Source organism: Nonomuraea sp. NPDC059023 (genome assembly GCF_042740095.1).
Taxonomy (GTDB): Bacteria; Actinomycetota; Actinomycetes; order Streptosporangiales; family Streptosporangiaceae; genus Nonomuraea.
Window position 1 is genome coordinate 112,792 of the sequence record NZ_JBHYIO010000023.1, and the last position, 57,234, is coordinate 170,025.

The following is a 57,234-nucleotide window of genomic DNA, read 5'->3' on the forward strand; positions in this document are numbered from 1 at the left end:
GTGACGCAGACCTCGACCCCGCGCAGCGCCTCGATCAGCGAGTCCTCGACGTCGGAGGCCTCCCGCACCTCGCCCACGGGGCCGAACGGCACCACCGGCCAGGGCAGCGTCAGCTCCCCGACCGCCAGTCCCGAGGGCACCTCGCGGCGCATGGCCGCCACGAGCAGGCGGTTGAGTACGAAGTGATCGCCGGCGGCGAGCACACGGACAGTCACGTGCGGCTCCAGGAAGTAGGTGCGTTGTAGCGGAGGATCGCGCCCTTGAGGTCGATCTCCGTGATCGCGCAGTTGTCCAGCCTCGGAAAGGCCCTTCTGTAGGCGCCCAGCGGCAGGCCGACCAGCGCGCACAGCGCCAGCCTGATCGCGGTGGTGTGGGCGACGACCAGCACCCGGCCGGGCGGGATCTCCCGCAGGCAGGCGAGGAAACGCCCGGCCGCCGCGGCCGGATCCTCCCCGCCGGGCAGCGGGTTGGCGGCCGGGTCGGCCTCGAAGGCCGCGCGGGCCTCGGGAAAGCGCTCCCGCATCTCGGCCGCGGTCAGGCCGTCGCCCTGGCCGAAGTCGAGCTCGCGCAGCCGTTCGTCCACGTGCAGCGGCACCCCGGCGGCCGTCGCGCTCGCCGCGGCGGTGATCTTCGTGCGGCTGAGCGTGGACGCCCACACGGCGCTCAGGTCCGCGTCCTTCGCCCAGGCGGCCAGCTCGCGCGCCTGCTCCTCGCCGCGCGGGGTCAGCGCGACGTCGCTGAGCCCCGCGTAGCGGTTGCCGTCGTGCCAGATGGTCTCGCCGTGCCTGGCCAGCAGCAGGGTCATGCTCGTGTCCTCTCCGTCGCGTGGCGGGCCACCCGCTCGTCGAGCCAGCCCCGGGCGCGCAGCTCCTCCACGAATCGCAGGTACGGCTCCGCGTCGCGGGGCCGCGGCTCGACGATCTCCCTGGTCCTGGCCAGATCGGCGGAGGCGGCCAGGGCGGCCATGCCGAGGGCGGGCTCGGCGTTCTCGCGCAGCGTCACCGGGCGGCCGAGCACGTCGGCGCGCAACTGGTTGCCGTAGGCGCTCCTGGTGGCGCCGCCGGTCAGGATGATCTCGCCGTCCACGGGGGCGCCGAGCAGGTCGAGGTAGTCGAAGCAGAGCCGTTCGACGTAGGCCGCGCCGCGCAGGATCGCCATGTAGGTCTCGACGTCGTCGGCGGGAGTGCCGAGGGTGAAGGAGCGGGCGTCGGCGGCGGCGAAGGGGAAGCGCTCGCCGGGCGACACCAACGGGTAGATCACCGACGGAACCGACCGTCCCGCACGCCCCTGGTTCCCGCTCCACCGGCCCGAGCCCTCCAGGCCGGAGCCCTCGCGGTCCGCGCTCCCGCGGCGCGCGCGTGCGTGGTCCCCGCTCTTGCGGCCCGTGCGCTCCCGGTCCGTGCTCCTGCGGGTGGCTTGGTCGCGGATGGTGGCCTCGCGGCTGAGGGCGGTGAGGTCGCGGCCGGGCAGCGCCGCGGACAGGACGCCGGTGCCGGTGCTGGAGGCGCCGCCGGGCAGCCAGGAGCCGTCCGGGGCCCGGTGGGAGTAGACGACGCCGAGCGGGTCGTGGATCAGGTCGCGGGTGACGCCCTTGAGCACGAGCGTGGTGCCGAGCACCGAGTTCCAGGAGCCCACCCGGATCGCGCCCGCGCCGAGCTGGGCCGCGCAGCCGTCGGTGGTACCGGCCAGGATCGGGGTGCCTTCCGGCAGGCCGGTCTCGCGTGCGGCCCGCGCGCACACGCTCCCGATCCGCGCCCCCGGCCGCACCACCGGGGGCAGCACGTCCGGCGGCACCCCGAGCGCGTCCATGACCGCCGTCGGCCAGTCCTCGGCGATGAGGTCCACGCCGGTCTTCAGCGCGTTGCTCAGGTCGGTGGCCACCGGCTCGCCCGCCAGGCGGCGGGTGACGAAGTCGCTCTGGTGCGCCAGCCGGACGCCGGGCCCGGCCGAGCGCAGCAGCCACAGCAGCTTGGGCAGCGCCCAGTTGGCCTGCATCCGCTGATACCCCAGCCGCGCCCACACCTGCCCGCCCACGTCGTTGACCCGGTCGAGCTCCGCGGCCGCGCGCCGGTCGTCGTACATGAGCGCCGGTGTGACCGGTGCGCCGTCCTTGGTGGTGAGCAGGATCGTTCCAGAGGTGGCGTCCACGGCCACGCCCGCGACCCGCGCGGGCTCCACGTTCGCGAGCGCCTCGGCGCAGGCGGCGGCGAGCTGATCCCACCACCGCTCGGGGTCCTGCTCGTGCCGGTCCCCGTCGCGGCGGCTGGTCAGCGGGCGCGCGGCCGTGCCGAGCACCTCGCCGTCACCGGTGACGGCCATGGCGCGCACGCTCTGCGTCCCGAGATCGATCCCGACCCAGACACTCATGTACGGCTCCGCAACTCCGCCAGCAACGGCCAGGTGGACGAGGCGGCCTCCCGCAAGGCCATGAAGTCCTGAAATTTCATGATTGAGCCGGTTGGGTGAACGGGGCGGCCGGGCCGTACATGCTGGGCGGCGGCGTGTGCCGTCGACGGCGCGGCACCCGTGGCGACCAGCCCGACCAGGAACGCGCCCCGCGCGCCCGCCTCCGCGTCGGCGGAGCGGAGCACGGGCAGCCCGGTCGTGTCCGCGATCAGCCGCACCCACAGCGCGCTGGCCGCCCCGCCCCCGCAGACCCGCAGCTCGTGCGGCGAGCCACCGGCGGCGGCCAGGCAGTCGGCGATGACCAGGGCCAGTCCTTCGAGCACGGCTCTGGCGACGTGTTCGCGGCCGTGTTCCAGCGACAGGCCGAGGAAGGAGCCCCGGGCCTGCGGGTCGACGAAGGGAGAGCGCTCACCGGCGGGCGAGAGGTAGGGCAGGAACGCCAGCCCGCCCGCGCCGGGCGCGCCGCGGGCGGCGAGGTCGGCCAGCTCGGCGGGACCACTGAGGCCCAGCAGCTGGCAGGCCCAGTGGATCACCTCGGTGCCGGCGAACGTGGGCATCGCCCGCAGGTAGGAGGAGCCGAGCGCGACGGTGATGCCGGCGGGCTCACCGTCCAGCGTCGGACGGTCCACGACGATCTCGGTGCACAGGGTCGTGCCCAGGATCGCGCAGGCCTGCCCGTCGGCCACCGCACCCGCGCCGAGCGCGGTGGCGGCGATGTCGTAGGGCGCGAGGACGACCGGGGTGCCCTCGGGCAGGCCGATCTGTTCGGCGGCGGCACGGGTGAGCGGCTCGGCCCGGTCGGTCAGGCGCAGTTCGGGCAGCAGCCGTCCGGCGTGCTCTAGGCCGTACAGCGTGAGGAGCTCGGCGGAGTAGCTCCCGGCGAGCAGGTCGGTGAAGGCGGAGTAGTCGGTGGCCAGGTGCCCGGTGAGCTTGGCGAACAGCCAGCCGCCGCAGTTGAGCACCGACGAGGAGCGGGCCAGGCGGTCCGGGTCGTGGGCGGAGAGCCAGGCGAGGATCGCGCTCGGCAGCCCGGAGGCCGGGGCGGAGCCGTTGACGCGGAAGGCCCGCTCGGAGACGCCGCTACGGTTCCATTCGCCGACGATCCCGGCGGCCCTGGCGTCGTTCCACAGGATGGCCGGGCCCGTGGGGGCGCCGTCCCGGCCGACCGGCCAGCAGCCGTCGCCCTGGGCGGTGAGCGCCAGGAAGTCCACCGGGCCGAGTTCGGCCGCAACCTCGGCGACCACGGCGGCGACCGCCGTCCAGACCGCGTCCATGTCCTGCTCGGCGTGGCCGGGGGCGGGCCGGGAGACGGCCACGGAACGGCGGGCCACGGCGGACTCGGTCCCGTCGGAGGTGTAGCCGACCGCCTTGATCACCGTGGTCCCGGCGTCGACGCAGATGGCCGCCATCACGCCCTGCCGTGGGAGGTACGCGACCTGCGCGCGACCGAGTCCACGATCACGGCGAGCAGGAGGACGGCCCCGGTGACCATGAAGCGGATCGAGGAGTCGAGGTTCAGCAGGGTCAGGCCGCTGGAGATGGACTGGATGACGACGATGCCGAGCAGCGCGCCGAAGGCGGTGCCGCGCCCGCCGAACAGGCTGGTGCCGCCGATCACCGCGGCGGCGATCGCGTTGAGGTTGACGTCGCCGGTGCCGCTGCTCTGGTTGGCGGCGGCGAGCCTGGAGGCCATGAGGATGCCGCCGACCGCGGCGAACGTGCTGCACAGCACGAACACCGAGGTGTAGGTGGCCTTCACGTTGATCGCGGCGCGCCGGGCGGCCTCGACGTTGCCGCCGACCGCGTAGACGGACTTGCCCCACTTCGTCCGGGCGAGCAGGTAGTGCATGACCAGCACCATCGCCACGAACAGGACGAACATCCAGCCGACGCCGCGGGCCTGGTTGAGGTACCAGACCACGGCGCCGAGGCCGATCAGCAGCGCTCCGCTGCGCACCAGCAGCCCGGTCAGGCCCCGGGCGGGCAGCCCGGCGTCGCGCCTGGCGCGGGCGTGCAGGAAGCCCGAGACGAACAGCCACCCGGCGGCCACGGCCACGAGCACGTAGGCCAGCCACGGCGGCACGAAGCTGAGCTGGGCGAAGTTCACCAGTCCCGACTCGAAGGGCAGGTTGATCGCGCCCTTGCCGCGCAGCACCCACAGTTGCAGCCCGAGGAAGGCCAGCAGCCCGGCGAGCGTGATGACGAAGCTCGGGACGCCGAAGCGGTTGAACAACTGGGCGTACAGGTAACCGATGAGCGCGCCCAGCGCCATCGCGGCCAGGATCGCGACCACGACCGGCAGGCCGCGGTCGACGAAGAGCACCGCGAGCACCGCGCCGGACAGGCCGCTGACCGAGCCGACGGACAGGTCGATCTGCCCCACCAGCAGGACGCACACGATGCCCAGCGCCATGATCCCGACCGGGGCCGAGTCCATGGCCAGGTCGACCAGGTTGCGGCTGGACAGGAAGACCGGGTTGAGGATCTGGAAGACCGTCCAGATCACCACCAGCCCGACGACGACCGGGATCACGCCCAGGTCGCCGCCGCGTACGTTCTCCACGGTGCCTTTGAGCCGCTGCTTCCGCAGGGTTGTGGTCATGAGCGCGCCGCCCTTCTGCTCACCACGTTGTCGCTCGCTCCGGTGATGGCGGCGACGATCTCCTCGGCCGAGACCTCGGCGGCGTCGAACACGCCGTTGTTGCGCCCGAGTCTCAGCACCGCGACCGTGTCGGCCACCGCCTTCACGTCGGCCATGTTGTGGCTGATCATGATGACGCCCAGGTCGTTCTCCCTGAGCCGCTCGACGAGGTTGAGCACCTCGGCGGTCTGGGCCACGCCCAGCGCGGCGGTCGGCTCGTCCAGGATGATGACCTTCGGCTCGCCGAGCAGCGAGCGGGCGATGGCCACGGTCTGGCGCTGGCCGCCGGAGAGCCCGGCGACCGGCGCGCGCAGGTTGGGGATCTTCGCCGACAGCTGCTTGAGCAGGTCGTGCGAGCGGGTCTCCATGGCCACGTCGTCGAGCCGGAGCGGGCGGATCTCCTGGCCGAGGAAGAGGTTCTCGATCACGTTGAGGTTCTCGCAGAGCGCCAGGTCCTGGAAGACGGTGGCGATGCCGAGCCGCTGGGCCGCGGCGGGGGTGGGGATCGCCGTCTGCCCGCCGTCGAAGGTGATCGTCCCGCCGTCCTGCGGGTGGACGCCCGACAGGACCTTGACCAGGGTGGACTTGCCCGCGCCGTTGTCGCCGACCACCGCGACGACCTCGCCGGCGCGCACGTCCAGGTCGACGTCGGTGAGCGCGGCGACCGCGCCGAAGGTCTTGGTGATCCCGCGCAGGGAGAGGATCGGGGGCATGGTTACTTGATGCCCAGCTCGGCGCAGCCCGCCGCGTACTCGCCCTTGCAGGCGTCGGCCGCCTTCATCAGCCCGCTGTCGAAGAGCACTTCCTTGATGTTCTCCTTGGTGACCACGGTCGGTACGAACAGCTCCGACGGCGTGTTGTAGAGCGTGGCCTTGCCCGCGGGCTTCTTGCCCTGCATGAACTCCCACGCCACCACGGCGGACGCCTCGGCGACGATCTTGATGGGCTTGGAGATCGTGTTGTACTGGTCGCCGGCGATGATGCGCTGGGCGGCGGCGAGTTCGGCGTCGTTGCCGGTGATCGGCGGCACCTTCACCCCGGCGGCCTTGAACGCGGCGATCGCACCGCCGCCGGTGCCGTCGTTGGCGGCCACCACGCCGGCGATGTCGTCGCGGAACTGGCTGATCTGACCGGCCACCCACTGCTGGGCCTTCTCCGGCTGCCAGTCGGGGGTGTCGTACTCGGCCAGCAGCTTGAAGCCGCTCGGGTCGATCGCGCTGTGGATGCCCTTCTTGATCAGGCCCGCCGCGGCGTCCGTGGGGGAGCCGTTGACCTGGAGCAGGCCGCCCTTCGCGTTCTCCTTCTTGAGGTGGTCGACGAGCGACTGCGCGATCATCGAGCCGATCTTCTCGTTGTCGAAGGAGATGTAGTAATCGGCGGGGGTGGCCGGGATGGGCCGGTCGTAGGCGATGACCGCGATCTGCTGCGACTGCGCGGACTTCACGATGGAGGCCGCGGCGGCCGAGTCGACCGGGTCGAGCACGATGGCCTTGACCCCCTGGGCCATGGCCGAGTTGGCCTGTTGCTGCTGCTTGGAGGCGTCGGAGTCGGCGTTCTGGTAAATCACCTCGCAGCTCGGGCAGAGCTGCTTCATCTTGGCCTTGAACAGCGGGGAGTCGGCCTGCTCGTACCTGGTCGAAGCCAGGTCGGGCATGAGGAAGGCGACCTTCGCGCCTTCCGTGGAGCCCGTGCCCCCGGTGGTTGTGGCACTCCCGCACCCGGCGAGCAACGCCACCGCCAATGCGGCCGTCAGGGTTGTCTTCACGGCGACCTCCGTCCTGTGGTGCGCATCACGCTAACGCGACCACAGAACAGATGTCCAGAGCAAAATTTCTACGAGATGGTAAGGATGCTCTCCGCGGTCGTCGCGTCGGTGACCAGCCGGTTGAAGTAGCCGCCCTTGGCCGCGGCCACGATCGCGGCCGCTTTCTCGGTGCCGACGGCCACCGCGATCGAGTGGGGGATGCGCCGCAGTTCCTCGGCGCTCGTGGCCACCAGCCGCTCGCTGCCGGAGTAGCCCACGGGCTCGCCGTCGCGGTCGTAGAAGCGCGAGCACACGTCGCCGACGGCCTGGTTCAGGCTGGGCGCCTCACGCGGGACGAACGCGGGCACGACCTGGCGCATCAGCGGCGCCGAGCCGACGCCCATGATGGCGCACTTGGCCCGCGCCCACAGGTCCATGACCCGGCGCACGGACGGCTCGTGCTGCAGCGAGTAGAACAGTTCCGGTCCCGGCAGCGCGGGCGCGTACAGGTAGCTGGGCACCCCGCCAAGGCCCTCGGCCAGGATGCGGGTGGTCTCGTTGGTCTGGAACCAGGGCTGCGGCTCCTCCTGTCCGCCGACGGCCGGCGCGACCGTGACGCCGGGGAACCGGCCCAGCCCCTCGCGGGCACACTCGTAGACGGTGCTGCCCGAGGAGACGAGCACCACGTCGCCCGGCTCCAGCCCCGTGTCGGCCAGCGCGCGGGCCAGGCCCGGCGCCAGCCACGGCCCGAGCTTCGGCCCGCTCACCTTGGGCACCAGGTAGACACGCTGGATGCCCAGGAAGCCGGCCAGTTCGGCGGCCAGGCGCCCGTCCTCCAGCGTCTCCGGCCGGTGCACGCGGATCTCGACGATGCCCTGCTTGCGGGCCTCGGTCAGTAAACGGCTGACGGTGGCCCTGCTCACGCCCAGGCTGGCGGCGATCTCGGCCTGGGTGGCGTCCTCCAGGTAGTACTGCTTGGCCGCGGTGTACATCAGCTGGTGCGGGAAACGCGCTTCGGTCTCGGGATTCATGCGCGTGCTCCCTTGAACACTTGTGCTGAACGGATGATCTCGACTATACCTGTCCCTGCACCAGGGCGTCGCCGAGCGCGGTGCGAGTGTAAAGGACCTTGCGTCCGGTTCGTGTGCCCGACACCAGCCCGGCCCGGCGCAGCGCCGCCAGGTGCCCGCCCGTCGTGCCCGCGCTGTGCCCGAACAACGCCGCCAGGTGCGTCGTCGTCGCCGGCGCCGCCAGCTCGGTCAGGATGCGGGCGCGGGTGCGCCCGACGAGCCCGGCCAGCCCGCCCGGCGTGACGGCCGTGCCCGCCATGATCCCGCGCGCGGGATAGGTCAGCGCGTACGGCCATGCCTCCTCCAGATACAACCCCAGCCCCGTCGTGAACACCGACGGCAGGAACAGCAGCCCCTTGCCGCCCAGCCGGTGATCCCCGCCTACGGTGTCGCGCAGCCGTACCTCGATGTGCCCGGCGGGGTCCCAGCGCACCTGCGAGCTGAGGTCCTCCAGCGCCGCCGCCCAGCCGTAGGCGGCCAGCCGCCCCGCCCGCTGCACGACGTCCCGCTCCAGCACCGCGTGGAAGAACGGCCAGCTCTTGGAGACGATCTCCGCCCACAGCGCCTCGTACGCGTCGGCCAGCAGCGTGACCACGTCCGGGCCGAAGAGCATCTCGCGGACGGCCCCGGGAACCGCCGGCCGGTGCGCCGAGCGCCGCCCGGCCAGCGCCCGGTCGATCTCCGCGTGCGCCTGGGCGACCGGGGTGGCCCGCATGGCCGCCAGTTCCCGCTCGAACGGCACGTTCACGCCGGTCGGCGGCGGGGCCAGGAAGTCCACGTTGTCCGAGCCCCTGTTGCCGGAGATCACCGCCGCCGCGCGCAGCGCCGGGTGCCGCCTTTCCAGCTCCCGGTAGTGCTCGCGCCAGCGCCGCGTCCAGTTGACGTGCACCCCCGCCTCGGTACGGCCGTCGAGCACCCACTGCGCGTGCATGGTCTCGACCAGCGGCGAGATCGCGAACCTGCTGGCCACCACGTCCTGCGGGGTGACTTCGACCCTGAACACCTTTCGGTTATATCCGAAAGTTTGGCCTTCGCGGGAGACCGCGGCCCAGCATCGTGACGACCGGCGGCTCCGAACCTCCCTCCGGAGCCGCCCTTCCTCTTTCCGCAAGGACGCAAGGAGTTGAGTTGTCCCAGACGAGTGAGCGCGGCGCCACCTTCGGCGAGGTCTTCGCCGTGCGGGAGTTCCGGGTGCTGTTCGGCAGCTTCGCGCTGCTGATCGCCGGTGACTCGATCAAGATGCTGGCGTTGTCGGTGCTCGTCTACGCCCAGAGCGGCTCGCCCGGCCTGTCGGCGGCGGCCTACATGGCGGGCTGGCTGCCCTACATCTTCGGCGGCATGTTCCTGCTGTCGCTGGCCGACCGGCTGCCGCCGCGGGCGCTGATGATCGCCGGCGAGCTGGTCAGGATGGTCGTCTGCCTCCTGCTGGCCTTCGCCGGGCTGCCGGTGTGGGCGATGCTCGCGCTGGTGCTGGTGACCGGGCTGTTCTCGCCGGTGTTCGGGGCGGCGCGCAGCGCGATGCTGCCCGACGTGCTGCCTGGCGACGCGTTCGTGCTGGCCAGGTCGCTGATGGGAGTGACCTCCGCCGGGGCCCAGGTCGGCGGGCTGGCGCTGGGCGGGGCGTTCCTCGCCTGGACCGGGGCGCACGGGGCGCTGGCGGTGACCGCCGTCCTCTCGCTGGCGGCCGCGCTGGTGCTGCGGTTCGGCCTGCCGTACCGGGAGGCCCGGCGGGACGGGGAGCGGGGCGCGGTGCGCACCACGCTGCGGGTGAACAGGGAACTGCTCGCCGACCGGCGCGTACGCGGGCTGCTGCTGGCCGGATGGCTGCCGGTGCTGTGCCTGGCCGGGCCGGAGGCGATGATCGTGCCGTACATGGGCGGGCAGGGGGAGGCGGGCGTGGTGCTCGCTGCGGCGGCGGTGGGCATGGCGGTGGGGGAGTTCACCGTGGGGCGCTTCGCCGCGCCGTCCCTGCGTGAACGGCTGTCGCTGCCGCTCGCGGTGCTGCTCGGCGTGCCCTGGTTGTTCTTCGCCCTGGAGCCGGGAATGGTGTGGGCGGCGGTGCTGTCGGCGTGCGCGGCGGCCGGGCTGGCCTACCAGCTCGGGCTGCAGCGGCGCTTCCTGGAGGCGGTGCCCGAGCACGTGCGCGGGCAGGCGTTCGGCCTGCAGTCGGCGGGGCTGATGACCGGGCAGGCGGCGGGGGCGGCGATCGTGGGCGGCGTGGGCGAACTGACCGGCCCGCCGGCGGCCATGGTCATCGGTGGCGCGGCCGGGGTCGTGGTGGCGCTGGCCCTGTTCAGGCAGTTGAGGGGGCCTGCTCGCCCGATCCGCGGGCGATGAGCCGTACCGGGAGCTGGAGATGCTGCGCGGGGCCGCGATCACCGGCCAGGCGGCGGAACAGCAGCTCGGAGGCCACCCGGCCGAGCCCTGCCGGGTCCTGGGCGACCACCGTGACGCCTGGGGTGAGCAGGTCGGCCAGTTCGAAGTCGTCGAAGCCGACCAGCGCGAGCGGCCGCCCGCGCAGCGCCCTGAGCGTGGTGACGGTCAGCCGGCCGTTGCCGGTGAACAGCGCGGTCGGCGGGTCGGGCAGGCCGAGCATGCGCTCCAGGTCGGCGACGGTGCCGGCCAGGTCGGGGGCGCGCATCGAGACCAGCGCCGGGTCGGACGACCCGCCCAGCGCCGCGCGGTAGCCCTTCAGCCGCTCGGCCGCGGTGAAGATGGACGGGCTGTCGCCGAGGAAGGCGATCCGCCGGTGCCCCGCCTTCCGCAGGTGCGCGACGGCCAGCCGGGCGCCGCCCTCGTTGTCGCACAGCACGGTGTCCACGTCGATCTCGGGGCCGGGCGGCCGGTCCACGAAGACCGCGGGCGTGCCGGCGTCGAGCTCGGGCCGCAGGTACGAATGGTCGTCACCGGCCGGGACCACGATCAGCCCGTCCACGCGGCGCGCGCAGAACGTGCGGACCAGTTCCCGCTCGCGCTCCGGGTTCTCGCCGGAGGAGCCGCTCAGCAGCAGGCAGCCGTGGGCGATCGCGACCTGCTCGACGGCGCGGCCGAGACCCGAGTAGAAGGGGTCGGAGATGTCCTCGATGACCAGGCCGACCGTGGAGGTGCGGCCCTGGCGCAGGACTCTGGCGCTCTCGTTGCGGCTGTAGCCGAGCGCGTCGATGGCCGCGCGCACCCGCTCGGCGGTGGCCGGGTTCACGCCGGGTTCGCCGTTGACCACCCGCGATACAGTCTTCAGCGCGACTCCGGCGGCCGAGGCGACGTCCTTCATCGTCGGTCTCACGATGCGATCATTTCTCAAGCGACACCCCTAGACAACGTTGTCAGGAGGTTATGCGAGAGTAGATCCCCTATGTCGTTCAGGTTCGCACTGCTCGTCGCCGGATTCGTGCTCGCCGCGCTGAACCTGCGCCCGGCCATCGCGGGTGTCTCGCCACTGCTGGACGAGATCATGACCGACGTCGGCCTCACCCCCGCGGGCGGCGGCGCGATCACCACCGTCATGATCGTCTGCCTGGGCGTCTTCGGGCCGCTCGCGCCGGTGCTGGCCCGCCGGATCGGCCTCGACCGCACGCTGCTCGCCGGGCTGCTCGTGCTCGCGCTCGGCGTGGTCCTGCGCACCCTCGACGGCGCGCCCGCCCTGTACGCGGGCGCCGCGATCGCCGCCACCGCCATCGCGGTCATGAACGTCGTCATGCCCGGCATCGTCAAACAGCACTTCCCCGGTCGCGTCAACCTCTTCACCGGTATCTACAGCTCCGCCGCGAGCGCGGGCGCGGCGACCGCCTCCGCGCTCATGATCCCCCTGGAGAGATCCACAGGGTACGGCTGGCGCGGCGTCTCCGCCATGATCGCGTTGCCCGCGCTGGCCGGTGCGCTGCTCTGGCTGCCGCAGGCGCTGGGCAAGCAGGCCGCCGTCCAGAACGGCCCCCGCCCCTTCCACGCGGTCATCCGCAGCCGGATCACCTGGTACGTCACCGGCCTCATGGGCCTGCAGTCGCTCACCTTCTACGTGATCCTGGCCTGGCTGCCGACCGTCTTCCTGGAGGCCGGGCTCCCGGCCGACCAGTCCGGATACCTGCTCAGCATGACGACGCTCGTGCAGGTGGGCGCAACGTTCGCGGTGCCGGTGCTGGCGGGGCGGCGGCGCTCGCAGTCGGGGTACGTGGCCGCCGCCGTCCTGCTCACCATGGCCGGGTACCTCGGGCTGCTGGTGGCGCCGGTCACCGTGCCCTGGTTGTGGATGATCGTGCTGGGCGTGGGGCAGGGGGCGGCGTTCGGGCTGGCGCTGCTGCTGATCACGCTGCGGGCGCCCGATCCGACGGCCGTGACGGCGTTGTCGGCGGTCGCGCAGTCGGCCGGGTACGTGCTGGCCGCGGTGGGTCCGGTGCTGTTCGGGGCGCTGCGGCAGACCTCGGGCGGGTGGACGGCTCCGCTGGCCGTGGGCATGGCGATCCTGGTCGTGCAGCTCATCGTGGGATGGCTCGCGGGACGGCCTGCTACTTTAGGTAAGGCTAACCTATAAGGCGTGGAGGGTTCGGTGCTGACGGAGGTGCTCCAGCGGGTCGCCGCGGGTCGTGACGGCGTGCTCGGGGTGGATCCCGGGCTGGAGATCGAACCCGACGGGAGCTGGACCGCCGTCTCCGAGCTGGTGCGGGAGCCGTACACGCTGATGGGGGAGCTTGTGGAGCAGACGGCGGGGCGCTGGAACGCGCCGCGCCACGTCGGCGCGGCGCTGTTGTGGAAGACCTACGGGTATTGGCACATGTTCCCGATGGCGCTGGGGTGGGCGCTGGACGGGCGGGTGCCGGTCATGAAATTTCGGGACACGTATTTCAAGGTGTCCGAGGCCGGCGTGACCATCGGGGCCTCGCGGATCACGTGGGAGAGCGGCGCGGCGGCGATCGCGGGCGCGCTGGCCGAATCCCAGGCGCCGCTGGTCAAGGTGCTCAGCCGCATGGCCAGGGTTGGCGAGCGCACGCTCTGGGGCTCCACCGCGGAGGCCGTCGCGCACCCGCTCACCCAGGTCGTCAAGGGCGACTACATGACGTTGCTGCACGAGATCGGCAAGCCCGTGGACGGGCTGCTCACCCCCTCGGGCGACGGCTACTTCCGCAAGACCTGCTGCCTGTGGATCACGCTCCCGGATGTTGAGCCGTGTTCCACCTGCTGTGTTCTCGCGCGTCACTGAGCGGGTCTACTCTGCGCGGCATGACGCAGCAGCGATTTTTGGGAAGATTATGGGGCAAGGTGCTGGCCGGTGTTACGGTCGCCGTCGTGCTGATCTCATCGGAGCCCGTCGCGGCTCACTCGCCCAAGGAGCCGGTCGTCATCGGGCACCGGGGCGCCAGCGCCCACCGCCCCGAGCACACCCTCCTGTCCTACGAGGCCGCGATCGCGATGGGCGCCGACTACATCGAGCCCGACCTCGTGTCCACCAAGGACCACGTGCTCGTCGCCCGGCACGAGAACGAGATCTCCGGCACCACCGACGTCGCCGCCCGCCCCGAGTTCGCCGGCCGCCGCACCACCAAGACCATCGACGGCCGTCCCGTGACCGGCTGGTTCACCGAGGACTTCACGCTGGCCGAGCTCAAGACCCTGCGCGCCAAGGAACGCATCCCGGACCTGCGGCCCGACAACACCGCCTTCGACGGCCTGGCCGAGATCCCCACGTTCGAAGAGGTCGTCCAGCTCGCCCAGCGCCACCGTGTGGGCGTCTACCCCGAGACCAAGCACCCGACCTACTTCGACTCCGTCGGCCTGTCCCTGGAAGAGCCCCTCCTGGAGATTCTCGGCCGCTACCGGGTACGCAAGGCGTTCATCCAGTCCTTCGAGACCGCCAACCTGCGCGAGATGCGCTCCAAGACCCGGCTGCCGCTGATCCAGCTGATCACCTTCGGCGGCAAGCCCTACGACTGGACGGCCTCCGGCGACCCGCGCACCTACGACGACATGGTGAAGCCGCAGGGCCTGCGCGAGGTGGCCGCCTACGCCAACGGCGTCGGCGTGGACACGCGCCGCATCCTCCCGGTGGGCGCCGACGGCCGCCTGCTGCCGCCGACCACGCTGGTGAAGGACGCGCACCGGGCTCGCCTGGACGTGCACATCTGGACGATCCGCAACGAGAACTCCCAGCTCCCCCTGGACCACCGCCTCGGCAACCCGGCCAGCCCCGTCTACGCGCGGGCGACCGGTGACGTGATGGGCTTCCTGGCCCGGCTGGTGTCCCTGGGCATCGACGGCGCGTTCTGCGACGACCCGGCCATGGGCCGGGCCGTCATCAGCGGGCGCGGCTGAGCCGGGGTCAGGCCACCTCGGCGGCGGAGTCGAGCGGGCGCAGTTCGTCGGCGTAGCTCACCGACGTGCGGCGCATCACCCCGCCGTCGTCGATCGAGTACTGGCCGAGCCGCCACAGCGGCGGCGAGTAGGCGTGGATCGAGACGCTGTGCGAGGTGGCGCCGTTGAGACGGTGGATGTGGTCGGGGCCGAACGAGAACGACTGGCCCTCGCCCACCACCGTCTCCAGGTGTTCTCCGCCGATGCGCGGGTTGCACTCCAGCAGCGCGCCCCGCACCACGTGCACGGCGCCGGAGCTGATGTCGTGGTCGTGCCAGCCGGTGTCGTCCTCGGGCCGCCAGCACAGGAGCCACACGTCCACGTAGGCGTCGCGGTGGAGCGAGGCGTAGTGGCGGCCGCCGTCCTGCGGGAACTCGACGAGTTCCTGCCATCCGTCCGGGTTGGCGGCGAGGCCGTTGACCAGTTCGCGCAGTTCGCGCCGGTCGAGGGCGCGCTCGGGAAGGCCGGCGCAGATGTCCCCGTCCTGTGTCTGGGGTGCCTCGCTGAGGAGCTCAGCTGTTCGCTTGCTCATGTGCGGTTCTCCTTTCTGCCGAGTAGACGACGGGGGTTGGTCACGCGGATGGCGTGTGCCGCCGCGTTGCCGAGGCCCGGGTCGGGGGCCGTGGCGTAGGGGGCGTCGGAGCCGTTGACGACGACGTCGATGCCGAGCTCGCGCACGATCGCGTCGATCGCGCGCGGGCCGTAGCTGGAGGTCTCCACGTAGAAGCCGGGGTCGACCAGGCCGCGGTTCTGGCCGCCTCTGGCGATGAGGCGCTCGGAGTGCAGCGGGGCCAGGCCCGCGAGCAGAGTGAAGCAGACGCGCAGCTTCGGGTGGCGCGGGCGCACCACGGCGTGGAAGTGGTACCAGGCCGCGTGCATCTGCTGGACGTACGGCACGACGGCCGGCCACCAGGACGGGCGCCCCGGGCCGCCCGCGGCGGGGCCGGGGTGGACCAGCAGGGGCAGGTCCCGCTCCATGAGCACGTCGAGCAGCTCGTCGAGCGGTTCGGCGGTGGCCGGGATCTGCAGCCCGGCGAAGCCGCGGTCGAGGTCCTTGGCCAGGCGGGCGGGATCGGGTTCGCTGTGGCAGGTGGCGGCCCAGGCGCCGAAGCGCTCGGGCAGCTCCAGCGCGCCGTCGTGGTAGGCCTCGATGAGCGGCCAGGACTCCTCGGGCGGCAGCGACTCGATGCCGAGCGGGCTGGACAGCGACACGAGCGCGAGCTCGCCGGTCTCGCGGGTGGCGGGGTCGTGGTCGGCCGGGTTCACCTCGTACGGCGGCTCGCCGTCCAGGAAGAGCGTCCACCCGTCGAGGTACGGCGCGGCCGTACGCGCACGCAGCGCCTCCACGAAGGAACGCGTCCACAGGTGCTGATGCACATCGATGCTCACCGCCACACCTCCCTGTATTTCCTACTGATAATATAGGTAAACGTCGCCGCCTCGGAAGACACAAACGTGAAGCGGTTCACTGATACGGTTCAGTGAACCGCTTCACCTACCGTCCTGTCAACGCTGCGCCCTTCTGTCGGCCACACGCAATAGGCTGGCTTGATGCCCCGCAAGAGAGCGACCATCAAGGAAGTGGCCCAGGCCACAGGCCTGTCACCGGCCGCCGTCTCCTATGCGCTGCGCGGCATGCAGGTCTCCGAGGAGACCATGGAGCGGGTGCGGGCCGCCGCCGCCGAACTCGGCTACGAGGCCGACCCCATCGCCCGTGCCCTCGCCAGCGGCCGTACCGGCATGATCGGTGTGCTCTGCGGCTCCCTCGAAGACCTGTGGCAGCAGTCGCTGGCCGTCGGCATCAGCAGGGGCCTGCGGGAGAAGGACCGCTACGCGCTGATCCTCGACGCGGTCGGCGACCCCGACCGTGAGCGCGCGCTCGCCCAGCAGTTGCGCGACCAGCGCGTCGACGGGCTCATCGTGCAGCCGGTCGACCCCGCCGCGGCCTTCTGGCCCGAGCTGTGCGAGTCACTGCCCGTGGTCTCGATCGGCGACTCGCTGGCGGGCACCGCGGGCGAGGTCGTCTTCGACAACCGGCGCGGCGTGACGCTGGCTTTGGAACATCTCCAGGGGCTGGGCCACCGCCGGGTGGCCGTTCTCACCCCGACCCGCCCCAGCACCCCCGACCGGCCCGCCGACGTCCACGTCAGCGCCGAGGCCGAGCGGCTGGGGCTCGACCTGGAGGTCACCACCGCCCCCTACGAGCTGGCCGGCGCCACCGCCGCGGCCCGCCGCATCCTGGAGGAGGACCGGCCGAGCGCCGTCTTCTGCTTCTCCGACTCCATCGCCTACGGCGTCTACGCGGCGGCGGCCGAGCTGGGCCTGTCGATCCCGGACGACGTGTCGGTGATGGGCTACGACGACCATCCGATGTCCGGCCTGCTCACGCCCGGCCTCACCACCGTCGACTGGACCATCGCCGGCATCGTCAGAGCCGCGGTCCGCCTGGCGGTCGCGGCGGTCGACGGCGGGCCGAAGCGCCGCCGGGTCGTCCAGCAGCCCACGCTGCGCGAGCGCGGCTCGATCAGAGACCTCGCCTGAGCCCAACCCGTCTACAGCGCGTCGCGCAGGACGGCGGGCGGCGGCGGGCAGGGCGCCCCGCCCGTGAGCGTGTCCCCGTCACGCAGCGGCACGTTCGCCTCACGCACGTAGAAGAGCGGACGCCGCGGCGCGATCCGGTGCACGTAGCGGCCGACCACCGCCAGCCCGGCCAGCGTCACCGCCGACAGCGCGAGATGCGCCCCGGTGAGACCCAGCGCCGCGACCACGAGCCCGAGCGCCGCCAGCAGATAGAGCAGGTTGAGCGGCCGCCACGAGAACCCGAAGAACAGCTCGAACGCGTGCCCGGCCAGCCGGCCGAGACGCAGCTTCGACCGTCCCGCGCTGCGCTCGCGGTGCGTGACGCTCACCGCCGCGTACCGCGCCCCCACCAGGGGTACGGCCGGCATGAACCACGGCAGGCGCAGGTCGCTGATCGTCCTGGCCACCGGCGTGCGGACGAGCCGGAAGGTGGAGGCGCCCCGCGGCATGCCGATCTTGAACACGGCGCGGGCCGACCAGTGCAGCCCGAGCGAGCCGAGCTTGCGCACGAGCGGGTCGTGCCGGTTGACCCGGTGGCCGAAGACCACGTCGTACCCCTCGGCGGCCTTGGCGAGCAGTGTCCAGATCTGCGAGGGCGGCACCTGTAAGTCGGCGTCGCACTGGACCGTCCACGGCTGGGCGGCGTAGGAGAACCCGGCCGCCATGACCGCGTCGATGCCGAAGTTGCGGGTGAAGGACAGATAGCGCACCCGGGGATCGGCCTCGGCCAGGGCCCGTATCCGGGCCGGCGAGTCGTCGGAGCTGCCGTCGTCCACGAAGAGGATCTCCAGGTCCTCGATCGCGGACAGTTCGGTGACGAGCTCGCGGTAGGCCACGTCCACCTGGGCTCCCTCGTTGAAACACGGCACCAGCACCGTCAGGCCCGTCGTCACTGCGATCTCCTCAGCGCCAGGCCGAGGACGAGCGGGTTCGCCCCCAGCGCGTACACGGCCCCGGCCGCCCCGGCCAGGGGAATGGCCACCGCGCCCAGCACGGCGACCGCGGCCAGCGCGGCCACGACGGCCCTGGCGTTGGCCCGGGGGTCGGTGTGCTCGACGACGAACGTGGCGCCGCTGGCCAGCGCCTGCACGGGAAGCAGGGTGAGCGCGAGCACGCCGAGCGCGATCGGGCCGTGGATGTGCTGGGCCAGGGCGACCCCGGCCAGCACCAGCCAGAGCGTTCCGGCCACGGCGGCCAGCCCGGCCATGCGCCGTCCCAGCACCCGCGCCCCCGCCGCGCCGCCTCCCGCCACCCTGAGCGACAGCTGCGGCTGGTAGATCCGCTGCAGCGTGTAGAGCACCGAGAGGGCGAAGCCCCAGGCGAGCGTGACGAAGTAGAGCTCGCCGCTCTGGCCGGCGTGGGCGCTGAGCGAGAGCTCGACGAAGAGCGTGCCGATCATGGCGTTGTTCATGACGTCGGCCGCGCCCATCAGCACGATCGTGCCCGCCAGCACACGGCGCAGCCCGGGACGCGGGCGTCCGGCGCGGGGCAGGCCGGGCAGCAGCGAGAGGTTGAGCGCGGTGACCAGCGCCAGCAGCCCGGTCAGGTAGCCGGTCGGGCCGACCCCGGCGAAGAAGGCGAGCGCCGCCATCGCGCCCATGCCCAGGCCGAGCACGGCGAAGTGGACGGTGTCGCGGGCATAGCGGCCGAGCGCGCGGTGGAGGGCGACGCCGAGCATGCCGCAGCCGAGCGCCACGTAGTACGCGATGCCCAGCAGGTAGAGCGTGACCGGGTGGCCGGGGGCCAGGACGAGCGCGACGACCGCGGCGGCGGTGGCCGGCAGCGGTACGTACGCCACCAGGGCGCGGAGCATGCCGGCGAGCTGGTCGCGGGTACGGCGGGCGCGCGGGATCAGCTTGAGCGCGGCCTTCTCGGTGCCCGACTGGACGACCATGCAGAGCCAGCCGACGGCGCCCATGACCGCGGCGTAGGCGGCGAAGTCCGCGCGGCTCCAGGCCAGGGCGAGCAGGGCGGCGGAGCCGTACAGCATCACGCGGAAGGTGGCGCGGCCGGCGATCAGCGTCGTCAGCCGCGTCAGCCCGATGCGGTGGGTGGCGGTGGCGGTCATCCTGCGTCCAGGTCGGCGAGGACGCGCTCGCGCAGCGGGCGGCTGCCGTCGTGCAGGTAGGCGCGCAGGGCCGACTCCACCTGTTCGCGGCCGAACCGGTCGAGCACGCCGGTCAGCGACGGGCCCTTCTCCATGCCGAACAGCGCGGTGAAGAAGGTCCTGACCTGCGCGGCCTCGAACGTGTCCGGCAGCGGCAGGAGGGCTTCGACGTGTTCGCGGGCGGGTGGTCGCGAGGGCGGCGCCGCGGTCCAGGTCGCCGGGCGGCCCGGTCCCGCCAGCCAGGCGCGGACATGGGCCAGGCGCTCGGCGGCCGAGGGGTCGAGGCGGCCTTGGGCGAGGGCCAGGTCGTAGCAGGTGGCGTGCAGGGCCGCGCACACCTTGGAGAAGGCCGGCGGCTTGGCGGGCAGCTGGTCGAGGGGGATCTCGCTGATCTCCTCGACGTGGGCGCGGACCGCCTCGTCGGTCCTGGCCTTGGCGATCAGCGCGTCGAACTCCTTGTACCAGCGCGCCAGCGTCTCCCGGTCGAGCGGCGAGCGGTCGTCGTGGTCGCGGATCCAGCGGATCATGCGCGCGGGCAGGTACGGCACGAGCGGATCGCCCGCCACCGGCCGGGGCGCCGAGGGAACGGCCCGGTAGACGGCGCCGCACGCCCGGCACGAGTACCGCTGCCGGCCCAGATCGGAGGGGTGCGGATCACCGCACTGCAGGCATCTCACAACGGCACCGCCACCGCCGACGAGGGCACCAGCTCCGCGCCGAGCCCGCTCTTGACCTCGGCCTGCCCCTTGCCGAGCACCAGGCCGCGCTTGCCGGCCCCGATCGCCCACTCGACCATGCGGACGTAGCCGTCGAAGTACAGGTGCTTGCGCCCGCCGCTCTCCGGCGGGAGCGCGCCCCAGCTCAGGCATATGGGCCAGGCCGGGTGGTCGAGGATCAGGGACAGGCCGAGCAGGCGCCGGTCGTGCCGGTAGGTGAGGGCGATGCTCTCCCCGCCGCCGATCAGCGCCTCCAGGTAGGGCAGTGGCAGTGGCGCGAGGGGGAGGAACCTGCCGCGGTGCTTGAGGTCGTTCTCGGCGCGCAGCCGGGCCGCCTCCTCCGCGCCGACCAACTCGGCGGCGGGGCCGATCCGGACGGTCAGCTCCGCGGAGAACGTCCTGGCCCGCCTGCGCAGGGACTCGCGGCGGCGGGGGTCGAGCTGGGCGTACCAGTCGTCCAGGCCGGACCAGGGCAGGGCGAGCTTGGCCAGGGGAGCGGTGGGCAGGTTCACCTTGATCGGCCCGGGGAGCAGGGCGCGCTCGTCGGCCGAGACCTCGCGCCAGACCATGCTCCGCCAGCCGGGGCCCAGCTCCCGCCGCAGCCCGCGCGCGTAGGCGCGCAGCAGGCCGGGGTCCGGTTCGTCGCGGAACCACCAGCCTTTCTGGGAGCGGTTGCCCGGCGCGTGGACGTCCAGGACGCCTGCCGGGCCGCGTGCCGCGGTGTACACGCCGCGCCGTAGCCGGGGGGTGCGCAGCGAGGCCGAGGCGGCGCCGACCGCCTTGCCGTCCTGCCGCAGGACCGCCAGCACCACGGGCGCCTGGGCGCCCCAGGCGTAGGCGCGCAGCAGGTCATAGCGCCAGGTCACCCACTGGCCGGCGGCGAGGCGTAATTCCTCCCAGCCGGCGGGCTCCGGGTCGTGCCGGGGATCCAGGAACTCCAGGCTCATCCGATCGCCCACCTGGGTACCGCCACGACCTTCATGGGGAGGTATTCGAACCCCAGCGAGCGCTTCACGTCAACGAAGCCCCGGCCGGCGAACAGGCGTTTGGCGCCCGCGGCCGTCGCGTGGGCGACGATCCGGGCGTAGCTGTCGAAGTAAAGGTCCTTGCGGCCGCCCTGTTCCGGTGGCAGCGCGGCCCACGGGCCGTACATGGGGGCGACGGGGTGGTCGTAGACCATGGCGAAGGCCAGCAGCTTCTCGCCGTGGTGGTAGCTGAGCGTCCACACGTCCTCGCGGCCCAGCAGCGCGGCGAAGTACGCGGGCGACAGCGGCAGGCGCGGATCGAGGGAGGAACTCAGCCGGGCGGCGTGACGTTCGTCGAGCGCCGCCAGTTCGGCCGGGTCGAGGTCGCGGCGGGCGCTGCCCTCGCGTACGAGCAACTCGCCGTCCTGGGCGATGCGCTTGATCTGGCGGCGCAGCGTGGAGCGGCGGTTACGGCTGAGTGTGCCGATCCACCCGTCTGCGGAGGACCAGCCCAGGCGCATCTGCGTGGTGCCGGGGGACTGCCTGACGAGGGCGCCGCGCCGGGCGACCAGCGGCAGCGCGGGTTCGGTGACCATGCGGTAGACCACACCGGCCAGGCCCCAGCCGAGCTCGGCGGCGGCGGCCCGCTCGAAGCTCCTGATGAGCTCGCGGCCGTCGGCGCCCTCGGGCAGGCACCAGGTGGGAGCGTTGGAGTGAGCCGGTAATCGCACGTCGAGAAGGAGCGGCGGGCGGGAGGTCCGGGTCGGCCACAGGCCACGGCAGACCGCCCCGATGGCGCCGGCGACGCGGTCGCCGTCGCGGAAGACGCCCAGCAGCGGCCGGGCCCACGAGGCGGCGAAGGAGCTACGGATCACGTCATAGGACCATATAGCCGTTAACCCCTGACGAATCCGGAGATCTTCCCAGCCTTCAGGCTCTGGGTCAATATCCGGGTAAGACAGTTCAATCTTCACTTAGGTCCCTGATTCACCCGAAAAATTACGAAATTGCAACGAAATGACTGACAGTCATAGTTAGGAGTATATGTCTGATTTGATCATGGCCGCGCGCCACACCTGGACGCGTGTACCTACTGCCCGCGCACAACCAGCGCGGCGTTTGATCAGGGGAATGCCATGAAAGTTGGGGTGACGGGTGGTAATGGCTTCATCGGCCGTTACGTCTGTGAGGAGTTAGCCGCCAGAGGTCATACTCCGATCGTCTTCGACCATCAAGATCGCGGCTCCAGCCCGTTCGAGGTCATGCTCGGCGACATCAGGGACGCCACGGCCATGACCGAACTGGCCGCCCACGCCGATGCGATCATCCACCTGGCCGCCGTCCTCGGCACCCAGGAGACGATCACCAATCCGCGGCCCGCAGCGGAGACCAACCTCATGGGCGGTCTCAACTTCCTCGAAGCGGTCGCCCAGTACGACCTCCCCGGTGTCTACATCTGCGTGGGCAACCACTGGATGGACAACAGTTACTCGATCTCCAAGACCGCCGTCGAGCGCTTCGCGCGCATGTTCAACGCCCACCGCGGCACCAGGGTCAACCTGGTCAGAGTGGTCAACGCCTACGGACCCCGGCAGATGGCGGCACCGCCGTTCGCCGCCGGAAAGGTACGCAAGATCACCCCCGCCGTGATCTGCCGCGCCCTGTCCGGCATGCCGGTCGAGTTGTACGGCGGCGGCACCCAGATCTCCGACATGGTGTGGGTCGGCGACGTGGCCAGGGGACTGGTCGCCGCGCTGGAGACCGCCGCGGTCAAGCCGCCGCTCGGCCACGTGGTCGAGGTCGGCCCGACCGAGTCGACGAGCATCCGCGCGGTCGCCGAGATGATCATCGATATGTGCGAGGAGCGCGGCTACGAGCGCGCGCCGATCGTGGACCTGCCCATGCGTCCCGGCGAGACCCCGGAGACCGCCGTCACCGCCGACCCCGAGACGCTGCGCCCGGTCGGCATCGACCCCGGCTCGCTGGTCACCCTGCAGGAGGGCATGGCCAAGACGGTCGACTGGTTCATCGAGAACCGCGGCACCCACTGGAACACCCCGAGGTGAAGCACCTCGTGATCCTCGGCGGCTCGGACGGCACGGTCAGTGCCTTCCGGGCCGCCCGGCGGCTGGGCCTGTCCACGATCTGCGTGGACATGCGCGCCGACGCACCGGGCGTGGCGGAGGCCGACGAGTTCCTGCACCTCAGCACCCGCGACGTCCCGGCGATCGCGGCCGCGCTGCGCGAGCGCCATGGCCTTGCCGGGCTGCTCGCCCCCGGCAGCGACATCAACCTCCCGTCGCTGGCCGAGCTGGCCCGCCTGCTCGGCCTGCCCCGCGCGCTCACCGAGGAGACCCTGCGGGTCTCGACGGACAAGGCCGCCTTCCGCGAGACGTGCCTGCGCCTCGGCCTGCCGAGCCCGCTCTACTCCACCGATCCCGAGGTACGGCCGGCACTGCCGGTCATCGTCAAACCGGTCGACTCCGGCAGCTCGCGCGGCATCACGATCGTGCGCGAGCAGGAGGACCTCGCGCGGGCGGTCGAGCACGCGCGGGCCGTCTCCCCGACCGGCCGCATCATCATCGAACAGCTCCTGACCGGCCAGGACCTCTGCGGTGAGGCCATGCTCCAGGACGGCAGGATCGCCCTGCTCGGCCTGAGCCGCCGCGTCACCGAACCACCTGAGGTGGTCGCGGTCGGGCACGACATGGAGCCGGGCGACGGCGTCCTCGACAAGGAGGTCACCCGGCAGCTGGAGCTGGTCTGCGCCGAGATCGGCTACCGCGACGGCCCGCTCAACGTGGACCTGTTCGTCGAGGACGGCGTGGTCACGCTGATCGAGATGGGCGCGCGCATCGGCGGCAACGGGCTGGGCGAGGCGCTCGGCCTGATGTACGGCGTGGACACGGTCGAGGCCACGGTCCGCCTGGCCGTCGGAGAGCGGCCCGACCTCACGCCCACCCGCCGGGGTCCCGCCTCGGTGCGGGTGCTGCGCGCTCCTTTCGAAGGCATCCTGCTCGGGATCGACGGCCTGGAGACGCTGCCGGACAGCGCCGAGATCGTGGTGGTCGCCTTCCCCGGCGACCACGTCTTCCCCTACACCGAGTGCCGGGCCAAGCTCGGCTACGTCGTCGACCACACGCCCCCGGACCTGGACGCGCTGGTCAAGGTCGATGTCCGTTAGGTTCTCCGCCACGGCGTGGGAGAGGTCCTACCGGCGCACGGTCCGGCTGGCCTTCTCCCGCGTGCCCTTCTACCGCGACCAGTGGGTACGCGCGGGCCGGGCGCTCGACGAGCCCCTGCCCACACCCACCGGGGAGCTGGCCGGCCAGCTGCACCGGCTGTGCCCGTTCGCCGAGCCGTACGATCCGGGGGCCGAGCCGAGCCTGTGGATCGGCCCGGCGGGCGGGCTGCGGGCGGCGCTGGCGGTGGCGCTCGGGGCGGCGGGCGTGCGCGGGCGGGTTCCGGTGCTGGAGGTGCGCCGGGCCGTGCTGGATCGGCGGCGGCTGGGGCTGGGCGGCCCGCCGTACGGTGTGCTGCTGGAGCCGGACGCCACGGTCGTGCACGAGCGCCGGCGGCGTGAGCTCAACGCGCCCGCGCTCAAGCTCGCCGCCGACGCCGGCCGCGCGGTCGTGGTCGGCGAGCGGGCGGCGGTGGCCTCGTTCCTGCCCGAGCTGGCGGGCGTCGAGGTGAACGTGCTGGAGCGGGTGACGCTCGCCGGAGCCGCCGAGGGCGCGCTGGTGCACGACCCGCATCTCGGCTACTACGCGGCCCGCGCCCGCTGCGGCCGGGTCCATCTGCTGTGGCGGCGCTTCCACGCCCGGCCGGAGGGCGGCGGTCTGGCCGTCTCCGCGCTGGGCCGGCGCCGTCCGGTGCTCGTCGCCGTGGTCCCGGACGGCGGTGGCGAGCTCGGCCGCTGCCCCGGCCACGGCACCCCGATCCTTGGAGTCGCATCGTGATCAGAGCCAACCGGGTGACGCTGCTCGCGGGCGCCCTTGCGGTGGCGCTGGCGGGAGTCGTCCGTTTCGTCCTGCCGTACGAGCAGGAGATCACCTCGCTGTGGGGCTTCCTCGTCAAGCTCACGCCGCAGCTGGCCGCCATCGTGGCGATCGCCTGGCTGGACGTCGAGTGGGCGCGGCGGCTCAAGCTGCACCTGCTGGCCATTCCGGCCGTGTTCCTGGCCTTCCTGCTGTACTTCGTGCCGAAGACCTTCATGGCCGCCATGGACATCGGCGACAAGTCCGGCACCTTCGAGGACCTCTACCTGCACGTCGTGGTCTTCGTGCCGTTCCTGATCGTGGCGCTTCTGCTGGCCTACCGGCTCGGCGGCGGCTCGCGGGAGGGCGTGCTGCGTACCGGCCTGGCGATGTCGATCCTGCACGTGTCGGGTCTTGAGGACCTCGTGGCGGTCTCCATGAACCGCCGCCTCGACGCCATCCCCGAGGTGTGGGACTGGGCCGACCACATCACCGTGCGGATCGGCCACCCGGCCACCAAGTACGAGGCGTACGCCTTCATCGCCGCGCACGTCGTCGTGGCGCTGCTGGTGTTGTTCGTGCCGCGCCGGTGGCTACGGCGTCGCTCCGCCCGGTCGCAGGAGTAGCCGGGCCGCGTCGAGGTCGCCGTCCAGCGGGCGGTCCGGCTCGGCGCCGCGGCGGGCCCGTACGGCGGCCACCCGCTCGCAGGCCAGCACGATCTCCAGCGGCTCCACGCAGCGCAGCGCGTAGCGGGCCGCCTGGGTGGCGAAGCCGGCGTGGTCCTCGGTGCCGCGGGAGATCACCGCGGTGCCGGTGGTGACCGGCGTCGCCAGGTGGCGCAGCTCGGCCAGCGCGTCCTGGGCCACGTACTCCAGGATCATCAGGCCGGAGGCGCCCGGACGGTCGGCGAGGAAGGGCAGGGCGCCGGTGTAGCCCGGCTCCATCAGCGTGGCCAGCCGGGCGGTGCTCAGCTGCGCCGTCTGCACCAGCGCCGCGCGCAGCGTGTCCAGGGCCAGCGCCACGGGCGCCGAGTGGAAGTTGCCGTTGTGCCAGGCCAGCGAGCGGTCGATGAGCGGGTTCTCGGCAGCGGCGTTGAGGTCGATCTCGACGGTCGTGGCGGCCCGCTCCAGCGCGTCGAGCGCGCCGCCGTGCACCTGGGCGAAGGCGCGGTAGCCGTACGGGTCCTGCACGCGCGTGGCGAGCTCCCCGTTGAGCAGGCCGCGCAGCCGCGCGGCCACCACCGCCTGCCCCTGATGCGGTCTCGCTTCCTGTACGGCTGCCGCCAGCGGCTCCGCCGAAGCCCCGACCGCGGTGAAGGAGAAGGCGGCCACGTCGATCGCGGCGTCCAGCAGCCCGCGCAGCCGATGACAGGCCAGCGCCGCGTCGGCCAGCGTCAGCGCGCCCGAGCTGATGAACGGCAGCCCGTCCGAGCTCGCCAGCGCGAAGCGGGGACCGTCGCCGCCGTGCCACGCCTGCTCGCCCAGGAGACACAGGGCGGTGCTCGCCAGCGCCGTCAGGTCACCGGTGCCGATGGCCCCGTAGGCGCGTACCGGGGGAGTGACGCCCGCGTTGATCGCCTCGGCGAGGACCGGCAGCACCGCCGGGTCGATCCCGGAGCCGCCCGCGAGCAATTGGTTCAGGCGTACGGCCAGCATCCCCCTGGCCCGTTCCGCCTCGATCAGGGGCCCGGCGCCACCCGCGTGACTGCGCAGCAGGTCGAGCCCGGACGCGGCCACCTCGACGTCCTTGTTCGCCCCGACGCCCGTGCTCTGCCCGTAGACCGGGCCGGTCAGCGCCTGGGCGGTGGCCCACGCGGCCCGAGCGCGATCGGTGGAGCCGATCGTCACCCGGGCCTGGCCGGTGGCCACGGCCGCGACCCGCGAGCAGGTCAGGCCGGCGCCGTGGAATTCCATGGGCGTGATCAGTCGCCGTCGGGGATGACCAGGCTGAGCAGCCAGCTCACGATGCTGATGATGACCGAGCCGATGAGCGCGGTGACGAAGCCGTCCACGTGGAACGGCACGTCGAGCTGTCCGGCGATCCAGCTCGTGAGCAGCAGCATCGCCGCGTTGATCACGAGGAGGAAGAGCCCCAGCGTCAGCACGATCACCGCGCAGCCCAGCATCTTGACGATGGGCTTCACGATCGCGTTGATCAGGCCGAAGATGAGGGCGACCACGACGAGCGTGCCCCAGTACTTCGCCGTGGTGTCGGTGTCGACCGTGATGCCGGGGAGCAGTTGTGTGGCGACCCACAGGGCGACCGCGGCCGCCAGGGTTCTCAAGATGAATATCACGCTGATAGATCCTCGCACTCCTTGAGGGCCGATCGGTAGAGGCGCAGCGCCACCAGGGGATAGATCATGACGCTGAGCACGCCGGCGGTGACCATCGCCGCGGCGTGCGCCGAGCTGATCGCGCCCTGCTGCACGCCGGTGTTGGTGATCACCACGATCAGGGGCAGACCGGCCGCGGCGAACAGCGCCAGCGCCTTGTGCTCGCCGGGCCGCAGGTCGGGGTCGCGCCGGTGCAGCAGGTACGTGGGCAACCCGCGTACCAGCAGGAACGCGAGCAGGAAGATCGGGATCAGCAGCAGGCTGCGCGGGTCGGTGAACAACGCCTTCAGGTCCAGGTTGGCGCCGCTGACCACGAAGAAGAACGGGATGAGGAAGCCGAAGCCGATCGCGTCGAGTTTGGAGGAGATCACGTGCTCCTCGGCCTCCGGGCCCGAGGCGACCGCCAGCCGTACCACGATGCCCGCCGCGAACGCGCCGAGCAGCACGTCCAGGCCGAACGCCGACGCGGCGGCGATCATCGCGATCAGCACGAACATGACGATGCGCACCGCGAGCTGGCCGCTGCTGCCCATCGTGCCGGCGACCAGCCGCGCCAGCAGCGGGTGCCGCGGCCGGGCGGCCATCGCCGCCGCGACGATCGCGATGGCGGTGAACAGCGCGATGAGCGCGATCGTGTGCCAGCGCTCGTCCTCGGAGAAGACGAAGGCCATGGCCACGATCGGGCCGAACTCCCCGAGCGCCCCGATCCCCAGCACCCGGCTGCCGAACGGCGTGGGCAGCGCGCCCGCGTCCCGCACCATCGGCAGGATCGTGCCGAGCGCGGTCGTGCACAGGGCGAGCCCGATCACCTGGGCGGCCAGCGTGAACCCGTTCGTCGCCACCGCCACGAGCAGCCCGAGCGCCAGCGAGGCGAACCAGCCGTAGATCGCCAGCCTGATCGGCCGGCCCTTGATCCGGGCGAACTCGATCTCGTAGCCGGCCATGAACATCAGCATGGAGAGCCCGAACTGCGAGATCGTCTCGATGACGCCGTCGGTCTTGATCCAGCCGAGCACCACCGGGCCGCACAGCACGCCGAGCAGGATCTCCAGCACCACGTTCGGCACCCGGACGAACCGGCCGAGCGCGTGGGCGACGATCGGCGAGATCGCGGCGGCCAGGACGATGATCAGGACAGTGATCATGCACGCTATGTGCCCACCCGTCACTCCATGTAGTCACTCGCCGGACTGTTGGCGTTATTCAGGCCCAGGATGGGGAAGAGCGGTGCAAGGGGGAAGGGAGCGAGATGGACGCGAAGGAACTGGAGTCGTTGCCGGCCAGCGAACTGCACGAGCGTGCGGTGCGCTATGCGGTACGCCACGGAGACCTGGGGTTTCTCTGGAACCTGCTCAAGGTGATCCCGGCGGCCGAGGCGGCCAGCGGTCACGACGGGGAGACCGCCAACGACCTCAGCCGCGTCTCGGCCTTGCTCAGCGACGCCCTCGCCGCGGGTGAGGGGGAACTGGGCGAAGCGCTCAAACCTGTCTATATCGACTACCTCACCCAACATCCGGAGGCATAAAGCTTCAGCCGGCGAGTTCAGACGGCGTGCCGTACAGGGCGAAGCCGGGCGTGCTCACCGAGCGTCCGCCGCGCGTGACGATCATCACCTCGTACGGCTCGGCCGCCGCGAGATCGAGGGCGAAGCGGCGGGCGCGGACCGGGCCCATCGCGTACATGGCGGTGGCGAACGCGTCGGCCGTACTCAGATCCGGGCCGATCACCGTCACCGAGCCGAGCGCGTGCTGGGCCTCGCCCGTGCGGGGATCGACCACGCGGGTCTTGCCCGAGGTGGAGATGGCCAGGTCGTTGGCGAAGACCATGCGGCGCACCGCGTTGGTGCGCGGGTCACGGATGCCCACGCGCCACGGCCGCCCCGGCAGCGAGGAGCCGCGTACCCGGATGTCCCTGCCCGCGGTGATCCGGTGGTCCACCGCTCCGGCCCCGGCCAGCGCCCGCGAGAGCCGTTCGACCGCCCAGCCCTTGATGTAACCCGAGACGTCCAGGACCCCGCCGATCCGCGAGTCGAACCACCCGTCCGTCGCCTCGGCCATCTCGTCACACCGGTGCAGTACCTCGATCAACTCCGGCACCTGCTCGATCGTCCTGCCCGCGTTGAGCCGGGCGATCTGGCTCTCCTCGTCGAAGGGGTCGAACGTCCGGTCCACCCAGCGCAGCCAGGCGAAGGCGTTGTCCAGCATGGGAACCAGCTCACGCTGGGGCAATGCCGTGCGGATGTCCACATTGACGGAGGTGTTCAGTACCGTCTCCGTGCGTGCGGATCCAGGGAACGTCATGTGGGGCTCCTCTCTCGGGAGGACACATTTTCATAACGGGCGTATGGCGGACCTAAGCGCTTTGCCGGTGCCCTGGCTCCAGGTGCGCGTGAGTAGGGTCTGATGCATGGCAAACGTGCGTGTTGAGCGGACAGATGACGGCGGGTTCCGGGCGACCAACGCCCGCGGGGCCGAGGTGCGGATCGGCGGCGGTGACGAGGACGGCGTCTTCAGCCCCGTGGAGCTCCTGCTGGCGGCGGTGGGCGGCTGCAACATCGTCACCGTCGAGCCGCTCACGGCTCAGCGGGGGCAGCGGCTCATCCGGCTGGCGATGACCGTCGAGGCGGAGAAGGTGCAGCCCAATCTGCTCGGGCCGGTGACCGTCACCTATGACGTGGAGGTGCCGTCGGAGAAGGCCGACGAGGTGTACCGCGCGGTGGCCCATCGGGTGCACGAGAAGTACTGCACGGTGAGCCGGTCGCTGTCTGAAGGTACTGAGGTCCGTTTGGAGCTTCCGTAGCCCTTTTGGGGAGACATTCGACCCCTATATGACGCGTCCGTTGCATTCGCCGCTGTAGTGTCGAAGCAGGTCAAGAGTCCTGCGACTGACTTGCAGACTTTTACCGATGCGGACGCGGAGGGGGACCGTCGTCTGCAGTGCGGGACCGCCGGTGCTTCGGGGGAAGGTACCGGCCTGGACCGCCATATATCGGGGCCGGGGTAGCTTTGGGGGAAGCTGCTCCGGCCCCGATTCACGTCTTGAGCCCTTTGTGGCGATTTTTGCCGACAAACACCCATACGCTGGGTTTTTGTGACAGTTTCCATGCTGATTGACTGCGACCCCGGCATCGACGACGCCCTCGCGCTCGCTCTGGCGGCCGGATCCGCCCTCGACCTCCGCGGCATCACCACCGTGGGCGGCAACGTCGGCCTGGACCTGACCACCGCCAACGCCCTCGCCCTGCGCGAGTTCCTGGACCTCGGCGACGTCCCCGTGGTCCCCGGCTGCTCCGGCGCCCTGGTCAGAGGTCCCATGGACGCCGCGCACGTGCACGGCGCCGGTGGGCTGGGCGACGCCGTACTCCCTCCGGCGGTCCGCGCCGTGGCCGACGGCCACGCGGTCGACTTCATCATCGCCACCCTCCGCGACAACCCCGGCGAGATCACCCTTGTGGCCACCGGCCCGCTGACCAACATCGCCCTGGCCGTCCGCAGAGAACCCAGAATCGTGGACTGGGTACGGGACTTCGTGGTCATGGGCGGTTCGTACACCCGCGGCAACCACAACCCCGCCGCCGAGTTCAACATCCTCACCGACCCCGAGGCCGCCGCCATCGCCTTCAACGCCGGCTGGACCGTCACCCAGGTGGGCCTGGACGTCACCCTGACCGCCCGCGTCACCACCCGGGTCCTCGACCGGATGCGCGACCTGGGCCGGCTGTCCTCGCTCATCCTCCCCAGCGTCCAGTACTACGCTCCGGTCACCGCCGACACCGGCCCCGCCCTCCACGACGCGGTCGCCGTGGCCCACGTCATCGACCCCACCCTCCTCACCCTGACCCCCGCCGAGGTACGCGTGGAGACCGCAGGTCACTACACCACCGGCATGACCGTCACCGACTTCGACTCGCCCACTCCCAACACGCGCGTGGCCACCCACCTGGATGCCGACCGGTTCTGGGACCTGATGATCACCTCTTATGGAGGGTTGGCGGCGCGGCTTGGGTGATGTGCGTGGTGGTCTTGGTGGCTGCTACAGTTACCTGTGTCGCAAGCGCCGCTAGCTCAGTTGGTTAGAGCAGCTGACTCTTAATCAGCGGGTCCGGGGTTCGAGTCCCTGGCGGCGCACCGACCGAAACCCCAGTTCACTGTGCTGAACTGGGGTTTCTTGGTTTCCGAGAAACCCCTGGTGTCAGGCCGCGAGGCTGTGCCGGCGCATCGGTGCCGTGGTTACGCAACAGGTATTTACCGGTTGCGTGCAATGCCCCAGCAGCCTCAGAAGACGGAATAGGCTCGTGCGGGTAGTGGGCGGAGCGCAAGGCAAGGGGACCAGGTGAGCGACTCGTTCGTGCATCTTCACGTACACACTGAGTATTCGATGCTGGATGGCGCGGCGAAGGTCAAGCCGCTGGTCGCCGAGGCTGCTCGGCTGGAGATGCCGGCGATCGCGATGTCGGATCACGGCAACATGTTCGGCGCGTACGAGTTCTACCAGTCGGCCAAGGGCGGACCGGTCAAGCCGATCATCGGCATCGAGGCGTACGTGGCGCCGGACAACCGGTTCGTGAAGAAGCCGGTGTTCTGGGGGGCGCGAGCCGAGACCGGTGTCGCCGACGCCGAGGGCGGCAAGGACGTCTCCGGCGGTGGCCGGTTCACTCACATGACCATGTGGGCCAAGGACGCTCAGGGGCTGCGGAACCTGTTTCGGCTGTCGTCGCTGGCGTCCTTCGAGGGTTACTACTCCAAGCCGCGCATGGACCGTGAGCTGATCTCGAACTACGCCGAGGGCATCATCGCCACCACCGGTTGTCCCTCCGGGGCCGTGCAGACCCGGATCAGGCTCGGCCAGTACGAGGAAGCGGTCAAGGTCGCCGCGGACTACCAGGACATGTTCGGCAAGGAGAACTACTTCCTGGAGCTGATGGACCACGGCATCGACATCGAAAGGGACGTCCGCGAGGACCTGCTGCGGCTGGCCAAGCAGCTCGGCATCCCGCTGCTGGTGACCAACGACAGCCACTACGTCACCGAGGACCAGGCCGACGCCCACGACAGCCTCCTGTGCGTCGGCGTGGGCAAGAACAAGGACGACCCGAACCGCTTCCGGTTCAACGGTTCCGGCTACTACCTGAAGTCCGCGTCCGAGATGCGCAGCCTGTTCTCCGAGCTGCCGGAAGGCTGCGACAACACGCTGCTGGTCGCCGAGATGGTCGGCGACTACGGCGACGTGTTCACCTACGTCGACCGGATGCCGCAGTTCCCGGACGTGCCGGAGGGCGAGACCCAGGAGTCGTGGCTGCGCAAGGACGTCGAGCGCGGCCTGGAGATGCGCTACGGCGCCCCGATCCCCGCGGAGGTGATGGAGCGCTACGAGACCGAGATGAAGATCATCGGCCCGCTGGGGTTCTCCAGCTACTTCCTCGTCGTCGCCGACATCTGCAAGTACGCGCGCGACAACGGCATCGCCGTGGGCCCGGGACGTGGTAGCGCCACCGGCTCGATCGTGGCCTACGCCACCCGCATCACCGAGTTGTGCCCGCTGGAGCACGGCCTGCTGTTCGAGCGCTTCCTCAACCCCGAGCGCATCAGCCCGCCCGACATCGACCTGGACTTCGACGACCGCCAGCGCGACCGCATGGTGCGTTACGTCACCGAGAAGTACGGCACGGAGATGACCGCCCAGGTCAACACCTTCGGCACCATCAAGGCGAAGGCCGCGGTCAAGGACGCCTCACGCATCCTGGGCTATCCGTTCGCGGTCGGCGACAAGATCACCAAGGCGATGCCGCCGGACGTCATGGGCAAGGGCGTTCCGCTGGCCAAGCTGTTCGACGAGGATCACCCGCGGTACGCCGAGGGCACGGAGATCCGCGCGCTGTACGAGACCGATCCGGATGTGAAGAAGGTCGTCGACACCGGCCTGGGCATCGAGGGCCTGATCCGGGGCACGGGCGTGCACGCCGCCGCGGTCATCCTGTCGTCGGCGCCGCTGCTCGACCTCATTCCGATGCACATGCGGGACAAGGACAAGGTGGTCATCACCGGGTTCGACTATCCCTCGTGCGAGGAAATGGGCCTGATCAAGATGGACTTCCTGGGTCTTAGGAACCTGGGCATCATCGATCACGCCATCAAGATCATCGAACAGAACCGGGGTGTGAAGCTCGACACCCTGAGCATGCCGCTGGACGACGCCACCACGTACAAGCTGATGGCGCGAGGAGACACCCTCGGCGTCTTCCAGCTCGACGGCGGCCCCATGCGCCAGCTTCTGAAGCTGATGGAGCCGACCCGGTTCGAGGACATCGCCGCGGTGCTCGCGCTGTACCGGCCGGGCCCGATGGCGGCCAACGCCCATACCAACTACGCCCACCGCAAGAACGGCCGCCAGGACATCGAGCCGATCCACCCCGAGCTCAAGGAAGCGCTGGAGCCGATCCTCGGTACGACCTTCCATCTGCTGGTCTACCAAGAGCAGATCATGGCCATCGCCCGGGAACTGGCCGGCTACACCCTCGGCGGCGCCGACCTGCTGCGCCGCGCCATGGGCAAGAAGAAGAAGGAGATCCTGGACGCGGAGTTCGTCAACTTCCAGTCCGGCATGCGCGACAACAAGTTCTCCGACGGTGCGATCCAGGCGCTGTGGGACGTCATGCTCCCGTTCTCCGGCTACGCCTTCAACAAGTCCCACACCGCCGGTTACGGGCTGGTCGCGTACTGGACCGCCTATCTCAAGGCGAACTATCCGGCCGAGTACATGGCCGCGCTGCTCACCTCGGTCGGTGACGACAAGGACAAGGCGGCGGTCTATCTGGCCGAGTGCCGCAAGATGGGCATCCAGGTTCTGGCCCCCGACGTCAACGACTCCATGCAGGACTTCGTCGCCGTCGGCGAGGACAAGGTCCGCTTCGGTCTGGGCGCCGTCCGCAACGTGGGAGAGAACGTCGTCGAGGGCATCGTCAAGGGCCGTAAGAAGGCCACCTACGGCGACTTCAACGACTTCCTCGACAAGGTGCCGCTGGTCGTCTGCAACAAGCGCGTCGTCGAATCCCTGATCAAGGCCGGGGCGTTCGACTCCCTCGAACATCCCCGCAAGGGCCTGCTGCTGGTGCACGAACAGGCCGTCGACTCCGTCATCGACATCAAGAAGAACGAGGCCCACGGCCAGGACTCGCTGTTCGGCTCCTTCGCGGAGAGCGGCGACGAGGAGAGTTCGTTCTCCATCGCGGTGCCCGACATGGAGTGGGACAAGAAGACCAAGCTCGACTTCGAACGCGAGATGCTCGGCCTGTACGTCTCCGACCATCCCCTGGCCGGCACGGAACGGCTGCTGTCGCGCAACCGCGACACCACCATCGCCGAACTGCTGGAAAGCGGCCGGGAAGACCGCGGTGACGTGCGCGTGTGCGGTCTGATCACCAAGGTGGAGAAGCGGGTCAACAAGGCCGGAAACCTGTGGGCGATCGTCACGGTCGAGGACATGGACGCCGCGATCGAGTGCCTGTTCTTCCCCAAGAACTACGAGCTGTACGCGCCGGAGCTGCGCGGCGACGTCGTGGTGTCGGTGGGCGGTCAGATCAACAACCGCGACGGCGCGATCAGCATCTTCGCCAATGACCTGACCCCGCTCGACATCTCCGGGATCGCCAGCGACAGCGGGCACCCCGTCACGCTGCAACTGCGTGAGGAGCGGCTGAACCAGCACCACGTCGAGGAACTGCGGCACGTGCTGAAGGCGCACCAGGGCAAGGTGCCGGTCAGGATCCATCTGGAGCGCCTGTCGGGCAAGACGGTGCTGTTGTCGCTGCCGGAGTTCTCCGTCAACCCGGAGGCGTCGTTCGCCGCCGACATCAAGACGTTGTTCGGGCCGGAGGCGATCAGCCTGTGACCGAGCCGGGTGGAGCTCGCGGTGAGGCGATGGCGGCGGGCCGTACCTGATGGAGCATTGAGGTTGTTTTGCGGGCGGGGATGCGAGAAATTCCCTGTGTGTCAGAACTCGTCATCCAGGTGGATGATCCCTCGATCGATCCGTTACAGCTGGCCGATCTCACCGATGAGCTCCGGCGGAGCCTGCTCGATCTCGACGTCGACGACGTACGGTTCGCCGAATCCCCGGCGCCTCCGGGAACACGCGGCACGGAGGCGCTGGAGCTGGCGGTCGTCGTCGTGCAGTTCGTGGCGGAGAGCGGCCTGATCGCGAGCGTCATCCAGACGGTCTCAGGCTGGCTCGCGCGCTCGCGGGTCCACCAGGTGGAGATCACCTTGGGCGAGGACAAGCTCGTGCTGTCGAACGCGTCGGCCGATGAGCAGCAGCGGCTCGTGGAGCACTTCATCAAGGCGACGGGCAAGGGCACCGCAGCGGAGGCGTGATCCGTCGTGCGCAAGAAAGCACTGATCATCGCGAACCAGGAGTACGGGGACGAGCGCTTCGGCGACCTTCCCGGTGCCGCCCAGGACGCGAGCCAGCTCGCCGACGTGCTCGCCGAGCGCGCGGTCGGCGAGTTCGTGGTCGAGGTGGTCGCGGAGGGCAGCGCCCGCACGGTCATGAAGCGGATCGCCGCCTTCTTCGGCTCGGCCGCGCGTGGCGACCTCCTGCTCCTGCACATGTCGTGCCACGGCCGTACCCACGACCGCAGCCGCGAGCTGTACTTCGTCGCCGCCGACACCGAGCTCGACGCGCTGGCGGCCACCGGCGTGCCCGCGTCGTTCATCAACGAGCAGGCGGAGCACTGCCGTTCGACGAGCATCGTGCTGCTCCTCGACTGCTGCTACAGCGGCACCTTCGCGCGCGGCATCCGCTCCAGAGGCGAAGGCGTGCCCCGCGTCCCGGTGGACCGGCACTTCGCCGGCAGCGGCATGGCGGTGATCACCGCCTGCTCGGCGCTGCAGTTCGCCTACGAGAACGAGGCGCAGAGCACCGCCCGCGCGGAGCCCTCGATCTTCACCTCGGCGGTCGTGGAGGGTCTGCGCACCGGCAAGGCCGACGTGGACGGCGACGGTTACATCAGCGTGCACGACCTCTACCAGTACGCCAGGGAGCACGTCGTCAACCGGGTGCCCAACCAGACCCCGGAGTTCTCCGTCAACCGGCTCAGCGGCGCGCTCTACCTCGCCAGGAACGTGCAGTCGCTCTACCTCGGCGAGGCCGCCGCGCCGCTGCTCACCCCGGCCCTGTACCGGGCGGTGACACAGGGCGAGGAATGGGAGCGGTTCGGCGCCACGCTGGCCCTGGACCGCATGCTGCGGTCGGGCGAGCAGGCCTCCAGGGTGGCGGCCAGGGAGGCGCTGATTCCGCTGACCAGGGACGCCGACCCAGAGGTCCGCGAGCGGGCCACGTCGATCTGGACGCGTGTCGTCTCGCGGACCCTGCCCATCGCCACCGATCCCCTGACGCGCTTCGAGGGTGAGGCCGACGAGCGGCGCACCTCCCAGCACATCATCGGCATCGACTTCGGCACCACGAACTCCACCGTGGCCGTCGTCGAAGGCGGCGCGCCCCAGGTCATCTCCAACCTGTTCTACTCGACGGTCACCCCGAGCGTGGTGGGCTTCTCCACCAATGGCCAGGTCCTCGTCGGCGACCTGGCCAAACGGCAGGCCACGCTCTATCCCCACCGCACCGTGCAATCCGTCAAGCGCGAGCTCGGCACCGACTGGAGCATCACCATCGGGGAGCACACCTACACGGCCGTCGACATCGCGGCGTACGTGCTGGAACGGCTGCGCCTCGACGCGGAGGCCCACCTCGGCGAGCCGGTGGGAGGGGCGGTCATCACGGTGCCCGCCACGTACGGCCTGGCCGAGAAGGAAGCGCTCCAGGAGGCGGCGTGGATCGCCGGGCTGCGCGCGTTCCGCTTCGTCAACGAGCCCACGGCCGCCGCGGTCGCGTACGGCCTGGGCAGGCAGGGCGACGAGGACATCCTGGTCTTCGATCTGGGCGGCGGCACCCTGGACGTCTCCCTCCTGGCCATCGGGGCGGACACCGACCACGGCTTCGTCCAGGTCCACGCCACCTGCGGATACCGCGACCTGGGCGGCGACGACTGGGACGAGCGGCTGGTAAAGCACCTGGCCGCCACCTTCGCCGACCTCCACGGGGTCGACCTCACCGAGGACCGGGCGGCGGCGCAGAAGCTGCGGGAGGCGGCGGAGCAGGCGAAGATCGAGCTTTCCACGGCGGACCGGACCACGGTCAGCCTGCCGTACATCGCCGCAAAGGACGGCAGGCCGCTCCACCTGGACATCGAGATCAGTCGAGAGGAATTCGAGGCGCTCACGGCGGACCTGATCGAGCGTTGCCGCCAGCCGGTCGAGCAGGCGCTCAGGGACGGTTACCTCACGAGCTCCGACATCGCGCACGTGGTGCTGGTGGGCGGCTCCACCCGGATGCCGGCCGTCGCCAGGCTCGCCAGGGAACTCCTCGGTGGCAAGGACCACGCAGAAGGGGTGGACCCGAGCGCGGCCATCGCCCTGGGCGCCGCCGTACAGGCCGGGATCCTCTCCGGGCAGATCAAGGACGTGCTGCTTCTGGACGTGATCTCCTACTCGGTCGGGGTGGAGACCAAGGGCGGCATCTTCACGAAGCTCATCGAGCGCAACACCACGATCCCGACCAGGCGCTCGGAGATCTTCACCACGGACCGGGACAACCAGCCATCGGTGTTGATCCAGATCTATCAGGGCGAGCGCGAGATCGCCGCCTACAACCGGAAGCTGACCGCCTTCGACCTGACCGGCATCCGCGCGGCCCCCCGTGGCGTGCCCCAGATCGAGCTCACCCTCGACGTGGACACCAACGGCATCATCCACGCCACGGCCCGGGATCTGGGCGTGGGCGTCGAGCGCACGGTCACGGTCTCGCGCAAGGAAACACCGTCGTGCGCCCCCGAGTCCTGGCGCGAGACCATCTCACTGGCCGAGATTCCCGAGCCCGCGACCACCGAGTCGGTACGCCCCGCGGCGGTGCCGCCGCCCACCTATGAGCCCGCCCGGCGCGAATGGCTCGGCGGGCCCGGGGCGCAGCCATAGGGCGCACCCGAGGAGACTGGAGATCATCGTGGCGCGGGTGGCGAGGGCGGAGCGAAATGCCGGATGACGGCCTCCGCGTGCCGTCGGGTGCGCGTGATGATGTGAAGATCCCAGCGCCGGACGGTCTCGGGATCGATGTCACGTTCGATCGCGGTCCACAGCCACTCCATGCTCTGCGCCGGATCCAGGCCACCGCGTCCGGCGCCGAAGAGCGGCAGCGCCATCGATCGCAGGTGCGGCTGGAAACGGGAGCGTTCCTCCTCGGCCAGGCGGAAGATGCTGTGGATCGCGCGCGTCATGGCCGCAGGGGAGAACTCGTAGTCGTTTCCGTCCGCGCGGGGAACCGCCACCGCCGCGTGATAGACGCGCCGGACCCCGGCGCGGCGCAGACGACCCGCCTCTGTCACGGCGACGCTACCGGGAGCCACGGGCAGCCCCAGGCGTCCCCTCTTGTGCAGCCATTGGGTGAGTTCGCGGCGGATGACGTCGTCCACGAGCTCGCCGGTCTCGTCGACCTCGGCGCAGGCCCGCCGTAACGCGGCAGACAGCGAGTTGCGGAAGATCTTGGACGCTTCCAGGTAGACGTTCTCGGAGGAGACGACGATGTCGATCCCGCTGATCAGCTCCACGGGGGTGAAGTCCAGCGTGACGGGGCCCAGCGGGAGCACGGCGGGATGCCGGAGACCGTACGGTGAGAAGTCCGTGGCGCCGGAGGCCAGGCACAGGCGCAGGATCGCCTCGGCCGTCTCCTTGACGATGAGCTGCTCATGGTGTTTCCGGAATCGCTCGACGCTGACCCCGTAGACAGAGGCGGCGCTCTTGCGGCGTTCGCCGATCGGCCAGTCGCGGGTGCCGGGGGCCAGACCGAAGGTGTACTCGGCCGCGCCGGTGAGATTGCCGCCGCCCAGTTCCGCCATCGCGCGGCGGAGGAGTTCCTCCAGGGCCGCCGGGCGGTACGTCTCGGCCGGTGGCCGGCCCTTGGCGTCCTCGCCCGCGATGCCGCAGAGCGCCACCGCGGTGTCGAGGGCCGGCAGCCTCGTGTCGCGAAGGCGCGTGGGGCCCCGTTCCCGTAGCGACCTGAGGTCGGCGATGAGTTCGTGGTGGAGCGGCGGCTGCATGGCTCCAGTGTGGGCGGAATGTGGTTGCGTACGGGCTGAATTCAGGTCAATCGGCCCGTTCCACCGGGGAGGGGGTGTTCAATGTGAAACCCCCGGCGGAATCGCTCCCGGGTGTCCAAAAGCGCTAAATATCGACAGAAGCCGCACATGACCTGAAATCCAGCATGGAGAATCACCGGACAGGAGTGAGACCCCGCCACGGTCCTTGGTGAGCATCCGTAAATTGTTTTGATGAATGCCCGATTGTCGCGCAATAAGCATCATTCCAGCTATCTCCGGAGATGGTGAATTCCGGCGTAGTACGGTCTGTTCGTTCGCATCGGGCAGGGCACAGGAGCGGCCACGATGACAGCAGGTCCAGGGGACGAGTTGACCGCCGAGGAGCTGATCGAAGCGCTCCGGGCCGTGGCGGCCGAGGAGACGAGCTTCGAGCTTTTCGCCGAGCTCGGCTCACTTCTGGCGGCACGATATGCGGCAGATGGCGCCCCTGAGGACCTCGATGAGGCCATCGCGTCCTTGCGCTCGGCCATGGACACGCCTGTCCCACCGGATGTCGAACCCGCGTGGATCGAGATGGAGACCGCCCGGCTCCTGGTCCTGCGCGGAGAGACCGCCCAGAGCCTCGCCGACGTGGAAGCCGCGATCACGTACGCGGGAGGCGCCCTGGCCGTACTGGCGCCGCCCAACGACGATCCCGACCCGGATCTCGCCCTGGCCTGTTACGTCCTCGGCGCCGGTCACCTCCTCCGAGCCTCCTACGCCCCGGCCGGAGCCCGGACCGACTGGCGTCTGGCCGCCGACGCGCTCCAGCGATGCGTCGCCCTCCTGCCTCCCGCCCACTCCAGCCTGGGCGAGGTCACCGCCAGGCTCGGAGCTGCCCTCACCGCCGAGATCCAGCACGAGATGGACGAACTCGACGACTCCGCGAGGGAGGAATGGACCGCGCTGGGCGAGCGGGTCGACACGGCGCTCAGGACGATGGGGACCGTACGGAAGGACATCCGAGACGACGATCCGTACCGGCCGATCGCCCGCTACTGGCATGGCACCCTCCGGACCATCCGTTTCCTCGCGTTCGGCGGCGACACCGAGGACCGCGAGAACGCGCTGACCGACCTCGAGTCGTACGCGGAACACCCCGGCGGCGACGGCCACACCGCGAACATCTGCCACCTCTTCGCCGCGGCCCTTCACCTGTCCGGCTCGGCGCCCGAGACGCTGCGGACCAGCGGGAAGATGCCGCACTTCGATGGCTTCGCCCAGATCTTGGCCACCGGGAACACCGCCTCTCCTGAGGCCGCGCGACTCGCCCTGGATCACCTGGACCGGGTCGTCGAGCCCGATCCCGCCGGCTCGCCGTACGGCAGCATGTCGCTCGCCCTGCGGCTGTCGGCGGAGATCGCGTCGAACGGCCAGGGTCCGGTCGGCGACCGCCTGACGGCGGTGTTCCACGAGCACGGGAACCTTCCGCAGGCCGCGGCGGACGATGACTTCGGCCGGTTGATCGGTTTGCTCGGCGACCTCCAGGCGTTGCGGGCCGGGTCGGCCGAGCTGGGCGAGACGATCGAGTCGTTCAGCCGGTTCATCGACGAACTCGGTGACGCCCACCCCCTGCGCCACGTGTTCAAGGCCGTACTCGGGCAGGTACTCGACGCTTCGGCCGGCAGCGGGAACGCCCCGAGGCCGCCCTCGTGGGAAGAACGCGATGCCGCGTTCCAGCTACTGGAACACATTCTGCGGGCACTCCCCGCCGACCACCCCGATCGCGCCTCCACCCTGGTACGGCTGGCCGGCCTGCTGGTACGCGGACTGGACACCAGGTACAACCTGGAACGCCTGGCCAGAGTGCGGGAACTCCTCCAGGAGGCGACCGAACGTCCCGCGGCCGACCGGGAGAACGAGGCCGTCCAGCACTTCCTGCTCGTGATCGTGGAATCATGCCTGGCCCTCGGCGGATCCGACGGCGCGCCCGGACTGCGCGACACCACCGAAAGGCTCAAGCGGGCCGTGGAGCTGGCTCCTCCGGGCCACCAGATCCACACCCTGAGCCGGGCGCTGCTGCCGTCCATCCTCGCTCAGCGGTTCAGGCTGGAGGGAGATCTGGAACACCTGGACGCGGCCATGTACTACGCCCGCACCATGTCCCGGGCCGGCCGCACCGCCGACGCCCCTGACAGCGAATACCCCGTCCTGATGGACTGGCTCCTCGCCGTCATGCCGCTGATGAGAGATTACGACCACGGCCGGCTGGCCGAGATCACCGCACACCTGCGTGAACAGGTCGACCGGTTGCCTGATGACCGGACGCGCCGCCTGATCGAGCATGATCTGTACACGCTGGACTTCGCGCGGACCATCGCCGGGCATTACCTGGACCCGCGGAACGTCCAGTCCTCACCGGAAGACCTCACGACGATGGTCGGCACCCTCGCGGCCAGGGTCCGGGAGCTGGACAGGAACAGCCCGTACTACCCCCAAGAGGCGGGCATCGCCGGACACGCGAAGATCGGCCTGGCCTTCCTCCGCCGCGACGTGCGGATGCTCGACGAGGGACTCGCCACGGTGAGCGAGGCCTACCGGGCCGCCTCCGACCTGGGCGACGCCCGGCTGTGGTTGCTGAGCATGATCGGCGGAGCCCTGGTGATGCGGTACGAGCTCACTCATGATCGCGCCGACCTGAGCAACGCCATCGAGAAGATGGAGGAGGTACGGCGCGCGACCGAGGGCGAGGCGCCCAACCACCTGATGGCACTGAACCTGAACAGCCTGGCCGGCGCCTACCACCTGCGCGCCGACGAGCGCCTGCGCGACCAGGACCGCATGGGCCGGACGGGCCTCGCCTCCCTGCGCGCCCGTGCCTGGAGCGTGATGCTCCAGACCAGTACGGAGCGCGCCTTCGACGCCGCCGTGGCCGGCGGAGGCGAGGCCGCGGAGGTGGCGCTCTGGTGCGCCGCCTCCGGGCTCACCGAGACGGCGATCGAGGCTCTCGAATCGGGCAGGGCCCTGGTGCTGCACGCCGCGACCACGGCTACCGGAATCCCCGAGCTCCTGGGCGCGGACCATCCCGACCTGGTCGCCGAGTGGGAGGCGGCCTCGTCCCGGGAGGACGACGCACCCTGGCAGCCGCGCGCGGACGTACCCGACGAACTCACGGGTACGCCGCAGCGCCACGCCCAGTTCATGGAGAACCTGCCGGAGATCCACGTGCCCAGCGCCCTGCGGCAGCGCGTCATGGCGGCGATCGAGGGGACGGACGCCGAGCGCCGGCTGTTCAACCCCGCGACCGTCGCCGAGATCGCCGGGGCGCTGCGCGGGTCCGGTGCGGCGGCGCTGGTCTACCTGGTCTCCCACCCCGGCTGGCGCGGCGGGGTCGCCCTCGTGGTCGGCCCTGACGAGCGAGTACACCGGGTGGATCTGCCCCGGCTGAGCGGCGGGCAGGGCAGCAAGGTGGCCGCCTTCGTCCAGGCCCAGCGTGAACGCGCGGACCAGGACGAGAGCAGCAGGACCGCATGGGGGCAAGCGCTGGGCGAGCTGTGCGACTGGGCCTGGAGCGCGGCCATGGAACCCCTCCTGGAGTCCCTCGCCGGCCACTCACCGGACCCCTCCAGGACCAATCGCCTGATCCTGGTCCCGGTGGGTGAGCTGGGGGCCGTTCCCTGGCACGCCGCCCGCCGTACCGTCGGAAAAGGCGGAAAACGGTACGCCTGCCAGGACGCCGTGATCTCCTACGCGGCCTCGGCCCGCCAGTTCGTCGACGCCAGGCGGCGCGAGCCCCGCCCCTGGGCGGAGGAGCCCGCGCTGGTGAACGTCCGGGACAGCAACCTGTACTGGACCTCGAAGGAGATCGAGCAGATCCACGAACACCACTACCCGCGGGCCCGCCTGCTGGGCGGCCGCACCCGCGGGGCGAACGCTCCCCCCTTCCGCCGCGCCACCGGCCAGAACGTCCTCGCCCTGCTGCCCGGCCCGGAATCGGGCGGCGCGACGCTGCTGCACCTGGGCTGTCACGCCAGCCCGCGGCCCCGGCCGGTCGACTCCCACCTCACGCTGGCCCTCCTCGAGAGCCTCGGGATGACGGACATCCTGCGCCAGGGACTGGCCGGGACCGGCGAGGTTCCCGGCGGGCTGGTCGTGCTGGCCGCCTGCGGCAGCGACCTGACGAGCAGCCACCACGACGAGGCGCTGACGCTGGCGACGGCCTTCGTCGCCGGCGGGGCGGTGGGAGCGGTCGGCGCCCGATGGCCCGTGGACGACTTTCCCACCGCGGTGCTCATGAGCATGTTCCACCACTACCTGAACTCCGGATACGACGACCCGGCGGTCGCGCTGCGCGCGGCGCAGCTGTGGATGATCGACCCGCGCCGCCGCGTTCCCGCCCGGCTGGCCGCCGACGTGATCGCGCGCCTGGCGGAGACGCCGCTCCACGAGCCCGAGTCCTGGGCCGCCTTCACCTATCAAGGCCGATGAGGAGACCGTTGACAGCATTTGGGATCGACCTCGGCACCACGAACTCCTGCATCGCGTACGTCGACGAATCCGGCGAGACGGTGATCGTCCCCAGCGCGATCGGGGACACGACCACGCCCTCGGTCGTCTACTTCGACCGCCGGGAGAAGGTCATGGTCGGCCAGGCCGCCAAGAACTCCGCGCAACTGGCCCCGGACCTGTCGGTCGAGCACGTCAAGCGCCAGATGGGGCAGGAGGGGGTCGAATACACCTTTCACGGCGTCCGCTACACCCCTGAGTCGATCTCCGCGCTGATACTCAAGGAGCTCACCTCCGCCGCCCAGCGCCACCTGACCAAGCCGGTCGGCGATGTGGTGATCACCATCCCGGCGCACTTCGGAGTGGCCGAGCGCGAAGCCACCCGCCGGGCGGGCGAGATCGCCGGGCTCAACGTGCTGGACCTGCTGGAGGAGCCGGTCGCCGCCGCCCTCTCCTACCGCGGGCGCGCACCGGTCCGGGGCACCCGTCATCTGCTCGTCTACGACCTCGGCGGCGGCACGTTCGACACCGCCGTCGTACGGCTGGACGGCGACCACGTCGAGGTGATCTGCAAAGGGGGCGACCCCGGCCTCGGCGGCGCAGACTGGGACAGCAGGATCCGGGAGTTCCTGGTCGACGCCTTCACCGAGCAGTACCCGCGGCTGGATCCCACCGCCGACCCCGTGTTCAGGCAGGAGGTGTGGATCTGGGCGGAGCAGTTCAAGGAGCAGCTGAGCAGTACTCGCGCCCGGCGCAGGAACTTCGTCTTCGGCCGGGCCACGGCCCGCGTGGAGCTGAGCCGGGAACGGCTGGAGGAGCTCACGGCCGACCTGCTGGAGCGCACCTTCACCGGCACCGAGGAAACCATCGCCGTGGCGCGAGACAGGGGCGTACCGGAGCTGGACGAGATCGTCCTGGTGGGCGGCATGACCCGGATGCCGGCGATCCGGGCCCGCCTGGAGAAGCTCCTCGGCAAACCGCCCAGACGGCACGAACCCGACCTCGCGGTGGTGCGGGGAGCGGCGATGTTCGCCAGGCTCGGACAGACGGAACAACGCCCCGGCCGGCTGCCCGGCAGTACCCCGCAGACGGAGAAGCTCCGCTCCCAGCAGGTGACGACCGTCCTGCCGCGCGGCGTCGGGGTCAAGGTCCCGGACATCAACGATCCGCGCATGCGCACCAACCCGCTGCAGGCGCGCCAGTACGTGGTGCACCTGATCCCGGCCGGCACCCCGCTGCCCGCCGACTCCGGCCCGGTGACCTTCCAGACATGGGGGGAGAACCAGCCGGGCGTCGAGATCGAGATCTGGGAACAGACCTCGCGGGAGACCTCGGAGGAACTCGCCGACAACGCGCTGGTCGGCCGCGGCAAGTTGCTCAACCTGCACAAACTCCCGCAGGGGTCGCCGATCGAGGTCACTCTCTTCGTGAACGAGCGCGGACTGCTCACGGTGCGGGCCGTGGAGCCGGCATCGGGCCGGCAGGTCACGTTCGAGCTGCGCGTGGGCGGGATGAACCAGAACGACGTCGACCGGGCCAGGCAGTCGGTCGCGCGGCATGACACCGGTTCGTGACCGGAGGGGAGGCGAGCCATGGGACTGCGGAGCGCGCTGACGGTGCTGGCCGAGCAGTGGGAGGAGATCCGCGGCCGGCTGCCGGCCGCGGAGTTCGCGGAGATCTCGGACCTGGTCGACGAGTTCACCAGGGAGGGCGACCAGGAGGTCTCCGAGGAGATAGTCGAGGAGATAGCGGATCTGCTCCGGGTCCGGCTGCCGCACGACCATCCGTTCCTGGTGGCGCTGACCGACCGGTCCGAACGGCTGGCACCCGACCCGGAGCGGCGCGCGGAGAACCTGGCGGAGTGGCTCCGGCTGTCCGAGCCCTTACGGGTCCGGCTCGGGCGGCAGGGGCCGACCGCCGCTGAGGTGGAGCGCGGGATCATGGCCAGGATGCGGGCGGTGCCGGCGCTGCGCGCGGACGAGCTGATCGCCAACGGGCAGGATCCGGCCGATCCCGGCCTGATCCGGCTGACGACGGCCGACGGCACGCCCAGCTGGCCGGCCTTCCAGTTCGCCGAGGACGGTTCCTCCCTGCCGATCGTACGCTCGATCAACCAGGTGCTGGAGGCCGCCGGCGACCCGCTCGGCGCGGCCGACTGGTGGCTCGGCGACAACGGCAGACTCGGCGACGCGCCGGTCCGGCTGCTCGGGAGAATCCCCGACGGGCAGCTGATCGCCGCGGCGCGCAACGAGAAGCCGGAGGTGTGAGATGCCCTTCGGTGCACCTCCGGCCTCCTTCCGCGCGACCCCGAAGCTGCGTGAACTGCCCGCCGGCAGCCGGCTGTGGCGGGTGCACGACCGGACGTACAAGGCGACGTCCTTCAATCCCGAGCAGGCCGACGCCAACTTCTACGGCGGCCGGTTCGACGGCACCGACCGGGACCCCTACCCGTACTTCTACGCCGGTCTCGAAGCGGCCACCGCACTGCTGGAGACGCTGCTGCGCGACGTGCCCTTCAACGACCGGGGCAAGCGGGTGATCAGGCGCCGTGACGTGGCCGGCCGGCGCGCGAGTGTCGTGGAGACCACGCGGGTGCTGACCCTGGTGGACCTGTGCTCGGGGGAGGCCCTGGCGGCGGTGGCCCAGGACACCTGGCTCGTCCAGACCGTCAGCGCCGAGTACCACGCCACCCGTCGCTGGGCGAGCTGGATCAGGAAGCAGGCGACGGCGGCGCACGGCCTCATCTGGCCGTCCAAACGGGAGGGCTCCAGCCCGGCGCTCGTCCTGTTCGGGGACCGCTGCCCGGACGGTTGCCTCGCCACCGATCCGGCGGCGGGACGTGATCTCGACGATCTGGAAGGAGCCATATGGATCAACCATCACCTGGGCCCGTACGAGGCGATGATCGCCAGGCCGCCCAGGAAGCGGCGGAACCCGACGTGACGGAGGGTCCCACGATCGCGACGGTCCTGGAGGAACTGGGCAGGCTGCAGCGAGCCTTCGAGGCCAAGATCCGATACGACAGCGGACGGGAGCGCGTCATCGAGACGATGAGCGCGGAACTCGAGAAGCACCGCGCGGGCTTCCAGCAAGCACTGCTGCGTCCCGTGCTGCTCGATCTCGTCTCGCTGCACGACGACCTGACCCGGGCCGTCGAGGACGGCGGCGCCCCCGCAGAAACGACCGGCGGTCTCGCGTACGTCCGCGACACCGTCGAGCAGATCCTGGCAAGGAACGACGTGCACCGGTTCGCCGTCGAGGGCGACTCCGTTGACCGTACCCGCCAGAAGGTCGTGAGCACGCTCGCCACCCCGGACCCCGCGTTGGGCCGCCAGGTCGCCCTGCGGCTCAGGGCGGGGTTCACGTGGGGTGAGAAGGTCCTCCGCCCCGAATGGGTGACCGCCTACCGCCATGTGGCGGCAGATTCCGTGGAAGAAGTCGAAGAAGGAGCTCCCCGTTGAGCGACAACCGGGTTTATGGCATCGACCTGGGAACGACCTACACGTGCATCGCGCACGTTGACGAGGCCAGCGGCAAACCGACCGTCGTGTCGAACTTCGAAGGCGAGTCCATCACTCCCTCCGTCGTGCTGTTCGAGGACGCGGAGACCCGGGTCGTGGGACGGGAGGCCAAGAACGCGGCCGTCCTGGAGCCGGGCAACGTCGTCGAGATGATCAAGCGGGAGATGGGCACGCCGTGGCGCCGGGAGTTCCACGGCAAGGAGGTCTCCCCGGAGGAGATCTCCTCCTTCATCGTGCGCAAGGTCGTCGACGACGCCGCGCAGCTCGGCGGCACGCGGCCGCGGCAGGTGGTCATCACCTGCCCGGCCTACTTCGACTCCACGCAGCGCGAGGCCACCGCGAACGCGGGGAAGATCGCCGGCCTGGAGGTGCTGGAGGTGCTCAACGAGCCGACGGCCGCCGCGATCACGTACGGCGTGCAGGACAAGGGCGACCAGACCGTGCTCGTCTACGACCTCGGCGGCGGCACCTTCGACATCACCGTCATCGAGATCAAGGGCAACGTCATCCGGGTGGTCGCCACGGGCGGCAACGACCAGCTCGGCGGCCGGGACTGGGACGAGGAGATCGTCAAGTACTGTGCCGACCAGTGGCGGGCCGAGCACCCGGGCGCGGAGAGCGACATCCTGGACTCACCCGACTCGCTGCAGGACCTGTGGGGGCGGGCCGAGAGCGGCAAGCGCTCCCTCAGCAATCTCCCGCAGACCAGGATCCCGGTGAGTCACGACGGCAAGCAGGCCGCGGTGACGCTGCAGAGGGAGAAGTTCGAGGAGCTCACGGCGCACCTGCTGGAGAACACCGTCACCTTCACCAAGGCGGTGCTGGAGGACGCCGGACGGCGCGGGCACCAGACGGTCGACCGCCTGCTCCTGGTCGGCGGCTCGACCAAGATGCCGCAGGTCAAGGCCCGCCTGGAGAAGGACTTCGGGTTCGAGATCGAGTCCTTCGAGCCGGACTTCGCGGTGGCCAAGGGCGCCGCGATCTACGGACAGAAGCTGGCGATCAGCGAGCGCATCCGGCACGAGATCGCGCAGCAGACCGACCAGAAGCCCGAGGAGGTCGACATCGCGGCCACGCCGCAGGACGTGCGCGAGGCGGCGGAGGAGGCCGTGGCCGACACGATGAACCTGCGGCTCGGCACGGTGCGGAAGTTCAGCACGATGAAGGTGACGAACGTCGCCAGCCACAGCTTCGGCGTGCTCGCCTACACCGATGACGACACCGAGGTCATCTCCAACCTCGTGCTGGCCCAGCAGGCCCTGCCGGCCGAGGTCACGAGGGTGTTCGGCACCCGCGACGACAACGCGTCGCTGATCGAGATCAAGATCTTCGAGAACACGGCCGACGAGCGGATCGTCACGGACTTCGGCATGGGCGAGGAAGTGGGCGACGCGACGCTGGAGATGCGGTCCGGGCTTCCGGCCGGCTCGCCCATCGAGATCACCTTCCAGCTCAACCTCCAGGGACGCCTGCACATCACCGGCAAGGACCTGGCCGAGGGCGGCAAGACCGTGACCGCCGTCATCGAGACGGACCGCGTGCTCTCCCTCGAAGAGGTGGAGGAGGCCATCGAGCGCTCGCGCGGCATTCGCGTCGTCGGATAGCGAACCCAGGAAGGCACGGACAACGTGGACACAGCCGTCGGCATCGACCTCGGGACCACCTACTCGGCGGTGGCCTGGGTCAACCGGGAGGGCGACCCGGAGATCATCCCCAACGCCCAGGGGGAGCCGCTGACCGCGTCGGTGGTCACGCTCGACGCCGGCGGCCGTCCCGTGGTGGGGGCGGAGGCCAAGGCGGATCAGGCGGGCGGCAAGGCGGAGGTCGCCCACCTGTTCAAGCGGTTCATGGGCAACCCGGTGTTCCGGCTGGCGCTCGGCGACCGCGAATGGTCGCCGGCGGAGCTGTCGGCGCTGGTCCTGGCGCACCTGAAGGCCCAGGCCGAGGCGGCGCTGGGGGTGCCGGTCACGCACGCGGTGGTGACCGTGCCGGAGTACTTCACCCACCCGGAACGCGCGGCGACGCTGGAGGCCGGCCGGCGCGCGGGGCTGGAGGTGCTGCGGCTGATGAGCGAGCCGACCGCGGCCGCCCTCGCCTACGGGCTGCGGCCGGGGCCGGACACGCGGCGCCTGCTGGTGTACGACCTCGGGGGCGGCACCTTCGACATCTCGCTGGTGGAGGTGGGCCCGGACGAGATCACCGTCATCGCCGCCGAGGGCGACCACGAACTCGGCGGCCGGGACTGGGACGACCGGCTGACCGGCGAGATGCTGAGCGGCCTGTCCCCGGAAGACGCCGAACTGCTCGCGGCGCATCCCGGCGTCCTGCTGGTCGAGGCGGAACGGCTGAAGCAGACGCTGTCGGCGCGCCGGGCGGCGGAGGCGCGTCTCACGCTGGGCGGCCGCACGATCAAGGCGGCGGTGACCAGGCAGGCGTTCGAGGCGGCCTGCGCCGACCTGCTGGAGCAGACCGGGCAGCTCACCGCCAAGCTGCTGGAGGAGACCGGGCTCACCTGGGCGGACATCCACGGGGTGCTCCCGGTCGGCGGCTCCACCAGGATGCCGATGGTCGCCCGGTGGATCGAGCACATGTCCGGCCGGCCGCCGATGGGCGGAATCCATGCCGACCACGCCGTGGCGCTCGGAGCCGCCGCCCAGGCGGCGATCCTCCTGGAAGCCGAAGCGGCCGAGGGACCGTTGCGTCTGCCCGGCTCGGACCCGGGCGAGGCCAGGCCCATCCTCCGGCTGGACGCGCCGCGCCAGATCAAGAACGTCGTCGCGCACAGCCTCGGCATGATCGCCGAGGACGCCGCGGGGGAGAGGTACGTCAACAGCGTCCTGCTCCCGCGCAACCAGCGCATTCCCTCGAACGCGACCCGTCCCTACCAGTTCCGGCTCAAGGGCGACGGCGGGGACACGATGGAGGTCTTCCTCACCCAGGGCGAGACCGACGACGTCCAGGACTGCGTCTATCTCGGCCGGTACGTCGTCACCGGATTCCCCGCCGCCCTGGGCCCGCGGGACGCCGTGATCGACGTCTCCTACGCCTACGACGACAGCGCCCTGGTCCAGGTGACCGCGGCGGAGCGGGTGACGGGCGCCCCCCTGGTCGTCAGCGTTGAGGAGTTGCCGGCCGACGTTCCCGAGCGCTTCCTCCAGCCGCCCCAGCGCGGCGGCTCACGTGAGGCGATGACGGTCTACCTGGCCTTCGACCTGTCGGGCAGCATGTCCGGCAGCCCACTGGCCGGGGCGCAGCAGGCCGCCAGGGCGTTCGTGAGCCAGCTTGACCTGACCACGGTCGCGGTCGGCCTCATCGGCTTCTCCGACCGGGTCGACGTCTCCCTGCCCGCGACCAACAACGCCGCGGACATCGAACGCGCCATCCGCCGCCTCACCGTCGGCAGCACCGGGTACGGCAACGCCACGCATCCCTTCGACGACATCCGCCGGCTGCTGGCCGACACCCGGCACCGGAGGTTCAGCGTCGTGCTCGCCGACGGAGTCTGGGATGAGCAGGGCCACGCGAAGAGCCGGGCCCGGCGGTGTCACAAAGCCGGAATCGAGATCATCGCCGTCGGTTTCGGCAGCGCCGACCAGGCGTTCCTGCGCGCCATCGCGTCCTCCACCGAGCAGGCGCTGTTCACCCAGCTCGGTTCGCTGAGCCAGGTCTTCGGCACGATCGCCCGGGAGATCACCGAAGGAGGCAGGCGTTGACGGAGGACCGCCCGAACTTCTTCATCCTGCTGGGGCTCGACCCGGACGCAGCGTGGGACGAGCAGGCCTATCAGCGTGCGCTGGCCCAGGCGCGCAACCAGTGGTCGATGGCTGTCACGGGGCCGCGGGGCCCCTCGGCCATCGCGGCCAAGCGCAACCAGCAGCTCTACGCCACCGGGGTCATCCAGGAGGTCATGGAGGACGAGACCAAGCGCGCCGAAGAGAAAGAGCGGGCCAGCGGGAGCAAGAAGGCCGCGCTGGCGGCCAAGGGCAAGGAGTTCCAGGCCAGGCTCCGGCTTCTCGCCAAGCGCGGTCACCTGCTGCCGCCGGAGGTGGAGTCGCTCCGCCGGGAGTTCGCCGACGTCCTGGCCGCGGACCGGGAACTGGCCGGCCGGCTGGACGCCACACCGGTCGGGCCGGTCCAGGACGATCTCTCCGCCGCCCGGCTGGACGCCTCCACCGTGGCCCGGCTGCGCGACATGCTCGACGGCGCGCGGCTCCACTCGCTCTACGACGCGCTCAAGACGGTGGCTCCGACGGTCACCCCCCACAGCCCCAGGAAGCTGCTGCTCGAAGCCGCCGACGAGCTCTACCGCAAGGAACACAGGCGCAAGAACAAATCCGATCCGGCGATCAAGGCGCGGGAACTGCTCAGCGGCCTGGCCAAGACCCTCTTCGCCACCGACGAGCAGCGCGAACGCCACGACACGTCGATGCGGCTGACCACGCTCGACGAGCTGATCGCGTGGGTGGTCAAGGTACTCGCCGCGGCGAAGGCGATCAGCAGCGAGCAGGTCCTGGCCTTCCTGGAGGAGGCCAGACGCCGGGGCATCGACGACCTGGATCTCGCGCTGCGGCACCTCAGGGAGACGTTCCAGCAGCGCGGCTGGGCACTCGAACTTCCGGCTGCCGAGGCCGAGAAGACGCTGCGCCACCAGGTGCAGTGCCCCCGGTGCACCATGCTCAACGGACCCCTGGCCGAGGTCTGCGTGATGTGCGCGTTCGGGCTGCGCGAACCCTGCCCGGCGTGCGGCGCCGTCGATCCCCGGTACGGCGGCTGCGGCTGCGGCTTCCCGATCGGGCAGCGCGACACCGTGCGGGATCTCATCACCCAGGCCGTCGAGGCGCTGGAGGCCGGCCGGATGCCGATCGCGGAGAGCCTGCTGGATCGGGCGGAGGGCATCTGGCGGCTCCCGCCCGGACGCACCGACCCGGTCTCGGCCACGCTCGAGAACGCGCGGTCGCGCTGGAAGAGCGCGGCCGAGCGCGTCGATCAGATCCGGGCCACGATCGCCGACCTGATGAGCGCCAGGAAGCACATCCAGGCGGCCGACCTGCTGCGGACGGCGCCGCCCGGTTTCCCCGAGTCCGAGGCGCTGCTCGAACGGGCGGAGGCGATGATCGGACAGGCGCGGGAACTCTATGACCGGTCCCGGCAGCCCCGCACCTCCACGACCCGGCGGGTCGAGCTCCTCACCGAGGCGCTCCAAAGGTGCGCGGATCTGGAGGTCGCCAGGGCCGAGCTCGAACGCATCCCGCCGGAGCGGCCCCGCGGCGTGCGCGCCACCGTCCCGGACCCGGCCGCCGGTGTGCTGGTCAGCTGGTCGGGCAGCGCGGACCCCGGTGTCTCCTATGTCGTGGTACGGCGGACCGGCCCGGACGCGCCGGAGTCCGCCGAGAGCCGGCCCGGCCAGCGGCGCCTGGGCGAGACCACCGACTCGTCCTGGCACGACGGCACGGCCGGCGAGGTCGCGGGGGTGCCGCTGACCTACGCGGTGATCGCCGCGCGGGCCGGCACACATTCCGCGCCCGGAGTGGCCGAGCCCGTCGTGGTCCTGCCCGACCCGGACCTGCAGTGCCAGGGCGGCCACGGTCAGGTGAAACTCACCTGGACGCTGCCGGAGCGCGCGGAACGGGTCGAGATCTCCCGGCGGGTGGTGGGCGGTTCCGGGGCGCCGGTGGAGCTGCCGGTCACGCAGGAGCCGCACCTGGTCGACCGGGACGTCGTCAACGGGGTGCGCTACCAGTACACGGCGCGCGCGTCGTACTCCGTCCCCGGAATGGGTACGCGCTGGTCGGCCGGTCAGGTTCAGCAGGCCATGCCGTACGAGCCGCTGTCCCCGCCCGGTCCGCTGGTCCTGACCAGCTCCAGCGCGCAGTACAACCTGTACAGGCTGAAGGTGGAGATCCGCTATCCGCCTCCGGAGCGGGGCGAGGTCTGGATCGTCCGTCAGGACGGCTCCGGATCGCTGCGCGAGGGCGACCAGGGGCGGGAAGGCGTACTGAAGGTGGACGGGGACGTGCGGACCGATCCCTCACCGGTGCGCGACATCCTCTTCGACACCGGATGCTTTTCCTACGTGCCGGTCCTGCGGGCGAACGGCATGCTGTACGTCGGCGGGCCGCGGCGCTTCGCCGTTCACGAAGAGGTGTCCGAGCTGCAGGGGGAGTTCGAGGACGGGACCCTCCGCCTCGCCTGGACCTGGGCGCCCGGCGGAACGCGGGCGCTGGTCGGCCACCATCCCACCGCCGAACTGCTCGACCCGACCACCGCCGCGCGCCCGCTGTCGGTGACCAGGGAACCGGGGGAGGAGGTGGGCGGCTGCTCGGTCACCGTACGGCCGGACGACACCGCTGCCCACGTCGTCGTCGCCGTCGTCGTCGAGCGGGACGGGACGGACTTCGTGACCGCGGGCGTGCGCCGCCACCTCGTCAGGCCGCCCGTCCGCGTCGGGTACCAGGTGCAAGGGGCGGATGCCCGGCGGCCGCAACTGATGCTGAGGACCGACGGCCAGGTCAGGCTCCCCGCCCTCGCCCTGTACGGCCGGCGGGAGCGGCCACCGCGAACCCGCGAGGACGGCATCCGGTGCGCCCTCGTCGATCCGATCACCGTCAACGGCACGCGGACGGTGGAGTTGCCGCGGTTCACCGATCGACGGCTCCGGTACCGCCTGTTCACCGCCTCGTCCGGCGAGGCGTCCGCCGTGGAACTCGTGCCGCTGTGATCACTTCTTGAGCAGGTAGATGTCCAGGACCAGGGTGCTGACCGCCCGGTGGCTCAGAAAGGGCCGGAACACGGCGCCCTGGAACACGTAACCGGACTTGCCGAGGTCCTTGAGCACCGCGTTCGCCTTCCTGGCGATGTTCAGGGCGCGGCCGGGGTCCGTGTCTCCCGCGCCGCCGAAGGCCAGCACCAGGCCGGCCCGCCGGCCGTGCAGCTTCTCGACCTCGCGGACCTTCCGCCGTATCCCCGCCTCGGCCTTCTCGTCGCCGGCCAGCAGCCCCGCCCAGTCGACCTTCATCGTCACCTCGACCGGTCGCTGTTCGAGCCCCGGCTCGGGCGTCCGGCTCGGCGTGGGTGCGGGCGTGGGCGTGGGGGGCGGCTCGGGCGGCTCCGGCACGCCCACCGTCGTCGCCACCAGGAACGCCATCGCCAGCGCCACCATGAGATCGGCGAACAGCCAGCCGATGGTGCCGAACACGAGGTTCCCCGGCTCTCTCCGGCCGCGACGGCTTCCGGTCCCCCGGCGGACGCGGGTCATCAACGACCGCCGAACAGCCGTGACCAGAAGCCGCGGCCGGACACCCCGGCGCCGGCGCTGATCGCCTTGGCCGCCTTCTCCACCGACGCGGCGGCGCGGGCGAGGTCAGCGGCGGTGCTCCCCATGGCTCGTGTCGCGGCTTCGAGCGATCCGGTGGTCGCGGACAGGTTGCGTTCGGTGGCGGCCAGGCTCCGGCCGGCCTTCACGACGTTCTGCGTGAGCGTCTCGATCTCGCGCTTCAGATCGCCGGTGACCAGCGTGGCGACCTCGTTCAACGAGGTGGCCGCGGAGGTGATGCTCGCCGAGTGGGTCGCGATGCGCCCGGAGAATTCCGACTGTGAGGCGCCGATCGTCGCCAGCTTCTCGTCGATGGACCGGGCGATCGTGGTGTACGCGCCGACGCTACTGGCCAGCCCGGCCGCCGCGCCCGCCAGATCGCTCGCGGCCCCGGCCACCGCGGCGGCACTGGTGCTGTAGGTCTTCTGGTCGCGCCGGTAGTCGGCCAGCGACTGCGCGAACCCCTCGAACAGCGGCTTCATCTGCTGCTCGACCAGTTGCCGGTTGGCCTCGCCCGCCTGCTGCAGGACGCGGGTGGCCTCCTGGCCCACGAGGGTGGTGGTCTGCTCGGCCTTCCTCTGCAGGGCGAGCATCACCTCCCGGGTCTCCTCGCCGACGCCCTTCAGCAGTTCCTCGCCGCGTAGCTGCAACTGGGTCAGCTGCTCGCTCGCCGATTGGGTGATCTCGGCGTTCTTCCTGGCGACCAGTTCGGTGTCGCGGACCGCCGCTTTGATCATCTGCTGGGTTTCGGAAAGGATCAGGCTCGCCGCCTCTGCCCATTCCTTGGCGTTGTCGGGGGCCCGTACGCCGTTGCTCTCGACCGCCCGGTCGAGGGCGTGTAACGCTTTGTCCGCCTGTAGGCCGACATCGGCGATCGTCCTATTCGCGGCACTTTCCGCACTGCGCGCCCAAATGGTAAGTGTCAATACAGCCAAAAGCAGGACAAATGCCGCCATTGCCGTTTCTGCGAAGGTCGGGATAGACAAATCGCCGAAACGGCCCTGCCATAACACCAGGAAAGGTTGTGTCACCAGGTCCGTTTTCGTGGTGACCTGTTGGTAATAGGCCCAGCTGGCCACCGCCAGCGCCAACCACGTGAGCATCAGGGGCAGTACCGCGCTGGCGTTCCGCCAGCCGATGATGCGCCCGACCCGGGCGTGCTGCCTCTCGGCGAGATCGTCCAGCGGAATGCCGGCGGCGATGAACCGCTTGAGCGCGTCGAAATCCCGCCGCCCGGCCGCGGCGTCGGCGATCTTCAGCTGTTCGGCGTCAGCGGGCGCGCGATGCTTCTGCAACGTGCCGTACAGCTCCCGCAGCTCTCGCGCCGCTGCCTCTCCATCGGGTTCCAAGGCCGCGACAAGCGCGAAAGTGTGAATCTGCGGCTTCGCACCCATAAATCCCCCAAAAGAGGTATCTCGGCTAGCTCTTCTACTCTAGTGATAACTGCCGAGCATCGTGTATGGGAATGGCGGGAAAGTATCCCTGATTTCCGCTATTGGGCAGCCTGGTGGCCAGATGGGTAAGCGTCCGTTCCCGTTCGCCGGGCAAAGGGCGGCGCGCCATTTTCGGGCATCGTGAAACGGGTATTTCTGAACGTGCTACGCGCGGACGTTGTCGAGTTCTCCGGCGGGGAAGGCCAGGGCCATGGCGATCGCCGGCCACTGCTCCAGTGTGCGCTCGACCACGGGGTCGGTGGTGCGCAGGAAGGCGAGGTGCTGGATGGCGTGGGCGGCCACGTTCGCGTTCTCGATCTGGTCCGGGCTCGGGGCGGCGGGGGCGGAGCCTCGGGCTATGGTCAGGTCGTTCAGCGGGGTGCGGGTGCTTTCCGGTTCGGGGTCGGGGCATACCGCGTAGGTGAGGACGATCTGGTCCAGCTCCGGCAGGTGGCGCCAGCTGGTCGAGTGCACGACGTGGGCGGGGTCGTCGGCCCGGACGCCGCTGATCCGCCGGGCGGTCTCGTCGGGCGCCTCGCCGGGCAACGGCGTGGCGGCGGCTCGCCGGTACGACCACGCACCCTGCTGGTCGGCCAGCAGCATCAGCACCTCAACCGAGACAGTCACGTTGCTCCCCGTCGTCCGACCATCTGCGACAAGTATGCAGGAGCGTCCATACAGCAGGTGTGGACTTGCTGCAGGGGCTCGCCCGTGCGTCGCTGGAAGTGCGGCACATGAGGAGGGACGCGATGCACGGAGTATTGCTGCTGATGGGCTCGGGTGAGACCAGCCCGACCATGGTCGAGGTCCATCGCGCCGCGATCGGGGAACTGGGGCCCAAGCCCCGGGCTGTGCTGCTCGACACGCCCTATGCCTTCCAGGAGAACGCCGCGGAGATCTCCGCGCGGGCCTGCCAGTACTTCGCCCGGAGCGTCGGCCTGGACGTCGAGGTCAACGGTGTCGTCGCGGGCGCGGACTGGGTGTTCTGCGGTCCGGGGAGCCCGACGTACGCGCTGGACCGGTGGGCGGGTGGCTCGGCGATGGCGGACCTGGTCGCGCGGGTGCGGGCCCGGAGGGGGGTCACGGTGTTCGCCTCCGCCGCCGCGTGCACGGCCGGGGTGGCGACCGTTCCGGTGTATGAGATCTACAAGGTGGGAGCGGAGCCATACTGGCGGGAAGGGCTTGATCTTCTGGGGCCCGTCGCGCTGAACGCCGTCGTCATCCCGCACTATGACAACGCCGAGGGCGGCACGCACGACACGCGCTTCTGTTATCTGGGGGAGCGGCGGTTGTCGCGGATGGAGCGCGAGCTTCCCGCCGGGACGGGGATCTTGGGGATCGACGAGCATACGGCGCTGGTCGTCGATCTCGTGGATGAGCGGGTACGCGTGGCCGGCCGGGGCGGGGTCACGGTGCGGACCAGGGGCGGGCAGAGCGTGCTGCCGGCCGGCGCGACGG

At 70.8% G+C, this 57,234-nt stretch carries 49 protein-coding genes and 1 tRNA gene (2 of these 50 cut by a window edge); 25 read left to right on the plus strand and 25 right to left on the minus strand.

Annotated features, from left to right (window positions below; genetic code table 11):
* The 9 genes from ACFWYW_RS34120 to ACFWYW_RS34160 all read right to left on the minus strand — a co-directional run.
* Positions 1-215 carry the start of a 2-hydroxyacid dehydrogenase gene (locus tag ACFWYW_RS34120; protein ID WP_379612432.1) on the minus strand. Its footprint begins 805 nt before the window's first position, so only the first 215 of its 1,020 coding nucleotides appear in the window; it begins with the start codon at positions 213-215; its stop codon lies beyond the left edge, outside the window.
* Positions 212-805 (minus strand): histidine phosphatase family protein, encoded by a 594-nt coding sequence (locus ACFWYW_RS34125; protein WP_379612431.1) that lies wholly within the window; start codon positions 803-805, stop codon positions 212-214. The genes ACFWYW_RS34120 and ACFWYW_RS34125 overlap by 4 nt, the downstream gene beginning before the upstream one ends.
* Complete coding sequence (locus ACFWYW_RS34130) at positions 802-2,367, minus strand: FGGY-family carbohydrate kinase (RefSeq protein ID WP_379612430.1); 1,566 nt, start codon at positions 2,365-2,367, stop codon at positions 802-804. The genes ACFWYW_RS34125 and ACFWYW_RS34130 overlap by 4 nt, the downstream gene beginning before the upstream one ends.
* Complete coding sequence (locus tag ACFWYW_RS34135; protein ID WP_379612429.1) at positions 2,364-3,815, minus strand: FGGY family carbohydrate kinase; 1,452 nt, start codon at positions 3,813-3,815, stop codon at positions 2,364-2,366. The genes ACFWYW_RS34130 and ACFWYW_RS34135 overlap by 4 nt, the downstream gene beginning before the upstream one ends.
* Positions 3,815-5,008, minus strand: a complete 1,194-nt coding sequence (locus ACFWYW_RS34140) for a sugar ABC transporter permease (RefSeq protein WP_379612428.1) — start codon at positions 5,006-5,008, stop codon at positions 3,815-3,817. Before ACFWYW_RS34140 ends, ACFWYW_RS34135 begins: the two co-directional genes overlap by 1 nt.
* On the minus strand, positions 5,005-5,760 hold the full coding sequence (locus tag ACFWYW_RS34145) for an ATP-binding cassette domain-containing protein (RefSeq protein WP_379612427.1): 756 nt from the start codon (positions 5,758-5,760) through the stop codon (positions 5,005-5,007). The genes ACFWYW_RS34140 and ACFWYW_RS34145 overlap by 4 nt, the downstream gene beginning before the upstream one ends.
* Before the next feature lie 2 nt (positions 5,761-5,762).
* Complete coding sequence (locus ACFWYW_RS34150; RefSeq protein ID WP_379612425.1) at positions 5,763-6,812, minus strand: sugar ABC transporter substrate-binding protein; 1,050 nt, start codon at positions 6,810-6,812, stop codon at positions 5,763-5,765.
* 68 nt (positions 6,813-6,880) lie between these two features.
* Positions 6,881-7,822 carry a sugar-binding transcriptional regulator gene (locus tag ACFWYW_RS34155; protein WP_379612423.1) on the minus strand — a complete coding sequence of 314 codons (942 nt, stop codon included), beginning with the start codon at positions 7,820-7,822 and terminating at the stop codon, positions 6,881-6,883.
* 43 nt (positions 7,823-7,865) lie between these two features.
* Positions 7,866-8,864: an ArsR family transcriptional regulator gene (locus ACFWYW_RS34160; protein WP_379612421.1), complete on the minus strand. Its 999-nt coding sequence runs from the start codon at positions 8,862-8,864 to the stop codon at positions 7,866-7,868.
* A gap of 125 nt (positions 8,865-8,989) precedes the next feature.
* Here ACFWYW_RS34160 and ACFWYW_RS34165 point away from each other — a divergent pair, with 125 nt between their 5' ends.
* Positions 8,990-10,198, plus strand: coding sequence for an MFS transporter (locus ACFWYW_RS34165; protein ID WP_379612419.1), 1,209 nt, complete (start codon positions 8,990-8,992; stop codon positions 10,196-10,198).
* Here ACFWYW_RS34165 and ACFWYW_RS34170 read toward each other — a convergent pair.
* Positions 10,155-11,144 (minus strand): LacI family DNA-binding transcriptional regulator, encoded by a 990-nt coding sequence (locus ACFWYW_RS34170; protein ID WP_379612417.1) that lies wholly within the window; start codon positions 11,142-11,144, stop codon positions 10,155-10,157. The two genes, ACFWYW_RS34165 and ACFWYW_RS34170, sit on opposite strands and share 44 nt — an antisense overlap.
* 69 nt (positions 11,145-11,213) lie before the next feature.
* Between ACFWYW_RS34170 and ACFWYW_RS34175 the strand changes: the two genes are divergently transcribed.
* The 3 genes from ACFWYW_RS34175 to ACFWYW_RS34185 are packed head-to-tail and all read left to right on the plus strand — an operon-like array spanning position 11,214 to position 14,161.
* Positions 11,214-12,386 (plus strand): MFS transporter, encoded by a 1,173-nt coding sequence (locus ACFWYW_RS34175; RefSeq protein WP_379612415.1) that lies wholly within the window; start codon positions 11,214-11,216, stop codon positions 12,384-12,386.
* A gap of 3 nt (positions 12,387-12,389) precedes the next feature.
* Positions 12,390-13,052, plus strand: coding sequence for a hypothetical protein (locus ACFWYW_RS34180; protein ID WP_379612413.1), 663 nt, complete (start codon positions 12,390-12,392; stop codon positions 13,050-13,052).
* A gap of 20 nt (positions 13,053-13,072) precedes the next feature.
* Positions 13,073-14,161, plus strand: coding sequence for a glycerophosphodiester phosphodiesterase (locus ACFWYW_RS34185; protein ID WP_379612411.1), 1,089 nt, complete (start codon positions 13,073-13,075; stop codon positions 14,159-14,161).
* 7 nt (positions 14,162-14,168) lie between these two features.
* Here the strand turns inward: ACFWYW_RS34185 and ACFWYW_RS34190 are convergent, their stop codons facing one another.
* Both ACFWYW_RS34190 and ACFWYW_RS34195 read right to left on the minus strand, forming a co-directional pair.
* Entirely contained in the window at positions 14,169-14,732 is a 564-nt protein-coding gene (locus ACFWYW_RS34190) for a cysteine dioxygenase (RefSeq protein WP_379612409.1), read from the minus strand.
* Positions 14,729-15,589 (minus strand): amidohydrolase family protein, encoded by an 861-nt coding sequence (locus ACFWYW_RS34195; RefSeq protein ID WP_379612406.1) that lies wholly within the window; start codon positions 15,587-15,589, stop codon positions 14,729-14,731. The genes ACFWYW_RS34190 and ACFWYW_RS34195 overlap by 4 nt, the downstream gene beginning before the upstream one ends.
* 162 nt (positions 15,590-15,751) lie before the next feature.
* On the opposite strand from ACFWYW_RS34195, the gene ACFWYW_RS34200 reads away from it, so the two are divergent.
* Positions 15,752-16,741 (plus strand): LacI family DNA-binding transcriptional regulator, encoded by a 990-nt coding sequence (locus ACFWYW_RS34200; protein ID WP_379612404.1) that lies wholly within the window; start codon positions 15,752-15,754, stop codon positions 16,739-16,741.
* Positions 16,742-16,752: 11 nt separating this feature from the next.
* On the opposite strand, the gene ACFWYW_RS34205 is transcribed toward ACFWYW_RS34200, so the two are convergent.
* Genes ACFWYW_RS34205 through ACFWYW_RS34225 form a run of 5 tightly spaced genes read right to left on the minus strand, consistent with a single transcriptional unit; the run spans position 16,753 to position 21,443 of the window.
* Positions 16,753-17,673 carry a glycosyltransferase family 2 protein gene (locus tag ACFWYW_RS34205; protein ID WP_379612401.1) on the minus strand — a complete coding sequence of 307 codons (921 nt, stop codon included), beginning with the start codon at positions 17,671-17,673 and terminating at the stop codon, positions 16,753-16,755.
* Positions 17,670-18,848: a hypothetical protein gene (locus ACFWYW_RS34210; RefSeq protein WP_379612399.1), complete on the minus strand. Its 1,179-nt coding sequence runs from the start codon at positions 18,846-18,848 to the stop codon at positions 17,670-17,672. The genes ACFWYW_RS34205 and ACFWYW_RS34210 overlap by 4 nt, the downstream gene beginning before the upstream one ends.
* The gene (locus ACFWYW_RS34215) at positions 18,845-19,564 is read right to left on the minus strand and encodes a hypothetical protein (RefSeq protein ID WP_379612397.1); all 720 of its coding nucleotides are present in this window, start codon (positions 19,562-19,564) and stop codon (positions 18,845-18,847) included. The genes ACFWYW_RS34210 and ACFWYW_RS34215 overlap by 4 nt, the downstream gene beginning before the upstream one ends.
* The gene (locus ACFWYW_RS34220; protein ID WP_379612395.1) at positions 19,561-20,550 is read right to left on the minus strand and encodes a hypothetical protein; all 990 of its coding nucleotides are present in this window, start codon (positions 20,548-20,550) and stop codon (positions 19,561-19,563) included. The genes ACFWYW_RS34215 and ACFWYW_RS34220 overlap by 4 nt, the downstream gene beginning before the upstream one ends.
* Positions 20,547-21,443, minus strand: a complete 897-nt coding sequence (locus ACFWYW_RS34225; protein ID WP_379612393.1) for a GNAT family N-acetyltransferase — start codon at positions 21,441-21,443, stop codon at positions 20,547-20,549. The genes ACFWYW_RS34220 and ACFWYW_RS34225 overlap by 4 nt, the downstream gene beginning before the upstream one ends.
* A gap of 273 nt (positions 21,444-21,716) precedes the next feature.
* Here ACFWYW_RS34225 and ACFWYW_RS34230 point away from each other — a divergent pair, with 273 nt between their 5' ends.
* Genes ACFWYW_RS34230 through ACFWYW_RS34245 form a run of 4 tightly spaced genes read left to right on the plus strand, consistent with a single transcriptional unit; the run spans position 21,717 to position 25,171 of the window.
* On the plus strand, positions 21,717-22,634 hold the full coding sequence (locus ACFWYW_RS34230) for an NAD-dependent epimerase/dehydratase family protein (protein ID WP_379612392.1): 918 nt from the start codon (positions 21,717-21,719) through the stop codon (positions 22,632-22,634).
* On the plus strand, positions 22,631-23,752 hold the full coding sequence (locus tag ACFWYW_RS34235; protein WP_379612390.1) for an ATP-grasp domain-containing protein: 1,122 nt from the start codon (positions 22,631-22,633) through the stop codon (positions 23,750-23,752). Before ACFWYW_RS34230 ends, ACFWYW_RS34235 begins: the two co-directional genes overlap by 4 nt.
* Positions 23,742-24,527, plus strand: a complete 786-nt coding sequence (locus ACFWYW_RS34240) for a hypothetical protein (protein WP_379630287.1) — start codon at positions 23,742-23,744, stop codon at positions 24,525-24,527. Before ACFWYW_RS34235 ends, ACFWYW_RS34240 begins: the two co-directional genes overlap by 11 nt.
* Complete coding sequence (locus tag ACFWYW_RS34245; RefSeq protein WP_379612386.1) at positions 24,524-25,171, plus strand: hypothetical protein; 648 nt, start codon at positions 24,524-24,526, stop codon at positions 25,169-25,171. The genes ACFWYW_RS34240 and ACFWYW_RS34245 overlap by 4 nt, the downstream gene beginning before the upstream one ends.
* On the opposite strand, the gene ACFWYW_RS34250 is transcribed toward ACFWYW_RS34245, so the two are convergent.
* From ACFWYW_RS34250 to ACFWYW_RS34260, 3 genes are read right to left on the minus strand one after another with little or no spacing between them, the layout of a single operon-like run.
* Positions 25,139-26,458, minus strand: coding sequence for an aromatic amino acid ammonia-lyase (locus ACFWYW_RS34250; protein WP_379612384.1), 1,320 nt, complete (start codon positions 26,456-26,458; stop codon positions 25,139-25,141). The genes ACFWYW_RS34245 and ACFWYW_RS34250 overlap by 33 nt on opposite strands.
* 8 nt (positions 26,459-26,466) lie before the next feature.
* Positions 26,467-26,841, minus strand: coding sequence for a phage holin family protein (locus ACFWYW_RS34255; protein WP_379612382.1), 375 nt, complete (start codon positions 26,839-26,841; stop codon positions 26,467-26,469).
* Complete coding sequence (locus tag ACFWYW_RS34260) at positions 26,838-28,025, minus strand: cation:proton antiporter (RefSeq protein WP_379612381.1); 1,188 nt, start codon at positions 28,023-28,025, stop codon at positions 26,838-26,840. Before ACFWYW_RS34260 ends, ACFWYW_RS34255 begins: the two co-directional genes overlap by 4 nt.
* 104 nt (positions 28,026-28,129) lie before the next feature.
* On the opposite strand from ACFWYW_RS34260, the gene ACFWYW_RS34265 reads away from it, so the two are divergent.
* Positions 28,130-28,405 carry a hypothetical protein gene (locus ACFWYW_RS34265; protein ID WP_379612380.1) on the plus strand — a complete coding sequence of 92 codons (276 nt, stop codon included), beginning with the start codon at positions 28,130-28,132 and terminating at the stop codon, positions 28,403-28,405.
* A gap of 4 nt (positions 28,406-28,409) precedes the next feature.
* Here the strand turns inward: ACFWYW_RS34265 and ACFWYW_RS34270 are convergent, their stop codons facing one another.
* On the minus strand, positions 28,410-29,180 hold the full coding sequence (locus tag ACFWYW_RS34270; RefSeq protein ID WP_379612378.1) for an FAD:protein FMN transferase: 771 nt from the start codon (positions 29,178-29,180) through the stop codon (positions 28,410-28,412).
* Positions 29,181-29,286: 106 nt separating this feature from the next.
* Between ACFWYW_RS34270 and ACFWYW_RS34275 the strand changes: the two genes are divergently transcribed.
* From ACFWYW_RS34275 to ACFWYW_RS34300, 6 genes are all read left to right on the plus strand, one after another.
* On the plus strand, positions 29,287-29,679 hold the full coding sequence (locus ACFWYW_RS34275; RefSeq protein ID WP_379612377.1) for an OsmC family protein: 393 nt from the start codon (positions 29,287-29,289) through the stop codon (positions 29,677-29,679).
* A gap of 291 nt (positions 29,680-29,970) precedes the next feature.
* Positions 29,971-30,888 (plus strand): nucleoside hydrolase, encoded by a 918-nt coding sequence (locus ACFWYW_RS34280; RefSeq protein ID WP_379612376.1) that lies wholly within the window; start codon positions 29,971-29,973, stop codon positions 30,886-30,888.
* A 45-nt stretch (positions 30,889-30,933) separates the two neighbouring features.
* Positions 30,934-31,007 (plus strand) — tRNA-Lys (locus tag ACFWYW_RS34285).
* A 205-nt stretch (positions 31,008-31,212) separates the two neighbouring features.
* Positions 31,213-34,767 carry a DNA polymerase III subunit alpha gene (gene dnaE / locus ACFWYW_RS34290; protein ID WP_379612375.1) on the plus strand — a complete coding sequence of 1,185 codons (3,555 nt, stop codon included), beginning with the start codon at positions 31,213-31,215 and terminating at the stop codon, positions 34,765-34,767.
* A 98-nt stretch (positions 34,768-34,865) separates the two neighbouring features.
* Positions 34,866-35,249, plus strand: coding sequence for a hypothetical protein (locus tag ACFWYW_RS34295; protein ID WP_379612373.1), 384 nt, complete (start codon positions 34,866-34,868; stop codon positions 35,247-35,249).
* A gap of 6 nt (positions 35,250-35,255) precedes the next feature.
* Positions 35,256-37,907, plus strand: a complete 2,652-nt coding sequence (locus ACFWYW_RS34300; protein WP_379612371.1) for an Hsp70 family protein — start codon at positions 35,256-35,258, stop codon at positions 37,905-37,907.
* A gap of 23 nt (positions 37,908-37,930) precedes the next feature.
* On the opposite strand, the gene ACFWYW_RS34305 is transcribed toward ACFWYW_RS34300, so the two are convergent.
* Positions 37,931-39,025 carry a macro domain-containing protein gene (locus tag ACFWYW_RS34305; protein ID WP_379612370.1) on the minus strand — a complete coding sequence of 365 codons (1,095 nt, stop codon included), beginning with the start codon at positions 39,023-39,025 and terminating at the stop codon, positions 37,931-37,933.
* A 345-nt stretch (positions 39,026-39,370) separates the two neighbouring features.
* Here ACFWYW_RS34305 and ACFWYW_RS34310 point away from each other — a divergent pair, with 345 nt between their 5' ends.
* Genes ACFWYW_RS34310 through ACFWYW_RS34345 form a run of 8 tightly spaced genes read left to right on the plus strand, consistent with a single transcriptional unit; the run spans position 39,371 to position 53,749 of the window.
* A complete protein-coding gene (locus ACFWYW_RS34310; protein WP_379612369.1) occupies positions 39,371-43,492 on the plus strand; it encodes a CHAT domain-containing protein in 4,122 nt (1,373 codons plus the stop codon).
* Positions 43,493-43,500: 8 nt separating this feature from the next.
* Positions 43,501-45,084, plus strand: coding sequence for an Hsp70 family protein (locus tag ACFWYW_RS34315; RefSeq protein WP_379612367.1), 1,584 nt, complete (start codon positions 43,501-43,503; stop codon positions 45,082-45,084).
* An 18-nt stretch (positions 45,085-45,102) separates the two neighbouring features.
* On the plus strand, positions 45,103-45,777 hold the full coding sequence (locus ACFWYW_RS34320; protein ID WP_379612365.1) for a hypothetical protein: 675 nt from the start codon (positions 45,103-45,105) through the stop codon (positions 45,775-45,777).
* Position 45,778: 1 nt separating this feature from the next.
* Positions 45,779-46,453 (plus strand): RES family NAD+ phosphorylase, encoded by a 675-nt coding sequence (locus ACFWYW_RS34325; RefSeq protein WP_379612364.1) that lies wholly within the window; start codon positions 45,779-45,781, stop codon positions 46,451-46,453.
* On the plus strand, positions 46,450-46,971 hold the full coding sequence (locus ACFWYW_RS34330) for a nucleotide exchange factor GrpE (protein WP_379612363.1): 522 nt from the start codon (positions 46,450-46,452) through the stop codon (positions 46,969-46,971). Before ACFWYW_RS34325 ends, ACFWYW_RS34330 begins: the two co-directional genes overlap by 4 nt.
* On the plus strand, positions 46,968-48,635 hold the full coding sequence (locus ACFWYW_RS34335) for an Hsp70 family protein (RefSeq protein WP_379612362.1): 1,668 nt from the start codon (positions 46,968-46,970) through the stop codon (positions 48,633-48,635). The genes ACFWYW_RS34330 and ACFWYW_RS34335 overlap by 4 nt, the downstream gene beginning before the upstream one ends.
* 24 nt (positions 48,636-48,659) lie before the next feature.
* Positions 48,660-50,744: an Hsp70 family protein gene (locus tag ACFWYW_RS34340; RefSeq protein WP_379612361.1), complete on the plus strand. Its 2,085-nt coding sequence runs from the start codon at positions 48,660-48,662 to the stop codon at positions 50,742-50,744.
* Positions 50,741-53,749: a hypothetical protein gene (locus ACFWYW_RS34345; protein WP_379612359.1), complete on the plus strand. Its 3,009-nt coding sequence runs from the start codon at positions 50,741-50,743 to the stop codon at positions 53,747-53,749. Before ACFWYW_RS34340 ends, ACFWYW_RS34345 begins: the two co-directional genes overlap by 4 nt.
* On the opposite strand, the gene ACFWYW_RS34350 is transcribed toward ACFWYW_RS34345, so the two are convergent.
* The 3 genes from ACFWYW_RS34350 to ACFWYW_RS34360 form a co-directional block, all read right to left on the minus strand.
* Positions 53,750-54,226, minus strand: a complete 477-nt coding sequence (locus ACFWYW_RS34350) for a hypothetical protein (protein ID WP_379612357.1) — start codon at positions 54,224-54,226, stop codon at positions 53,750-53,752. It abuts the gene before it with no gap.
* 59 nt (positions 54,227-54,285) lie between these two features.
* Positions 54,286-55,737 (minus strand): hypothetical protein, encoded by a 1,452-nt coding sequence (locus ACFWYW_RS34355; protein ID WP_379612356.1) that lies wholly within the window; start codon positions 55,735-55,737, stop codon positions 54,286-54,288.
* A 204-nt stretch (positions 55,738-55,941) separates the two neighbouring features.
* Positions 55,942-56,403, minus strand: a complete 462-nt coding sequence (locus tag ACFWYW_RS34360) for a hypothetical protein (protein ID WP_379612355.1) — start codon at positions 56,401-56,403, stop codon at positions 55,942-55,944.
* 122 nt (positions 56,404-56,525) lie between these two features.
* Between ACFWYW_RS34360 and ACFWYW_RS34365 the strand changes: the two genes are divergently transcribed.
* Positions 56,526-57,234, plus strand: partial view of a hypothetical protein gene (locus tag ACFWYW_RS34365; RefSeq protein WP_379612354.1) — the 5' portion only. It continues 458 nt past the right edge of the window; the window shows 709 of its 1,167 coding nt (coding positions 1-709); the start codon lies at positions 56,526-56,528; the stop codon falls past the right edge of the window.

What these genes read in the sequence shown, in the direction of transcription:
- ACFWYW_RS34125 (WP_379612431.1), bottom strand. Translation starts at nt 805, where the DNA reads ATGACCCTGCTGCTGGCCAGGCACGGCGAGACCATCTGGCACGACGGC.
- ACFWYW_RS34130 (WP_379612430.1), bottom strand. Translation starts at nt 2,367, where the DNA reads ATGAGTGTCTGGGTCGGGATCGATCTCGGGACGCAGAGCGTGCGCGCC.
- ACFWYW_RS34135 (WP_379612429.1), bottom strand. Translation starts at nt 3,815, where the DNA reads ATGGCGGCCATCTGCGTCGACGCCGGGACCACGGTGATCAAGGCGGTC.
- ACFWYW_RS34140 (WP_379612428.1), bottom strand. Translation starts at nt 5,008, where the DNA reads ATGACCACAACCCTGCGGAAGCAGCGGCTCAAAGGCACCGTGGAGAAC.
- ACFWYW_RS34145 (WP_379612427.1), bottom strand. Translation starts at nt 5,760, where the DNA reads ATGCCCCCGATCCTCTCCCTGCGCGGGATCACCAAGACCTTCGGCGCG.
- ACFWYW_RS34155 (WP_379612423.1), bottom strand. Translation starts at nt 7,822, where the DNA reads ATGAATCCCGAGACCGAAGCGCGTTTCCCGCACCAGCTGATGTACACC.
- ACFWYW_RS34175 (WP_379612415.1), top strand. Translation starts at nt 11,214, where the DNA reads ATGTCGTTCAGGTTCGCACTGCTCGTCGCCGGATTCGTGCTCGCCGCG.
- ACFWYW_RS34185 (WP_379612411.1), top strand. Translation starts at nt 13,073, where the DNA reads ATGACGCAGCAGCGATTTTTGGGAAGATTATGGGGCAAGGTGCTGGCC.
- ACFWYW_RS34190 (WP_379612409.1), bottom strand. Translation starts at nt 14,732, where the DNA reads ATGAGCAAGCGAACAGCTGAGCTCCTCAGCGAGGCACCCCAGACACAG.
- ACFWYW_RS34200 (WP_379612404.1), top strand. Translation starts at nt 15,752, where the DNA reads ATGCCCCGCAAGAGAGCGACCATCAAGGAAGTGGCCCAGGCCACAGGC.
- ACFWYW_RS34210 (WP_379612399.1), bottom strand. Translation starts at nt 18,848, where the DNA reads ATGACCGCCACCGCCACCCACCGCATCGGGCTGACGCGGCTGACGACG.
- ACFWYW_RS34220 (WP_379612395.1), bottom strand. Translation starts at nt 20,550, where the DNA reads ATGAGCCTGGAGTTCCTGGATCCCCGGCACGACCCGGAGCCCGCCGGC.
- ACFWYW_RS34240 (WP_379630287.1), top strand. Translation starts at nt 23,742, where the DNA reads ATGTCCGTTAGGTTCTCCGCCACGGCGTGGGAGAGGTCCTACCGGCGC.
- ACFWYW_RS34250 (WP_379612384.1), bottom strand. Translation starts at nt 26,458, where the DNA reads ATGGAATTCCACGGCGCCGGCCTGACCTGCTCGCGGGTCGCGGCCGTG.
- ACFWYW_RS34260 (WP_379612381.1), bottom strand. Translation starts at nt 28,025, where the DNA reads ATGATCACTGTCCTGATCATCGTCCTGGCCGCCGCGATCTCGCCGATC.
- ACFWYW_RS34265 (WP_379612380.1), top strand. Translation starts at nt 28,130, where the DNA reads ATGGACGCGAAGGAACTGGAGTCGTTGCCGGCCAGCGAACTGCACGAG.
- ACFWYW_RS34270 (WP_379612378.1), bottom strand. Translation starts at nt 29,180, where the DNA reads ATGACGTTCCCTGGATCCGCACGCACGGAGACGGTACTGAACACCTCC.
- ACFWYW_RS34275 (WP_379612377.1), top strand. Translation starts at nt 29,287, where the DNA reads ATGGCAAACGTGCGTGTTGAGCGGACAGATGACGGCGGGTTCCGGGCG.
- ACFWYW_RS34305 (WP_379612370.1), bottom strand. Translation starts at nt 39,025, where the DNA reads ATGCAGCCGCCGCTCCACCACGAACTCATCGCCGACCTCAGGTCGCTA.
- ACFWYW_RS34310 (WP_379612369.1), top strand. Translation starts at nt 39,371, where the DNA reads ATGACAGCAGGTCCAGGGGACGAGTTGACCGCCGAGGAGCTGATCGAA.
- ACFWYW_RS34320 (WP_379612365.1), top strand. Translation starts at nt 45,103, where the DNA reads ATGGGACTGCGGAGCGCGCTGACGGTGCTGGCCGAGCAGTGGGAGGAG.
- ACFWYW_RS34325 (WP_379612364.1), top strand. Translation starts at nt 45,779, where the DNA reads ATGCCCTTCGGTGCACCTCCGGCCTCCTTCCGCGCGACCCCGAAGCTG.
- ACFWYW_RS34355 (WP_379612356.1), bottom strand. Translation starts at nt 55,737, where the DNA reads ATGGGTGCGAAGCCGCAGATTCACACTTTCGCGCTTGTCGCGGCCTTG.